A 57671-nucleotide genomic window follows, 5' to 3' on the forward strand; every position below is an offset into this window, starting at 1 on the left:
GCCCCCGGGGATGATGGGGGTCCCCCCTGCTCGAGCGAAGTCGAGAGCTTGGGGGAGGGTAGGGGCGGCGGGGGCGAGAACCCCTACGCAAGCCCCCGCCGGGCCACCGCCGGAGGCCGCCACCCCGCGATCGACGCCACCATGTCCAGGACCTGCCGCGTCTCCGCCACCTCGTGCACCCGGTACACCTGCGCCCCCAACCACGCCGAAACGGCCGTCGTCGCCAACGTCCCCACCACCCGTTCCCTCACCGGCTTGTCGAGCGTCTCGCCGACGAAGTCCTTGTTGGAGAGGGAGACGAGCACCGGCCACCCCGTGTCCACCATCTCGCCCAGCCGCCGCGTCGCCTCCAGACTGTGCCGCGTGTTCTTCCCGAAGTCGTGCCCAGGATCGATCAGCACGGACTCCCGCGGCACCCCCAAAGACACCGCCCGCTCGGCCAGCCCGACGGTCACCCGCAGAATGTCGGCCATGACATCGTCGTACGCGATCCGATGTGGACGCGTACGCGGCTGCGACCCCCCGGCATGGGTGCACACGAGCCCCACCCCGTACCGCGCGGCGACCTCCGCGAGCCGCGGATCGACCCCGCCCCACGCGTCGTTGAGCAGATCCGCCCCGACCTCGCAGACCGCCTCCCCGACCTCGTGCCGCCAGGTGTCGACGCTGATGATCACGTCGGGGAAGCGGCGACGCACCTCGGCGACGAAACCGACCGTACGACGCGCCTCCTCCTCGGCCGTGACCTCCTCGCCGGGACCGGCCTTGACCCCGCCGATGTCGATGATGGCGGCACCCTCGGACACCGCCTGCTCCACGCGGGCGAGCGCGGGCTCGTCGCGGAAGGTGGCTCCCTGGTCGTAGAAGGAGTCCGGGGTCCGGTTCACGATCGCCATGATCACCGGCTCGTGCGGGTCGAATTCCCGCCTGCCCAGCCTGAGCATCCCCTATGACCTCTCCCAGTAAGTCCGCCGATAAGCCGCCTGCGACCTTAACTGTCAGACTCGCATGGCACGATCGGACCCTGACACTTTCAGTTTCAGTTTCAGTACTTCCGCGCCGACGCGCCCGCGTCGGCACCAGAGCGTGGGGACCTCAGCGATGTTCATGTTCTTGTTCCTGGTCGTCGCGCTCGCCGTCGTGGTCGCCGCGGTGACACTGTCCGTGGTGGGCGGCGGCGAGAGCGCGCCCCTGCCCGAGGCGACGCCCGAGCGGCTGGACGATCCGCTGCCCGCGGACCGTCCGGTCAACCGTGCGGACGTGGAGGCACTGCGCTTCCCGCTGGCCGCCCGCGGCTACCGCATGGCGGACGTGGACGACGCCCTCGGCCGCCTCGGCGCCGAGATCGCCGAGCGGGACGCCAGGATCGCCGACCTGGTGGCCGCGCTCGAAGGCGCCCGAGCCACCGCCGCCACCTCGCTGCGGAAGTCGGACGAGGGAGAGCGGGAGTGAGCGACGCGCTCGCCGGGCCCGACGGAGCCCTGCGCTGCCCCTGGGCGTTGTCGACCGAGGACTACATCTCGTACCACGACGAGGAGTGGGGCCGCCCGGTCCACGGCGACGACGCGCTGTACGAGCGTCTCTGCCTGGAGGCCTTCCAATCGGGACTGTCCTGGATCACCATCCTGCGCCGCCGACCGGGTTTCCGGGCCGCGTTCGCCGACTTCGAGATCGCCAAGGTCGCGACCTTCACGGACGCCGACCAGGAGCGCCTGCTGGGCGACGCGGGCATCATCCGCAACCGCGCGAAGATCGACGCGACCATCGCCAACGCGCGCGTGCTGGCCGACTGGGCGCCGGGGGAGCTGGACGAGCTGATCTGGTCCTTCGCCCCCGCCCCGGCCACCCGCCCGGCCCCGAAGAAGCTGTCCGACGTGCCGGCGGTCACCGACGAGTCGACCGCACTCTCCAAGACCCTCAAAAAGCGCGGCATCCGCTTCGTCGGCCCGACCACGGCATACGCCTTGATGCAGGCGTGCGGTCTCGTCAACGACCACCTGGCGGATTGCGCCGCGCGCGGTCTTTAGGGGCGCGGGGCTGTGACCTTGCGCGGCTCCGCCGCGTGGGCGCGACCAGCCCCCGCCCGCCCGTCCCTGCGAACCGTCACCGCCCCAAATACTTCGGCTTCTCCTTCTCGACGAACGCCCGCACGGCGATCGTGTGATCCTCAGAGGCACCCGCCCGCGCCTGCAACTCGTCCTCCTTCTCCAAGGTCTCGTCCAGGGAGTGGGACATCCCGTAGGCGAGGGACTCCTTCAGCGCGGCGTACGCGACGGTCGGCCCCGCGGCCAGCCCGCGAGCCAGCTTCACCGCCTCCGCGGCCAGCTCCGCCGAGGGAACCACCCGGTTCGCGATCCCCAGCTCGTACGCCTCCTGCGCGCCGATGCTGCGCGGAAAGAGCAGCAGGTCGGCGGCCCGGCTGGGGCCGACAACGCGCGGCAGCGTCCAGGAGATCCCGGAGTCCGCGGTCAGCGCGACTCCGGCGAACGACGTGTTGAAGGCGGCGGTGTCGGCGACGATCCGATAGTCCGCGGCGAGCGCGAAGCCGAACCCGGCCCCGGCCGCGACGCCGTTCACCGCGGCCACCACCGGCTTCGCGGCGCCGGTCAGGGCGCGCACGATCGGGTTGTAGTGCTCGCGGACGGTGCTCATCGTGTGCCCCGACCCCGACTCCTTGTCGGCGGCCAGCAGCCCGATGTGCTCCTTCAGGTCCTGGCCGACGCAGAACGCCCGGTCACCGGCGGCGGTGAGCAGGATCGCCCGTACGCCGTCGTCCGCCGCGGCCTGCTGCACCGCGTCCCGGAAGGCGACCTTGGTCTCGATGTTCATCGCGTTCATCGCCTCGGGACGATTCAGCGTGATCGTCGCGAGTCCGTCGCTCACCTCGTAGAGCACGGTGTCGGCCATGGTGGGTCCCCTCCGGTGTCGCGGCTCCGTCGTACCCGTCGGTACGTCCTGCGTCCGAGGACAGCATGCAGGACAGCATGGCGGAGATCACGGTCCGGGGTGCGGACAGGACATGTGACCTCAGTCAAAGAATTCCGAGCCGTGGAAGTCCATGCGGCGGCGCAGTATCGCAGTCACAACGCCGAATTGAGTGGTTTTGCTCAAGCGCGTTGCGCAAGCGATGCCGACTGATGTTGGTCATCGGGTCCTGAGATGCGGGATAATGGCTAGGAAGCAATGTGTTCGATGCCGGTGACGCCTGTCCTATGAGAGGACGTGCGTGCCCTCCAAGGGGCCGTCGGCGACGATGAGCTGGTTTCAGGAAGGGGAACGAGCATGGCGGCCATGAAGCCGCGGACGGGCGATGGCCCGCTCGAGGTGACCAAGGAGGGGCGGGGCATCGTCATGCGCGTTCCGCTCGAAGGCGGCGGTCGGCTCGTCGTCGAGTTGACCCCTGACGAGGCCGACGCGCTCGGCGACGCCCTCAAGAAGGTCGTCGGCTGACGCGGCAGCGACCCTACCTTTTCAGCTGCCCCGGCATCGTAATCGGTGCCGGGGCAGCGGTGTATCAGAGGTGCTTCGTCGACGTATCCCCTGGCATGGGTGCAGGTCAGGTGTGTACGGGAGAGTTGCGGGTCAGCGTTTGACCGCGCACAGCAAACCGTCGCCCACCGGCAGCAGCGAGGGCACCAGGTCCTGGCTCTCGCGCACCGCGCGCAGCAGTTCGCGCAGTCGGCCGACCTCCGCGGGCTGCGGTCCCGAGTCCACCGTGCGGCCGTCCGCGAAGACGCCCTCGAAGACGATGAGCCCGCCCGGGCGCAGTAGGCGCAACGATTCAGCGAAATAGTCCAGGCACTCGAGGCGGTCGCCGTCGCAGAAGACGAGGTCGTATCCGGAGTCCGCGAGGCGGGGCAGTACGTCCAGTGCGCGACCGGGGATGAAGCGCGCGCGGTTGCTGGCGAAGCCGGCCGCGCGGAAGGCCTGGCGGGCGAACTGCTGGCGGTCCGGCTCCGAGTCCACGGTGGTCAGTACCCCGTCCGGCCGCATGCCGTGCAGCAGATGAATTCCGGAGACACCGGTCCCGGTACCGATCTCCGCGACCGCTTTCGCGTCCACGGTGGCGGCGAGCAACCGCAGCGCGGCGCCCGTGCCGGGCGACACCGGGCGCAGCCCTGCCTCGCGGGCCCGGTCGCGGGCCCAGCGCAGCGCCTCGTCCTCGGCGACAAAGGCGTCGGAGAACGCCCAGCTCGTCTGCCGGTTGCCGGTAATGACCCTCTCCTGTCCCCGTGGTTGCCTGGGCGTGACTGTATCCGTTGGTGCCGGGAACCCGCAGATGGGACCGGGCGTTTAGAGGGGTGGGGAATCAGAGCGGGGGGAAGCGGATGAATCAGGACGTACAGCGGGACACGGAGCAGGACATGGAGCGGGGCGCCGGGCACGTGCTGACGCTGCCATATGAGCGCGTATCAAATTCTCGTAAAACCGCTTATCCGGAGCTAACGGGCGAGGTGGCTATGGTAGGGGCTCCACTGGACACCACCAGAGCCGATAGGGGAGGTGCGGCTGCGCCTGTGGATCGAGGACGGGTGCTGCGGCGCCTGCTCAGATCAGCGGGTGAGCCGAAATCCGTGACCGACATCGCTGACAAGTTCCATGCTGCCCCCGCGCAGACCGCGACGTTTTCCACCGACGCGGAGTCGCAGGCGTGGACTCCGCCCACCTGGGAGGAGATCGTCAGCACGCACAGCGGCCGTGTCTACCGGCTCGCCTACCGCCTGACGGGTAACCAGCACGACGCCGAGGACCTCACACAGGAAGTCTTCGTCCGCGTCTTCCGCTCCCTGTCCACCTACACGCCCGGCACCTTCGAGGGCTGGCTGCACCGCATCACCACGAATCTCTTCCTGGACATGGTGCGCCGCAAGCAGCGCATCCGCTTCGACGCCCTCGGTGACGACGCGGCCGAGCGCCTGCCCAGCCGTGAGCCGTCCCCGCAGCAGGTCTTCAACGACGCGCACTTCGACGCGGACGTCCAGCAGGCGCTGGACACCCTCGCGCCCGAGTTCCGCGCCGCCGTGGTCCTCTGCGACATCGAGGGACTCTCGTACGAGGAGATCGCCGCGACCCTGGGCGTCAAGCTCGGTACGGTCCGCAGCCGGATCCACCGTGGCCGATCGCAGCTGCGCAAGGCCCTCGCGCACCGGTCCCCCGAGGCCCGCGCCGAGCGCCGCGGGTTCTCGATGCCGCGTGTGCCCGCGCTGGGAGGAGGGGGCGCGACCGCGTGAGTGGATCACGGCCCAACTCCCCGGAGCGGCATGTCGCCGACCAGCACCTTGGGGACCGACTCTCCGCCCTCGTGGACGGAGAGCTCGGTCATGAGTCGCGTGAGCGCGTCCTGGCCCACCTCGCCACCTGTGCGAAGTGCAAGGCCGAGGCGGACGCCCAGCGCCGACTGAAGAACGTGTTCGCGGAAGTCGCCCCTCCGCCTCCATCCGAGAGCTTCCTGGCCCGTCTCCAGGGACTTCCCGGGGGAGGTGACTTCGACGGCGGTGGTGGCTCACCGCTCGGCAGGGGAGGATTCGGCGGCGGACTTGCCCCCGGAAGCGGCGTGAGCGGACTCTTCGGAGCGCACGGCGAGCCCTTCGGGTACGTTCCCGCGGGGCCGCACGCCGACGTGCTGCCCCCCTCCGCCGGGCGCGGCTTCCGCATCCATGACGTCAGCCGTCACGAGGCGGAGCGATCGGCCTCGCGCGGGCTGCGTTTCGCCGCCGCCGCCGCCGGCGCGGTGTCGCTGGCCGCGGTCGCCCTCGGTGGAGTGGCGACCGGGGGATCGGGCGACACCACGGACGCGCGCGGCGGCTCCGGTGGAACCAATGTGACACCGGCGCGTACGCCAGGATCAGGCGCCGCGACGGCTCCCGAGTCACAGCGCCGGCGCGCCGTCGGGCCGCTGTTCGCCCAGGAGCAGCGCGCGCTCGGCGAGGCTCCCGTGGCACCCACCGAGGTGTCCGCACCCCTGCTGCCCGGAGTCCCCGCTCCGATGTCCCAGGGGCAGGAAGCCATGCACACGCTGACGGCACCCGTGGTGGCCGGCGCTGCCGCGATGTCCCCGCTCATACGTCCGCTCACCGAGGCCCAGCCGGTCGTGCTGACCTCCTGGTCGACGGCACCGGAGGTCATCACCCCGGGCCTGCTCGCCGCCCCCGCCCCCGCCCCGTCCCCTTCCGCCCCGTCCCCCTCCTCCCGTACGGCCCGCTGACCCGCCCTCTGCGCTGCGGCCCTGGAACCTGGTTGAATCCAGGGTGGGCCGCGTCCGCCGGAGGGATTTCCGGACGCGGAGTCGACAATCTGCGGTGACCGTCGGCTGGTTGTGCCGCGGGCCAGGTGTGGGGAGAGCATGGACGAGGGGAAGCCCACGAAGGCGAAGTGGTGGAGTCGGCCCCGACCGCCGGTCCCTCCTGGGGATGCCGGGGTGGGCGCCTTCGGGGGTGACTTCGAGCTGGAGCCTCCCCTGACGAGCGTCTCGGGTGGGTCCGACACGGGCACCGGTACTGACACCAACGGTCACGGTGACGGTGACTTCGAGCGGGAGCGGCCCGCTCCCGCTCACCACGGCAGTGCGCCGAGCGCCGCCAGGGACGCGGTCCCCTCCGACGCGGTCCCCTCCGACGGCGCTCCGGCCGACCGTCCGCGGCCCCTGTACGCCCCCGACCCCTACAGCACCCCGCCGTACGGCGGGCCGGGCCCCTGGGCGCCCGCCCCGCCGGTCCAGCACCCGGCGGCCACACCGGCGCACGGCACGCCCGCCCCGGCGGCCCCCTCCGCGCCCGGCGTGCCCGTCCCGGCCGGAACCCCGGCGCGCGGCGCCTTCATGCCCCCAGGCCCGCCCACAGCCCCGTACGCGGGCACCTCCCACCTCACCCCCGCCCCCACTCCTGCCCCCTGGCAGAACTACGACCCGTGGGCCGCCGCCCCCGGCCCTCTCCAGCAGAACGGCGCGGCCGTCGAGAGCACGACCCAGCGGCGCATACGGGCGAAGAAGGCGCTGGTCCTCGGGGCCGTGCTGCTCGCTCTCGGCTCCGGGGGCGTCGGCGGCGCCGTGGGGGCGTATCTGGAGCGCGAGGGCGGGACGGCCGACGTCGAGCTGCCGCAGGCCGGCAAGGAGGCGCCCGGGCGGGCCGCGGACAGCGTGGCCGGGATAGCCGCCCGCGCGCTGCCCAGCGTCGTCACCCTGCATGTGCGCGGCGCCGACGAGGAGGGCACCGGCACCGGGTTCGTGCTCGACACCCGGGGGCACATCCTCACCAACAACCACGTGGTCGAGCCGGCCGGCAGCAGCGGCGGGATAACGGTCACGTTCAGCGGCGGCGAGACTGCCAAGGCCACGGTCGTCGGACAGGACAGCGGGTACGACCTCGCCGTGGTCAAGGTCTCCGGGGTCGGCGGGCTCGCCCCCATGCCGCTGGGCAACTCCGACAACGTCCAGGTGGGCGACCCCGTCGTCGCCATCGGCGCCCCGTTCGACCTCGCGAACACCGTCACCTCCGGCATCATCAGCGCCAAGGAGCGGCCCATCACGGCGGGCGGCGAGACGGGCGACGCGAGCGACATCTCGTACGTCGACGCCCTGCAGACCGACGCGCCCATCAACCCCGGCAACTCCGGCGGCCCGCTCCTCGACTCCCAGGCCCGCGTCATCGGCATCAACAGCGCCATCCGCTCCGCCGACAGCGGCACCGGCCTGCAGGGAGGTCAGGCCGGTTCCATCGGGCTCGGCTTCGCCATCCCGGTCAACCAGGCCAAGCGCGTGGCCGAGGAGCTGATCAACACCGGCAGGGCGACCCACCCCGTGATCGGTGTCACGCTCGACATGGACTACACGGGTGACGGCGCCCGGGTCGGGACGGAGGGCGACGGCGACAGCGCGCCGGTCACTGCGGGCGGCCCCGGCGCCAAGGCGGGCATCAAGGCGGGCGACGTCATCACCGAGGTCGACGGCCGACGTGTGCACTCCGGCGAGGAGCTGATCGTGAAGACCCGCGCACACCGACCCGGCGACCGGCTCGAGCTGACCCTTCGACGGGGTGGCGCGGAGAAGAAGGTCACCCTGGTCCTCGGCTCCGCCGACGGCAACTGACATGAACTTCACAGGAGAGGCTTCGAACCCCGTCCTGAGCGGTAAACATCGCGGAAAACCCGCCGTGTACACGAACCAGGAAGCGGCGGGACAGTTCCGGACGGACGGGATCGACGGGTACCGTGGACCCGGCCCGGACCACGGAAGAACCGCCGAGGGCCCGAGGACCGAGGACATCGCAAGGAGCTTCAGGTGTTCAATGACATAGGACCGCTCGAGCTGGTGACGCTCGTTGTCCTTGCTGTGCTCGTCTTCGGCCCGGACAAGCTCCCGAAGGTGATCCAGGACGTCACGCGCACCATCCGCAAGATCCGCGAGTTCTCGGACAGCGCCAAGGCGGACATCCGTGACGAACTCGGCCCGGAGTTCAAGGACTTCGAGTTCGAGGACCTCAACCCCAAGACGTTCATCCGCAAGCAGCTGGACAATGACGAGCTGGGGCTCAAGGAGATCCGCAACGGCTTCAACCTGAAGAAGGAGATGGCCGAGGTCACGGACGCCGTCCACGGCCGTGACTCCGAGTCGTCCGGCTCCGGCTCCACTTCCGGTTCCACGGGTTCGGCCGACGGGTCCGTCGACATGAGCAAGAAGCCCGACATGACCAAGAAGCCCGACCCGGACGAGCGCCCGCCCTTCGACGCGGACGCCACCTGAGCCGTAGCGCGCCTGAAAACGCGCACGTCACCTGTGCTGCCGTACACGGCCTGAAAGCGACGCGTGCGCGCCCCGCGAGCCGGGGCATTCCCTGCTGCTCGGAGCGGTGTGGCTATGCTGCCCAGTTGTTGTGCGGACTGCTGAGGACGCCCGAGGGGGGCGGGCCGCCCGGTCCGACGAGAACGAGGAGGCGTCCGGCCAGATGGAGACGACAAGTCGGGTAGGCGCGCAGGCGTCGGCAGCGGAGGACGGACAACCCGTCCCCTCCGCACGGCGTGCGGTCGACGGTTACCTGCTGGCGCCCTTCCCGTGGTACGGCCTCGACGAGGCCTTCACGGGGCCGCGCTGGCTGATGCAGGTGGGCACCTCGGCGGACGACGCCGTCGAGCACGGTTCGATCGGGCACGGCGAAGAGCCCTCGGTGCGCGGTGAGTCGACGGAGGACAAGGAGCGCTTCGCGGTCGTGGTGACCGTCGCGGCCAGCCCCGACCGCCGCAGCGCGGACGGTACGGGTCTGCTGGAGGCCACCTCGGTGTCCTCCGCGGCCTGGCTCGCGGGGGTGGGGCTGCTGTCCTTCACCTGGCCGGGCCAGATGGACCACACCCTGCGGGACGACTGGCTGGACCAGCAGACCGAGACGGCGTGGGTCCTCGCGGACGACCTCGACGGGCCCGACTGGTCCTCGCTGTCCCTGCCCGTGGACGGCGTCCCCACGCCCTTCCACTACCGCGAGTCCGAGTTCGGCTGGGTTCTCGCGGGCTCCACCCAGGAGGGCGTCCACGTGGGTGCGTACGGCAGGGGCATGAGTGCGTACGGGTTGGGCTTCGCCATGATCAAGGACATCTCGGCGTACGCGTGACGCTCCGCCGGCGGAGTACGGGAACTGCGGACCGTTCGTGAGTGCGGGGCCGTCGTGGCGGGTCGTGCCCACGCGGCGGAGCCGCATACATGGCACGGCCCCGCGCCCCTTGCGGGGCGCCCCCACGTCGTACGGGAACCTCTAGAACTTGTTCCTCGGGGTGATGCCCAGCGACATGCCCGACAGGCCTCGCTGGCGGCCGCCCAGCTTGCCGGCGATGGCGCGCAGGGCCGAGCCCGCGGGGGACTCGGGGTCGGTCAGGACGACCGGCTTGCCCTCGTCGCCGCCTTCGCGCAGACGGACATCGATCGGGATGGAGCCGAGGACGGGGACCGTGGCGCCGGTCGTGCGGGTGAGGCCGTCCGCGACCGACTGGCCGCCGCCGGTGCCGAAGACGTCGACCATCTCGCCGCAGTGCGGGCAGGGCAGGCCCGCCATGTTCTCGACCACGCCGACGATCTTCTGGTGGGTCTGGACGGCGATGGAGCCCGCGCGCTCGGCGACCTCGGCCGCCGCCTGCTGCGGGGTCGTGACCACGAGGATCTCCGCGTTCGGGACGAGCTGCGCGACCGAGATCGCGATGTCGCCCGTGCCCGGCGGGAGGTCGAGGAGCAGCACATCCAGATCGCCCCAGTACACGTCCGCCAGGAACTGCTGGAGAGCGCGGTGGAGCATCGGGCCGCGCCAGACGACGGGCGCGTTGCCCGGGGTGAACATGCCGATGGAGATGACCTTCACGCCGTTCGCCGACGGCGGCATGATCATGTTCTCGACCTGGGTGGGGCGGCCGTCCGCGCCGAGCATCCGGGGTACCGAGTGGCCGTAGATGTCCGCGTCGACCACGCCGACCTTGAGGCCGTCGGCCGCCATCGCCGCCGCCAGGTTCACCGTCACCGAGGACTTGCCGACGCCGCCCTTGCCGGAGGCGACCGCGTACACGCGCGTCAGCGAGCCCGGCTTGGCGAAGGGGACCTCGCGCTCGGCCTGGCCGCCACGCAGCGCGCTCGCCAGCTCGCGGCGCTGCTCGTCGCTCATCACGTCCAGGGTCACGTCGACGCGCGTGACCCCCTCGACCGCCGAGACCGCCTCCGTCACGTTCTTTGTGATGGTCTCGCGCATCGGGCAGCCGGAGACGGTCAGATACACGGTGACCGCGACCGCACCATCCGCACCGATCTCCACCGATTTGACCATCCCCAGCTCGGTGATGGGTCGCTGGATCTCGGGGTCGTTCACCGTCGCCAGTGCTTCGCGCACCGCGTCTTCCGTAGCCATAGAGACGATGGTACGGCGCCCGGCGGGGGACCCGGAAAGCCCCGTCACCGGTCGTCTACGTCACGTCCGTGAGGGCGTTCTGTCGGGACTGTCGGGAATACGACCTGGCCGTCGCGGTGGTGTTCCTCCAGCTCCCTGATCAGGTCCTGGAGTTCGGAGCGGATCCAGTCGCGGGTGGCGACCTCGCCGAGGCCCACGCGCAGGGTGGCGATCTCGCGGGTGAGGTACTCGGTGTCCGCGATCGACCGCTCGTTCTGCTTGCGGTCCTGTTCGAGGTTGACCCGGTCGCGGTCGGCCTGGCGGTTCTGCGCGAGCAGGATCAGCGGGGCGGCGTACGAGGCCTGCAGCGACAGCATCAGGGTCAGGAAGATGAACGGGTAGTCATCGAAGCGCAGGGCGGGGGGCGCGCTGACGTTCCACACGACCCACAGGATGACGGTGACCGTCATCCAGACGAGGAACCGCCCGGTGCCGAGGAAGCGGGCGATCCGCTCCGACAGCCGTCCGAAGGCCTCCGGATCCCACTCGGGCACCAGCCGGCGGCGCGGCGACATCGGCTGGTCGAGCCGGGCGCGGGGCCGGGTGGCGGCGGTCGCCCCGCTGGCGGTCCGCTCGCGGCTCTCGCGGTCAGGCGCCATCGGCTCCCCCTTCCCCGGCTTCCCCTGCTTGTCTTTCTTCTCCCTCTTTCGCCTTGTGTTCTTCGGTCTCGTCCAGATCGAACTCCGTCTCGCGCCAGTCCTCGGGCAGCATGTGGTCCAGTACGTCGTCCACGGTCACCGCGCCGAGCAGTGAGCCGCTCTCGTCGACGACGGGCGCCGCCACCATGTCGTACGTGGCGAAAAAGCCCGCGACGACGGGCAGCGCCGCGTCCGGGGCGAGGGGCTGCAGATCGTCGTCCAGGATCGAGCTGACCAGGGTGTACGGCGGGTCGCGCAGCAGCCGCTGGAAGTGCGCCGTGCCGAGGTACTTGCCGGTCGGCGTCTCGTCCGGTGGGCGGCACACGTACACCTGGGCGGCGAGTGCGGGGGACAGGTCGGCGTTGCGGACCCGGGCGAGCGCTTCGGCGACCGTGGCATCGGGCCGCAGCACGATGGGCTCGGTCGTCATCAGACCGCCGGCGGTCCGCTCCTCGTACGCCATCAGCCGCCGTACGTCCGCCGCCTCGTCGGGCCGCATCAGCGTCAGCAGCCGCTCCACGTCCTCCTCGGGCAGTTCGGCGAGCAGGTCGGCCGCGTCGTCCGGGTCCATCGCTTCCAGGACATCGGCGGCGCGCTCCTCCTTGAGCTTGCCGAGGATCTCGATCTGGTCGTCCTCGGGGAGCTGTTCGAGGACGTCGGCGAGGCGGTCGTCGTCCAGTGCGGCCGCCACCTCCCCGCGCCGTTTCGGGGACAGGTGGTGCAGGACGTTGGCGAGGTCGGCCGGGCGCAGCTGCTCGAAGGTGGCGAGCAGGCTCTCGGCGCCCTGTCCGTGCTCCTCCAGGGAGAATCCGGTGACCGCGGACCACTCGACGGTCAGCGTCTCGCCCTTGGCGCGCCGGAAGGCCCCGCTGCGGCCCTTGCGCACGAAGACCCGGTCGATCTCCCACTCCCGCCGGGCCGGGAGCTGCTGGATGGCCACATCGAGCACGGTCACCTCCTCGTCCGTCTCGACGAGCCGTACGCGCCGGTCGAGCAGTTCGCCGAACACGAGCCGCTCGGTGGGCCGTTGTTCGAAGCGGCGCACGTTCAGGACGCCGGTGGTGATCACCTGACCGGACTCGATGCCGATCACGCGGGTCATGGGCAGGAAGATGAGCCGCCGCGTGGACAGTTCGACGACCAGGCCCAGCAGCCGGGGTGGGCGCCGTCGGACGCGCAGCATGGCGACCAGGTCCCGCACCCGGCCCACTTGGTCGCCGTTCGGGGCGAAGACGGCGACGCCGGCGAGGTGCGAGACGAAGATCCGGGGGGCGCCTGCGACCATACCCGCGCCTCCTTCTGCCCGTATCTCTCCGTGCGCGCCTTTGGTTCCGATCTGTCCGCTCGGGTGGGCTTCAGGCTAGCCCGTCCCGGTCGGATACGCCCTGGTGAGCGGTCCGGACGGACTGGCTCCGCCGGGGGCCGGCGGCACCGGTACGCTGCCGTACGCCGTTGAGGACACCCGTATGAGAGGCAGCCCCACCTGTGTCTGCAATTCCCCAGCGCCGTACCCGCAGGGCCGTACTGGTGAGCGCGGTATGCGCACTGGTCGTCACCGGGACGGGGCTCACGGGGTGCAGTAGTGAGGATCCGGACGCGGGGACGAACGGGGTGGGCAAGCTGTCCGCCACCGAGATCCAGGCGAAGACACGGAAGGCGGCCACGTCCGCGGAGACGGTACGGCTCGCCGGATCCGTGGTGTCGAACGAACGTACGTACAAGCTCGACATGCGTCTGAAGTCGGACGGCGGCACCGGGTCGGTCACCTCGGAGGGGGCGACCTTCAAACTCCTTCGCGTCGGCGAGCACCTCTTCCTCAAGGCCGACGCGGAGTTCTGGAACCACGAGGACGGCGAGGGCGGTGCCACGTCGGCGGACACCGCGGCCGCCGAAAAGCTCGAGGGCATGTACGTCAAGGTCCCGAGCGGCGACCCCGCCTACAAGCGCTTCATCAGCTTCACCGACAAGGACGTCCTGCTCGACGGTCTCCTCACCCTGCACGGCACCCTCGCCACGGACGGCCGCAACGAGCTGTCCGGCGTCCGCACCATCCGCATCACCGGCGAGGAGGGCGCGGGCGGCACCCTGGACGTCTCCCTGGAGGGAAACCCGTACCCCCTGCTCCTGGTCCGCGCGGGCGACGCCGGCACCCTCCGCCTCACCGACTGGGGCAAGGACTTCGCCCTCGAGGAACCTGCGCAGGACGAGACCGTGGACTACGGCCAGCAGCTGCCGACGTCGTAGCCGCTACCGGCGGCGCCCCCGCCTCTTGAAGAGAAGGCGGGGGACGGACGCCGGGATCGGTTGCCGGGTCGTCGCCGGAGTCGGGAGGGGTGCGGCGGCGAGGGAGCCGTCCGGCAGAGGCAGCGTGCCGGCCTGCGGCTCGAGGCGGAGCACCCGGCACTCGCGCGCCCAGCGGGCCGGCATCGCCTCGCTGTCGGGCGCGTTCAGGCGCTTGCCCTTGAGCTCGGCGACGGCCGCCTCCCAGGCGGGGGAGCCGGGCGTGAGTTCCACCACCTTCGCGGTCCACGCGACCAGGCGCCCGCCCTTGTCCTTGCTGCGCACGGTGACGACCGCGGCGCCCCCGTCGACGAGCCCGGGCAGCGGCTGCTCGCCGGGCCCGTCGCCGACCAGGCAGGCCGCGCCGTCGTGCCACACGTGCCACAGGGCACGGGTGGGTGCGTCGGAGCCGACGACTCCGTGCGCCTGCACGCCGCTGCCGCCCCGCACCCAGATCAGCCCGGACTTCTTCGTGGCTTCCTCGACGAGGGCCCGGTCGAGCAGCTGTTCCGTCATGGGGCCAGCCTATCCAGGTGCCCCATGAGGGCCTCAGAGCCAGCCGTTGCGCTTGAGCATCCGGTGGATCGAGAAACAGATGCCGACCGTGACGCCGAGCACCAGCGGGTAGCCGAACTTCCAGCGCAGCTCGGGCATGTAGTCGAAGTTCATGCCGTACACGCCACACACCATCGTCGGTACGGCGATGATCGCGGCCCAGGACGTGATCTTGCGCATGTCCTCGTTCTGTGCGACGGACGCCTGCGCGAGGTTGGCCTGGAGGATCGAGTTGAGCAGCTCGTCGAAACCGAGGACCTGCTCCTGGACCCGGGCGAGGTGGTCGGCGACATCCCGGAAGTACTTCTGGATGTCCGGGTCGATCAGCCGCATCGGCCGCTCGCTCAGCAACTGCATCGGGCGCAGCAGCGGCGAGACCGCCCGCTTGAACTCCAGCACCTCACGCTTGAGTTGGTAGATGCGGCCCGCGTCCGTGCCCCGAGGCGAGCCTTTGCGCCCCGGCGAGAACACCTCGGTCTCCACCTCGTCGATGTCGTCCTGCACGGCGTCCGCGACCGCGATGTACCCGTCGACGACGTGGTCGGCGATGGCGTGCAGCACGGCGGAGGGACCCTTGGCGAGCAGCTCGGGATCGTCCTGCAACCGGTGCCGCAGCCCTCGCAGCGAGCCGTGCCCGCCGTGCCGCACGGTGATGAAGAAGTCCCGCCCGGTGAAGCACATGACCTCGCCGGCCTCGACCACCTCGCTGGTGGCGGTCAGTTCGTCGTGCTCGACGTAGTGGATGGTCTTGAAGACGGTGAAGAGGGAGTCGTCATAGCGCTCCAGCTTGGGCCGCTGGTGGGCCTGGACGGCGTCCTCGACGGCCAGCGGGTGCAGTCCGAACGCGCCCGCGATACCGGCGAATTCGGCCTCGGTGGGCTCGTGCAGACCGATCCACACGAAGCCGCCGTCGCGGTGCACCAGGCTCTTCGCCTGGTGCGGGGTGAGCGGCCCGGGGGTCTGGACGCGGGCCCCGTCGCGGTAGATGGCGCAGTCGACCACGGCGGAGGGGGTACCGGGGGCGCGAGTGGCGTCGTACGAGCCACTTTCCTTGCGCAGCGAGGGGCGGGGGCGGACCGCGGCACGGAGGTCACGGATCATCGACATGGCAGGCTCCTTCTCGCAACGGAGGCGCCGACGACGGTTGAAACTACCCGGAATGGGGACGTCCTTAACTGCGGATGTTTGGCACGTCCACAAAGCGGGGAGCACCGCACCGTCGCGGTGGCAGCTTCGCTACTGATTCAGATCAGACAGATCAGACGGATCAGGCGGAAACGAAGCGCTCTTCCGTGGTGCACCAGGGCAACGCTGACACTATGCACACGTTCGCAGGAAGCGGCAGCTAGGAGAAGTGCGGGACCAGCTACAGAATTCAGCGACCGGAAGAGCGGGTAGTACTGCACGGTCGACTTCGGTCCATTGCAGCCCCACCTCCTCCGGTCGGTCCCCCGTGAGGGACGATCCATCCCCCCGTGGGGGGAGTCTGTCTCCCCCTGTGGAGGAGTCAGTCAGTCTCAGTGCGTCGGAGCTCGAGAGCGACGCTTCTGCGTGCTGCCCCGACCAGCGGCCAAGACTATCAGCGCACTGATGCGTCAAGTCGCTGCTATGCCCGTTACTGACGAGTTCTATGCTCGGATCATGGCTGATGTTCTTCCTCTGGTCGAGGCCCGGTTGCGTTCTGCGCTGGGCGAACCCGACGCGCGGGCCGCGGTTACCTTCCTCGGCACCGACCGCATCGAAGTGTTGCGCTTCACAGAGGGTGACCTGGTCCGCTACGCCACCCTCGGCATGTCCGCCCAGCCGATGGCGGACCCCACGGCGGTCCTCGCCGACCCGGTGAAGGGGCCGCGCGCGGAGCTGGTCCTCTCGGTCCGCGTGGGCGGTGCCGAGACCGACAAGGTGCTCCGCCCGCTCGCGGTGCTCGCCGCTTCCCCGCAGGTCGAAGGGCTGATCGTGGCCCCCGGCGCCTCCCTGGACGTGGGCGAACCGCTGTGGCCGGGGGCGCCGTTCAGCTCCGTCCTGGTCGCGGAGTCCGGCGGCCTGGTCGAGGACCTGGAGCTGGACGCGCCCGCCGATCCCGTACGTTTCCTGCCCCTGCTCCCGATGACGCCCAACGAGGCGGCGTGGAAGCGCGTGCACGGTGCCGGCGCTCTCCAGGAGCGCTGGCTGAACAGCGGGACGGACCTGCGCGATCCACTGCGCAGGTCCGTCCCGCTGGACTGAGGCAGGATCATTTCCGGGCCGAAATCCGTCAGTTGGCGAAAACGGTCACACCGTCCTCGGTGGAGTGCCGTGGCTGAAGCTCCTCGGCCATGGGGGTGCCCCCTGCTCGAACGGAGTTGAGAGCTTGGGGGAGTGTGAGCGCGTTGCGTCGTACGAGGACGACCACGGCGCCGAGTATCGCGGTGACCGCCGCGACCACGAACGGGATGTGAATGTTGCTCCACTCCTCGATCTTCGGCGCGAAGAAGGGCGCCGCCGCGGCCGCGAACCACCGCACGAAGTTGTAGCCCGCGCTCGCCACCGGGCGCGGCGTGTCCGACACCCCGAGCGCCAGCTCCGTGTAGACCGTGTTGTTCACGCCGATGAAAGCGCCGGACAGGATCGTGCAGACGACGGCGGTGGTGTGGTCGCCGTATCCGAGCACGAGCACGTCGGCGGCGAGCAGCACCAGTGAGCCGCCCAGTACCCTCAGCGAACCGAACCGGGCCTGCATGCGCGGCGCCACGAGCACCGAGAAGACGGCCAGCAGCACACCCCAGCAGAAGAAGACCGCGCCCGACTTGTACGGGGTCATGTTCAGCACGAACGGCGTGAAGGCCAGCACGGTGAAGAACGTGTAGTTGTAGAAGAACGACGAGACGGCCGCCGAGGCGAGACCACCGTGCCCGAGCGCCTTGATCGGGTCGAGCAGCGAGGTCTTCCGCGCGGGCTTCGGCTGCTCCTTCAGGAACGTCGTGATGCACAGGAAGCCGACCGCCATCAGGAACGCGGTGCCGAAGAACGGGTAACGCCAGCTGGCGTTGCCGAGCAGGGCGCCGAGCAGCGGCCCGCACGCCATGCCGAGGCCGAGCGCGGACTCGTACAGCAGGATGGCGGCGGCGCTTCCGCCGGCCGCGGCGCCGACGATCACGGCGAGGGCCGTGGACACGAACAGGGCGTTGCCCAGGCCCCAGCCCGCCCGGAATCCGACGAGTTCGCCGACCGAACCGGATGTGCCCGCGAGCCCGGCGAAGACCACGACGAGCGCGAGGCCGAGGAGCAGGGTCTTGCGGCCGCCGATGCGGCTGGAGACGAAACCGGTCACCAGCATCGCGACGGCGGTGATCAGGAAGTACGAGGTGAAGAGCAGCGAGACCTGGCTGGCGGTGGCGTCCAGGCCCTGGGCGATGGAGGGCAGGATCGGGTCGACGAGCCCGATGCCCATGAAGGCGACGACGGAAGCCCCGGCGGTCGCCCAGACGGCCTTCGGCTGACGCAGGATGCTGCCCGCACCGGCGTCGAATGTGTCCCCTTCGGTGGGGCCTCCCATGCTGTTGACCATGTTCACTCCTCGACTGTGTACCCAGGGGCACCGAGAGATCGTTGTCTTATACACACAATACGTTAGGTCGGCTAATTAATGCAAGGTACATCTAGTTTCGGCGGGTGACCGGCACGCTCCGGACGGGTGATCGTCCTTGACGCGGCGAAAGACTGGGAGGAGCGTGGGGCCCTATGAGGGGCGAACCCAGTTGCCCGAAGTGTGGTGGCCGGGTCAGGGCTCCCGGTCTCTTTGCCGACTATTGGCAGTGCGATGTCCACGGGACCGTGCATCCGCTGCAGCCCGTGATCCCGCCCAGCGTCGAGGCCCTCGGTGTCGTGGTGCACCGTGCCCAGGTGCCGGTGTGGATGCCGTGGCCGCTGCCGGTCGGCTGGCTGTTCACCGGAGCGGCCTTCGCCGGCGACGACCGCAGCGGCGGGCGTGCTACCGCCGTGGCCTGCTCGGGTCCGGGGCCGCTCGGCGGCGTAGGGGAGCTGATCCTCGTCGCCGAGGAGCTCGGTGTCGGCCTCGGCGCGCGGTATGCGGGCATGGACGGACCCGACCCGGGGCCGTACATGAGCGTCGAGAAACCGCCCCAGGCGAAGGTTTGCGCGGCCGGCCGCCCGACCCCGCTGTGGCATGTGGCGGGCGCCCCCGACGACCGCGCGGTCTTCGCGGGCGAGGCCCTCGGACTGTGGCTGTGGGCCGTGGTGTGGCCCGAGCAGTCGGGGCTGCTGATGTACGACGAACTGGTGCTGACGGATCTACGGGACGCGGGGGCCGAGGTGGATCTGTTGCCTTGTGGGGCGCTGTCGCCGCGGATCTTGGAACCGTAGCGCTCCGCCGAGTCGCGTCCGTATGCCGCGGCCCGGCGTTGCGCGTGGGCGCTCACAGGAGCCTCGTAGGGGGCGCTCGCGGGATACGGGTGTGACAGGGGGTGCTGGATTCCCGTTATCCTTGAGCGTCACCTCCCGTACCGTCACTGCCTGGAGTCCGCGTAGTGCGCATCGATCTGCACACCCACTCCGCCGCCTCCGACGGTACGGACACTCCTGCCGAGCTTGTGCGCAACGCTGCCGCCGCCGGTCTGGACGTCGTCGCGCTGACCGATCACGACACCACCCGCGGATACGCGGAGGCCGTCGCGGCGCTCCCCGAGGGGCTCACCCTCGTCACCGGCGCCGAGCTCTCCTGCCGCCTCGACGGCATCAGCATGCACATGCTGGCGTACCTCTTCGACCCCGCGGAGCCCGAGCTGCTCGCCGAGTGCGAACTGGTGCGGGACGACCGGGTGCCGCGCGCCAGGAGCATGGTGGCCAAGCTTCAGGAACTGGGCGTGCCGGTCACCTGGGAGCAGGTCGCGCGCATCGCGGGCGAGGGATCCGTGGGGCGGCCGCACGTCGCCTCCGCCCTGGTCGAGCTGGGTGTCGTGGACAGCGTCTCCGACGCCTTCACCCCGGACTGGCTGGCCGACGGCGGCCGGGCGTACGTCCCCAAGCACGAGACCGACCCCTTCGAGGCGATCCGGCTGGTCAAGGCCGCGGGCGGCGTGACCGTCTTCGCGCACCCGGCCGCCGTCAAGCGGGGTCGGACCGTGCCGGAGTCCGCGATGGCCGAGCTCGCCGCGGCGGGCCTCGACGGCATCGAGGTGGACCACATGGACCACGACCCGGCGACCCGGGCGCGGCTGCGCGGGCTCGCGGCCGACCTGGGGCTGCTCGCCACGGGGTCCAGCGACTACCACGGCAGCCGCAAGACGTGCGTGCTCGGGGAGTTCACGACCGATCCCGAGGTGTACGGGGAGATCACCCGGCGGGCCACCGGGGCGTTTCCGGTGCCGGGGACCGGCGGAGCCTGACCCTTACGGTTCCCCTCCCGACCTGACCTGTCGTCCAGGTGAGGTCTGTTCACGGGCGCTCGGCGTTTGTCGGTTCGCCCACCTTCCCCGCGTTCCCCGCTCCGCTCTCTCGCAAGGCTTCACCCATGTTCGACGTCGCCGTCTTCGGCTCCCTCTTCCTCACCCTCTTCGTGATCATGGATCCCCCGGGGATCACCCCGATCTTCCTCGCGCTCACCTCGGGACGCCCCGCCAAGGTGCAGAAGCGGATGGCCTTCCAGGCCGTCTGCGTGGCCGGCGGAGTGATCGTCGTCTTCGGCCTGCTCGGGCACCAGATCCTCGACTACCTGCACGTGTCCGTGCCCGCGCTGATGATCGCGGGCGGGCTGCTGCTCCTGCTGATCGCCCTGGACCTGCTGACCGGCAAGACGGACGAGCCGAAGCAGACCAAGGACGTCAACGTCGCCCTCGTACCGCTCGGCATGCCGCTGCTCGCCGGCCCCGGTGCGATCGTCTCCGTGATCCTCGCGGTGCAGAAGGCCGACACCGTCGCCACGCAGGTGTCCGTGTGGACCGCGATCCTCGCCATCCATGTCGTGCTGTGGCTGGTCATGCGCTACTCGCTGCTGATCATCCGCGTCATCAAGGACGGTGGTGTCGTGCTGGTGACTCGGCTCGCGGGCATGATGCTCTCGGCGATCGCGGTGCAGCAGATCATCAACGGGGTTACTCAGGTCATCAAGGCGAGCTGAGCTGGTCATCAAGGCGAGCTGATCGCCCCGTGCATACGCAAAGCCCCGTACGGCATCCGTGCCGTACGGGGCTTTGAAGTCTGCCAGGCGTCCGCGCGTTATGAGGCGGACGAGTCGGCCGGGCGGATCCAGAGTCGCTGCCCGATGGCGGCGGCCTGCTGAACGATCCGGTTGACGGAGGCGGCGTCCACAACGGTGCTGTCCACGGCCGTGCCGTCGACGTCGTCGAGTCGCATGATTTCGAAGCGCAAGGGCTTCTCCCTTCGTCTGGTCATCCTCCTGAGGAGAACTACTCGTGAGTGGAGCGCGAGGCGACTGTGTCCCCGCTTCCATACGTATTCAACGGGGTGCGTGTTACAAACATTCCCTACGCTAAGGAAATTTTTCGAGAAGCTAATTATCATCCGGTAAGAAGCGGGAAGGAGACTGAATGGGACCAGTTGTGTTCGCAGCGTGACCACCGGGACAATGGAGGTGATGAACGACGACCTCGCGGCGCTCGGCGCCCGCATCGACCGCACGAACGAGCTGCTCCAGCGCATGCTCGCCGAGGTGGCGAAGACGCCCTCGACCCATGCGATCTTCGTCGACGCCGGATACCTGTACGCGGCCGCGGGGCGGCTCGCCACCGGGACCGAGGACCGCCGCGCCTTCGACCTCGACGCCGAAGGCCTCATCGAAGCGCTGATCGACAAGGCCCGCACGATCTTCGCCGACAGCAGGCTGCTGCGGGTGTACTGGTACGACGGCGCGCGCCGTCGCATCCACACGGCGGAACAGCAGTCGATCGCCGAGTTGCCGGACGTGAAGGTGCGGTTGGGCAACCTGAACGCCAACAACCAACAAAAGGGCGTCGATTCGCTGATCCGCAGCGACCTGGAGTCCCTCGCCCGGCACCGCGCCATCAGCGACGCCGCGTTGCTCGGCGGCGACGAGGACCTGGTGTCGGCGGTCGAGGCGGCGCAGGGGTACGGCGCGCGGGTCCACCTCTGGGGCATCGAGGCGCCCGAGGGCCGCAACCAGGCCGAGCCGCTGCTGTGGGAGGTCGACAGCCAGCGCACATTCGACCTCGACTTCTTCAAGCCGTACGTGTCCCGGCGGTCCGTCACCACCTACGACGCGACGGCGGCGAGCCGGCCCACGCGCGAGGACGTACGGTTCGTGGGCGCCCAGATCGCCGCGAAGTGGCTGGCCGCCCGGGGCCGTGAGTCGCTGGTGGACCTGTTGCCCGGCCATCCGTATCTGCCCGGTTCGGTCGACCAGGACCTGCTGGTCGAGGCCGAGGGTATGTTGCAGTACTCCCTGCGGGGGCAGGCGGATCTGCGCCGCGCGCTCAGGGACGGCTTCTGGGGGCACCTGCAGGCGCAGTACTAGGTACTGGTCAGGCACTAGGTACTGGTCGGCCGGGCGCCGTCCGTGCGGTCCCAGAACGTTGCCAGGGCCTGCGCCGTCTGCTCCGGCCGGTCCGTGTTCGGGGAGTGCTCGGCTCCTCGTACGACCGTGCGCATGGCCTTGAGACGTACAGCCATGTCGTCCAGGAGAGGTAGCGGCCAGGTGTCGTCGCGCGCGCCGGAGAGGACGTGCTTCGGCAGGCGTACGGCGGCCAGTTCGGCGACGCGGTCGGGCTCGGTGCACAGCTGACGGCCCGTCGCGATCAGCTGGGCGGGTTTGGTGCCCAGCCAGCGGCGCCGCAGGTCTTCGCGCTCGTCGAGCCCCGAGTCCAAGCCACCCGTTTCGGTGTCCTCCGGCGGTTCCATCGCCTGGATCGCCTCCCACACCTGGGCCATGCCCATCACGGTGAGCGCGTCACGGAGCAGTTTGACGCGCTGTTGCTGAGGGACGGAGATCTGGGCGGGGCCCGAGGACATGAGGGTGAGTGAGACGAAGGGGGTCGGGTCGAGGAGGACGGCGGCGCGGGCGATCTGGCCGCCCAGAGAGTGCCCGACCAGGTGCACGGGCGTGCCGACGGCCTGCGCCTGTGCGAGTACGTCGCGCGCCAACTCGTCCTGTGCGTAAGCCGTTTCGTCGTGCTCGGGCCCGTCGCTCTCGAACTGGCCACGCCCGTCCACGGCGACGGTCCGGTACCCGCTCGCCGCCAAGGGCTGGTGCAGTGCGATGAAGTCTTCCTTGCTCCCGGTGAAACCCGGCAGCAGCAGTGCGGTGCCCTTCGGCTGCGCTTGCGGCGCCGACGGTGCGTCGAGTACGGCGAACTCGCCGCGGGTGGTGGGGAGACGGTAGGCACGGACGCCGGCCGGCGGGGCGAAGGAGGGGGGCCTGCTCATGCCCCGAGGCTATCGGGCCGCGTAGGGGCTCGCGCTACGGGTGTGGGTTTGGGGGGTGGGGTCCTGGACGGCGGACGGGCTGAAATCTTTAGCCCGTCCGGCGTTTGAGGACGAGCCCTTCGGGCGATGGCCGGGGTTTGGGGGCGGCAGCCCCCAAGGATGATGCGGGTCCCCTCTGCTCGAGCGAAGCCGAGAGCTTGGGGGAGGGTAGGGGCGGCGGGGGCGAGAAACCGCCTTGCCGCCGGGTGCGGCAGGAACGCCGATGGCCCGGCCCCACACGAGGTGGGACCGGGCCATCGGACTGAGGATCAGCTCTCCGTGGGCTCCGCGGCAGCCACGGCCTTGCGCGTCCGGCGTCGCGGCTTGGCGTCGGCTTCCTCGGCGGCTGTCTGGGCCGGGATTTCGGCGTCGACGGTCGCAGTGGTGGCCTTGCGGGTGCGGCGGCGGGGCTTGGCCTCGGTGGCTTCGGCGGTGTCCACGGCTGCTTCGGCGGCAGCGGTGGTGGCCTTGGCGCGGGTGCGGCGGGGCTTGGTCTCCGTCGCTTCCGGTGTCGCCTCGGGCGTGGCCACCGCGGCCTTGCGGGTGCGGCGCGGCTTGGTCTCGGCGACCTCGGTGACGGCTTCGGCCGTGTCGACCACGGCCTCGGCGGCCTTGCGCGTCCGGCGTCGCGGCTTGGCGTCGGCTTCCTCGGCGGCTGTCTGGGCCGGGATTTCGGCGTCGACGGTCGCAGTGGTGGCCTTGCGGGTGCGGCGGCGGGGCTTGGCCTCGGTGGCTTCGGCGGTGTCCACGGCTGCTTCGGCGGCAGCGGTGGTGGTGGCCTTGGCGCGGGTGCGGCGGGGCTTGGTCTCCGTCGCTTCCGGTGTCGCTTCCGATGTCGCCTCGGGCGTGGCCACCGCGGCCTTGCGGGTGCGGCGCGGCTTGGTCTCGGCGACCTCGGTGACGGCTTCGGCCGTGTCGACCACGGCCTCGGCAGCCTTGCGCGTCCGGCGTCGCGGCTGCGGCGGAGCTGGTGCCTCCGTGACGTCCTCGACGACAGCCTCGGCGACGGTGGCCACGGTCTCGACCGTGGCCTCCGCCGTCTTGCGGGTACGGCGGCGGCGCGGCTTCGCAGCCGCCTCCACCGTCTCTGCCGCCTCTGCCGGATCCGTGCCCTCGGCCGTGGCGACGGCACTCTCGGCGGCCTCGGTCGCCGACGGCTCGACCACTGCGGCCGCCACGGGCTCCGAAGACGCCCCGACGCGCGTACGGCGACGACGGCGCGGAGTACGGGGCTCGGTGGCCTCTCCGGACGCGGGCTCCGTCGTTGCCTCCGGAGTCGACGTCGCGGGAGTCGACGTCGCGGACGTCTCCTCCAGCGATGCGCCGTTGCGCGTACGACGACGGCGACGCGGCGTGCGCGCCGGACGCTCACGCTCAGGCTCGGCGGACGGTGCCGAGGAACGGCCACCCCGACCGCGCGGACCACCACGGCCGCCGGTCTCGCCGAGATCCTCGACCGCCTCGGCCGCGAGCCCGGCGCGGGTGCGCTCGGAACGCGGCAGGACACCCTTGGTGCCGGCCGGGATGCTCAGCTCCTCGAAGAGGTGCGGAGAGGTGGAGTACGTCTCCGGCGGGTCGTTGAAGTTGAGCTCCAACGCCTTGTTGATCAGCTGCCAGCGCGGGATGTCGTCCCAGTCGACGAGCGTGATCGCGATGCCCTTGGCGCCCGCGCGGCCCGTACGGCCGATGCGGTGCAGGTACGTCTTCTCGTCCTCGGGGGACTGGTAGTTGATGACGTGCGTGACGCCTTCGACGTCGATGCCGCGGGCGGCCACGTCGGTGCAGACGAGGACGTCGACCTTGCCGTTGCGGAAGGCGCGCAGCGCCTGCTCGCGGGCACCCTGGCCGAGGTCGCCGTGGACCGCGCCGGAGGCGAAGCCGCGCTGCTGGAGCTGGTCGGCGAGGTCGGCCGCCGTGCGCTTCGTACGGCAGAAGACCATGGCCAGTCCCCGGCCGTCGGCCTGCAGTATGCGCGCGACCAGCTCGGGCTTGTCCATGTTGTGGGCGCGGTAGATGTGCTGCGAGGTGTTCGCGACCGTCGCGCCCTCGTCGTCCGGCGCGGTGGCGCGGATGTGCGTGGGCTGCGACATGTAGCGGCGTGCGAGACCGATGACGGCGCCCGGCATGGTCGCCGAGAACAGCATCGTCTGGCGGCGGGCCGGCAGCATGTTCATGATCTTCTCGACGTCGGGCAGGAAGCCCAGGTCGAGCATCTCGTCGGCCTCGTCGAGGACGAGCGCCTTGATGTGCTTGAGGTTGAGCTTCTTCTGGCCCGCGAGGTCCAGCAGCCGCCCGGGGGTGCCGACGATGACGTCGACGCCCTTCTTGAGGGCCTCGACCTGGGGCTCGTACGCTCGGCCGCCGTAGATGGCGAGAACGCGTACGTTGCGGACCTTGCCCGCGGTCAGCAGGTCGTTCGTCACCTGGGTGCACAGCTCGCGCGTCGGGACGACGACGAGGGCCTGCGGGGCGTCGGTGAGCTGCTCGGGCTGTGCCCGGCCCGCCTCGACGTCCGCGGGGACGGTGACGCGCTCGAGGAGCGGGAGGCCGAAGCCCAGCGTCTTGCCGGTGCCGGTCTTGGCCTGGCCGATGACGTCGCTGCCCGAAAGGGCGACGGGGAGCGTCATCTCCTGGATGGGGAAGGGATTGATGATGCCGACGGCTTCAAGGGCCTCGGCCGTCTCGGGAAGGATCCCGAGCTCTCGGAAAGTCGTAGTCAGGGTGCTGCCTCTTCTGTGTACGCGGTGCGAGGCGAGCGCGGGGGTCGTGTCTGGGGACCGTGCCGGGGACGTCGGCCGCTCTTGACGGGCGGGCCGGGTGGCATGGGACCACTGCCGACGCTCGAGCTCTCGTACCGCTGAGGGTCCCTCCGGACGTCGTACGCAATGTGCCGTACGGACGAGGAGGGCTGTCGGGTCGGAGCCGATCGGGCCACCGACCGGGCATCCTCATTCGTGCGGCCCGTCGAATACTCGCCGGGCGCATTACCACCATACCCCGGAATCGCGCATATGCGATGGCCGATTTGGTCACGTCGTGGTCGTCACACTGATTGACCAGGGACTTCCGTGTTGCGGCGAGCGAGCTATTGTGCGCTTCATGACGACGCCTGACAACGCCGCAGACACACCCGCCGAGGCCACTCCCGCGCCCACCGGAGTAGCCGCCCAGGACTGGGACACGGCCTCCGCCGACCCCCAGTACCGCGCCGCGGTCGTGGACCTGCTCGGAGCGCTCGCGTACGGCGAGCTGGCGGCGTTCGAGCGGCTCGCGGAGGACGCCAAGCTGGCGCCGACCCTCAGTGACAAGGCGGAGCTGGCGAAGATGGCGTCGGCCGAGTTCCACCACTTCGAGCGGCTGCGGGACCGGCTCGCGGCGATCGGTGCGGAGCCGACGCAGGCGATGGAGCCCTTTGTCGCGGCGCTCGACGGCTTCCACAAGCAGACGGCCCCCTCGGACTGGCTGGAAGGGCTCGTCAAGGCGTACGTCGGCGACTCCATCGCCAGTGACTTCTACCGGGAGGTCGCCGCGCGGCTCGACGCCGACACGCGCGGGCTCGTCCTCGCCGTTCTCGACGACACCGGGCACGCCGGCTTCGCCATCGAGAAGGTGCGCGCCGCGATCGACGCCGACCCCCGCGTGGGCGGCCGGCTCGCGCTGTGGGCGCGGCGGCTGATGGGTGAGGCGCTGTCCCAGTCGCAGCGGGTGGTCGCGGACCGTGACGCCCTGTCGACGATGCTCGTGGGCGGCGTCGCGGACGGCTTCGACCTCGCGGAGGTCGGCCGGATGTTCTCGCGGATCACCGAGGCGCACACGAAGCGAATGGCCGCGCTGGGCCTGGCCGCCTGACCGGGACGCCGGGACGTCTACGGCGGCTGATTTCGACGCCTACGAAGACTGGCCGCGCCGCTTGCGGATGGGGTGCTTGCGGAGTGGGCGCTTTCGGAGGGGTGCTTTCGGAAGGGGTGCTTTCGGAAGGGGTTACGCCGTCGCTGAGCGGCGGCGAAATCTCTCCGCGGGGCGCAGCAGCAGCGACAGCAGCGCTACGGAGACGATCGCCGCGCCGGTGAGGATCACCAGGAAGTAGCCGGAGCCCAGCGCCGTGTGCGTCAGGAAGGCCCCGAACAGGGCTCCGGCGACGCCGGTCGACAGGACGAGGCTGCGGGTCGGCAGGCGGTGCGGCAGGCGGTATGCCGCCACCCATGCCAGGCCGAGTCCGAGCATCGCGGCGCCGAGCGCTTCCAAGAACATGGTGGGGGTCCCTCCCGCACGGCCGGTGCAAATCGGTCGTAGCCGGTCTTACCCCTGACGTGCGGAATGCAATCCTCCTGTGTGGGGGATCTGTGCTCCACCTGTGTCCGGTGCCGGTGCCGATATCCGGCCAAGCCGCGGAAGCGGTTTCGAAAGCGGATACGCGAAGGGGGCCGGTGGCACTGCCACCGGCCCCCTTCGCGTATCCGCTCGCCTGAACTACAGCGCGCTGAATCCCACCTTGCGCTGGGTGGGCTCGCCGAGCTCCACATACGCGAGGCGGTCGGCCGGAACCAGGACCTTGCGGCCGTGGTCGTCCACGAGGCTCAGCAGCTGCGACTTGCCGGACAGCGCCTCGGACACCGCGCGCTCGACCTCTTCCGGGGTCTGACCGCTCTCCAGAACGATCTCGCGGGGCGCGTGCTGCACGCCGATCTTGACCTCCACGGCTTTGTCCCTCCGACGGTCAGTGATGTGCGCGTTCGTACGCGCCGTACGCTGCACACATTAGCCCGGTGAGGGGACGTACACGCTCCGCTCAAGAACGCCAGGAGCGAACAGCGCGCGGGAACAAACGCGCGGTACGGACGCCGTCCGTGGTGATCAGTGGTGATCGGTGCCGTGCAGCGGGAAGCCCGCGATGCCCCGCCAGGCCAGCGAGGTCAGCAACTGGACCGCCTGGTCGCGTGGGACGCTGCGGTCACTGTGCAACCAGGAGCGGGCCACCACTTGGGCCAGACCACCCAGGCCGGACGCGAGGAGCATCGACTCGGCGCGCGAGAGACCGGTGTCCTCCGCGATGACGTCGCAGATCGCCTCCGCGCACTGGTGCGTGACCTTGTCCACGCGCTCGCGGACCGCGGGCTCGTTCGTCAGGTCGGACTCGAAGACCAGCCGGAAGGCGCCGCCGTCGTCCTCGACGTACGCGAAGTAGGCGTCCATCGTCGCGCGGACGCGCAAGCTGTTGTCCGTGGTGGACGCGAGCGCAGTCCGTACGGACTGCAGCAGCGACTCGCAGTGCTGGTCCAGCAGGGCGAGATACAGGTCGAGCTTGCCCGGGAAGTGCTGGTAGAGAACCGGCTTGCTGACGCCCGCGCGTTCGGCGATGTCGTCCATGGCGGCCGAGTGGTACCCCTGCGCAACGAATACTTCCTGGGCGGCGCCGAGGAGCTGGTTGCGTCGGGCCCGGCGCGGCAGGCGCGTGCCCCGCGGGCGCGCTGCCTCTGTCTGCTCGATGGCTGTCACGCCGCCTCCAAGATTGTCCACTTGCGGTGTGCGCCGCGTCGCCATCGTACTTTTCAGTAACCGTCGTGTGCGCGGTGCGAGCGCAGAATTTCACGTACCGGACAGCGGCGATAGCGGCGCAGACGATGCCGAACAGGGACGAGGCGGGCGCGACAGTGCCCAGGTCACCCTGGCGGCGTCACCGGCGATTGTCCGCATCGGCGGTTGTCTGCGTGATCGGTAAGCGTCGATCGTCGTTACCGGTAGTCGTCCTCGTTGAGTTCTACGACCCTCGCCTGCTCGGCGAGGTCCGCCTCGTTGGCCTTGTCCGGGTCCCCGACGCTCAGCAGGTCTTCGTCCTGCGGCGTCAGATCGGCGTGCTGCTCGGCCGCGTCCGCCTCGGGGGCCTCCGGGTCGAGGTCGGGGGCCTCGTCATCTTCGGCGAAGGTCTCGGGGTCCGTGGGGTCGACTGTCATGATTCCTCTTCCCGAGCGGTGCGAGTGCGCTCCTGTGTGCCTACGAGTGCCCTCGTTCGAAGCCTAGGAGACACCCGATCGAGACGCTATGCGATCCGCTCGCGATCTGTGATGGCGAACACATGAGCCACTGCGTGATCGTCTCGTAACATTGCTGCATGTCTTCGACCGAGCTTCCCCCCGTGCTGGCCGCCACCGTCACGCCGAGGGTCGGAACCGTTCGAGTCGCGGCGGGGGAGCGGCTGCGATCGGTCGGTCTGCCCGGGATCACGCTGACCGTACGGTCGAGACCACCCGCCCGGGCGGGGCTGCCGCCTGCCTTGTACGTGCACGGTCTCGGCGGTTCCTCGCAGAACTGGTCGGCGCTGATGTCGCTGCTCGACGGGCTCGTGGCCAGCGAGGCCCTCGATCTGCCGGGCTTCGGGGACTCCCCGCCGCCGGACGACGGCAACTATTCCGTCAGCGGGCACGCGCGCGCGGTCATCCGTTATCTCGACGCGGCCGAGCGCGGTCCCGTACACCTCTTCGGGAACTCGCTGGGCGGGGCGGTCACGACGCGCGTCGCGGCCGTACGGCCCGATCTCGTCCGCACCCTCACGCTGGTGTCCCCCGCGCTCCCGGAGATCCGGGCGCAGCGCGGCGCATGGCCCACGGCGCTGCTCGCCGTGCCCGGAGTGGCGGGAATTTTCACGAAGTTCACCAAGGACTGGAGCGCCGAGCAGCGCGTCCGCGGGGTCATGGCGCTCTGTTACGGGGATCCCGGCATGGTGACGCCCGAGGGCTTCCGGAACGCGGTCGAGGAGATGGAGCGACGGCTCGCCCTCCCGTACTTCTGGGACGCCATGGCGCGTTCGACGCGCGGGCTCGTGGACGCGTACACGCTGGGCGGTCAGCACGGGCTGTGGCGACAGGCCGAGCGGGTGCTCGCGCCGACCCTCCTTGTCTACGGCGGCCGCGACCAGCTCGTCGGTTACCGCATGGCCCAGCGGGCGGCGCGCGCCTTCCGCGATTCGCGGCTGCTGTCCCTGCCGGACGCGGGGCACGTCGCGATGATGGAGTACCCGGAGGCGGTGGTCGCGGCGTTCCGCGAACTCCTCGCGGATACAGGTGAGTTGACCTCCTCGATGAACTCGACCGCCACTGGCGCTGGGAGCTGAGGCGCGGCGTGGGACGTCACAGTCGCCGGGGACGGGCAGGGAAGAGCGATACGGGGGGTACAGGGGGCGCGGGGAGCTCGGGGACCACGGGGGAGATGCCGGTGGTTCCGGCGCCCAGTGCGGCGCCGGGTTCGGGGCCGGGTGTGGGTACGGGTTCGGGGCCCGGTTCGTCGCAGGGTGCCGCTCGGGGTGCCCTGGGGCCGCAGCCGCCCCGGCCTCCGATGGGCGGGAGTGCGCCCCGGGGAGTGCCGAGGGTGGCGGACGGGACTCCGGCGCACGGTGTTCCGCGTTTCGCGGACGGGACTCCGGCGCACGGTGTTCCGCGCTTTCCGGACGGGACCCCGGCCCATGGCATTCCGCGGATGGTGGACGGGACGCCTGCCCGTGGTGTGCCGCGGCTGCCCGACGGCACGCCGGCGCACGGTGTCCCCCAAGCGCGTGGCGGGCACCCCGAGCAGCGTGAATCCGGCGGTGGCTGGGGCGAGTTGAGAGGCGCCGCGCGTCCGACGGGCGCCGCGTACGGCTTGCCTCAAGCCGGGGCGCAAGGGGCTCCCCGGAGCGCGCCCCTCGGGTATCCCGGACCGGCTGGACCTCCCGGGCCTCCCGGAGCTCCTGGCCCCCGCATTCCCCGGCAGCGGCAGGAGGCCGGGCCGGGGCAGGGGCCCCGACAGGCCTACGTCGACTCCTTCGACGAGAGCGATGACGTCGATCTCTTCGCGCCCCGGCGCAGCGCAGCGCACCACGCCGATCCCTACGCCACCGTCACGGACTGGGACCCTGAGCCCGTCGAGGAACAGGAACCGCTTCCGCAGGTCGAGGAGCCGGAGAAGGGCAAGTCCGGCAAGGGGCGGGCGTTCACCGGGATCGCCGCGGCCGCCGTCACCACCGTGCTCGCCGTCGTCGTGGCCGGACAGGTCGCCGCCGGGCGGGACGACACCACCGCCAACACGCAGTCCGCCGCCGGTGGTGACCGGGACGCCCGGGACTCCGCCTCGCGCGGCGACAATCGGCCGACGCCGTCCGACACGGCGAGTGCGACACCGAGCGCGGCGACGCTGACGTACGACCAGAAGATGGGCGAGAGGTACAAGCTCGGCGCCACGCTCAAGGGCTCGGGGAAGTTCGACGCGGTCACCGGGCTCGACAAGGCGCCCGGAAAGGGGCAGAAATACACCTATCGGGTGGACGTGGAGCAGGGGCTCGGGCTCGATGCCGAACTCTTTGCGCAGGCCGTGCAGAAGACGCTGAACGACAACCGGAGTTGGGCCCACAGTGGCGCCCGCACGTTCGAGCGGATCCACTCCGGCAAACCCGACTTCGTGATCACGCTGGCCAGCCCCGGCACCACCGCCGACTGGTGTGCCAAGTCGGGTCTGGACACCACCGTGGACAACGTGTCGTGCGACTCGGCCTCCACCGAGCGCGTCATGATCAATGCGTATCGCTGGGCGCAGGGCTCCAAGACCTACGGTGACAAAATCCATGCCTACCGGCAGATGCTGATCAACCATGAGGTCGGCCACCGGCTCGGATACGGCCATGTGACGTGTGACAAGGACGGCGAACTCGCCCCCGTCATGCAGCAGCAGAGCAAGTTCCTCGACCATGACGGGATCCACTGCCTGGCCAACCCTTGGCCGTACCCCGGGAGTTGACAGCGGCCACTTAGGTCACGTTGACATGTGCTGAAAGTTCGTTCATATTTTTCGGCATGTCGCCTCACCACGCCTCCGCACGCGCCGCCATTGAGCTCGCGCTCATCGGCGTGACCGCGTTCTGCGTGGCCGACATTTACTGTCGCTGACGTCCGCCCTTGGCGAGTGCGTCGCTGTTTTCGGGGTTTCCGGTTTTCTGGGTTTCCGCGTTTCCGCGCGCTTCGGTGCTTTGTGGCCGGTGCGCGCGGGTCTTTCTACGGTCTCTCGGGTGACTCCGGTCCTCCTGTCCTCCGGTCTCTCCGGTTCGCCGGTTCGCCGGTTCCTCCGGTCTCTCCGGTCGGATGTCGACGCCTGACGCCTTGGGTGAACTCTGCTCTCCCCCGTCTCACCCTGTGTCAATCCGTCTCGCCATTCGAGCCTTTCGAGAGGTCGTCTTCCGATGCGTCAACCGTCCGCCATAGCGCGCCGCGTGGCTGCGGCAACCGTCACCCTGGTCGTGGCAGCGGGTGCGGCCGCCTGCGGGCCGAAGGACAACGATGCCAAGGGCGCCAGTGGCGACTCCGAGCCGCAGAAGGGGGGCAGGCTGACGGTCCTGAACTCCAACCCGCAGAGCGACTTCGACCCGGCGCGCCTCTACACCTCCGGCGGTGGCAACGTCCCCTCCCTGGTCTTCCGTACGCTCACCACGCGCAACCGTGAGAGCGGGGCCGCCGGCGCCGAGGTGGTCCCGGACCTCGCCACGGACACCGGCCGCCCGAGCGAGAACGCGACCGTGTGGACGTACACCCTGAAGAAGGGCCTCAAGTACGAGGACGGGACGCCGATCACCTCCGCCGACATCAAGTACGGCATCGAGCGTTCCTTTGCCGCCGAACTCTCCGGCGGAGCTCCCTACTTGAGGGACTGGTTGATCGGTGGCGCCGACTACCAGGGCCCGTACAAGGACAAGAAGGGCCTCGACTCGATCGAGACGCCGGACGGCCTGACCATCGTCTTCCACCTCAACAAGCCCGAGGGGGAGTTCCCCTACCTGGCCACGCAGACGCAGTTCGCGCCCGTCCCGGAGGCCAAGGACACCGGCACGAAGTACGAGGAGCACCCGATCTCCTCGGGTCCGTACAAGGTCGTCAAGAACGAGAACGACGGCGAGCGGCTCACCCTGGAACGCAACACGTACTGGTCCGCGTCGGTCGACGCCGAGCGCAAGGCCTACCCGGACACGATCGACGTACGGTCGGGTCTGGACTCGTCCGTGATCAACCAGCGGCTGTCCTCGTCTCAAGGGGCGGACGCCACCGCCGTCACCACGGACACCAACCTCGGCCCGGCCGAGCTCGCCAAGGTGACGGGTGACAAGGAGCTGGCCGCGCGCGTCGGCACCGGGCACTTCGGCTACACCAACTACCTCGCCTTCAATCCGAAGGTGAAGCCGTTCGACGACCCGAAGGTGCGCCAGGCGATCTCGTACGCCATCGACCGTTCGTCGGTGATCAACGCGGCGGGCGGGTCCTCGCTGGCCGAGGCCGCGACCACCTACCTGCCGAACCAGAAGTCCTTCGGCTACACGCCGTACGACCACTTCCCGGCGGGCGAGTCCGGCAACCCGGAGAAGGCGAAGGCGCTGCTGAAGGAGGCCGGTTACGAAGACGGGCTCACCCTCCCGCTCACCCACTCCAACAGCAAGGACTTCGAGACCGGCCCGGAGATCGCCACCGCGATCCAGGACGCGCTGAAGAAGGCCGGAATCACCGTCAAGCTGCAGGGGCTCGAGGAGAACGACTACAGCGACAAGATCCACAGTGTGAAGACCGAGCCCGGCTTCTTCCTCGCCCACTGGGGTGCCGACTGGCCCTCCGGCGGTCCCTTCCTCGCTCCGATCTTCGACGGCCGTCAGATCGTCAAGGACGGCGCCAACTTCAACACCGGCTTCCTCAATGACAAGTCGGTCAATGATGAGATTGACGCGATCAACAAGTTGACCGATCTTGACGAGGCCGCCAAGCGCTGGGGTGCACTGGACAAGAAGATCGGCGAGCAGGCCCTGACCGTGCCGCTGTTCCACCCCGTCTACAAGCGCCTGTACGGCAGCGCCGTCAGGAACATCGTGATCAGCGACTGGACCGGCGTGCTGGACATCTCCCAGGTCGCGGTGAAGTAGCCCCATGAGCGAGGCCCTTGCGGCCTCGGAGGCCACCGGGACGGGAACGTCCGTTCCGGTGGCCTCCGGGGGCCGACAGTTCTGGCGGCGACTGCGTACGCAGCGCGCCGCCCTCGTCGCGGCGGCCGTCGTCGCGCTGCTCGTCCTGGTCGCGCTCGCCGCACCGCTGCTCACGGCGGTCGAGGGCCAGGACCCGACCACCTACCACCCTTCGCTGATCGACTCCGCGCGCGGAGGCGTGCCCGTCGGCTCGCTCGGCGGCATCAGCGGCGACCACTGGCTCGGCGTCGAACCGCAGACCGGGCGGGACCTCTTCGCGCGGCTCGTGTACGGCGCCCGGGTCTCCCTCGGCGTCGCGTTCGCGGCGACGCTGGTACAGGTCCTCATCGGCGTGGTGGTCGGCGTCGCGGCCGGTCTCGGTAATCAATGGGTTGATCAACTGTTGAGTCGTGTCACGGACATCATCATTGCGATGCCGCTGATGATCATGTCTCTCGCGCTGCTCGCCATCGTGCCCACCAGCTTCCCGCGGCCCGTGCTGGTCGCGCTCATCATCGGGCTGGTGGCCTGGGGCTCGACCGCGAAGATCGTGCGCGCGCATACGCTGACGCTCAAGGAGCTCGACTACGTGGCCGCCGCCCGGCTCAGCGGCTGGAGTTCCTGGCGGGTCGCCCGCCGCGAACTGCTGCCCGCGCTCGCCGCGCCCGTCATCACGTACGGGGCCCTCCTCGTCCCCCTGAACATCACCGTCGAGGCGGCGCTCAGCTTCCTCGGCGTCGGTGTGAAGCCGCCGACCCCCTCGTGGGGGCAGATGCTGACCGCGGCCGACGTCTGGTACCAGGCCGCACCGCAGTATCTGCTGCTGCCGGCCGGGGCGCTGTTCATCACCGTGCTCGCCCTGACCGTGCTGGGCGACGGCGTGCGCACGGCGCTCGACCCGCGCGCGGCCTCACGGCTGCGCATCGGCACCGGACGCAAGCGGGAGGCCAAGGCGTGAGCAGCCTGACTGGACCGATTGGCCCGTCCCTATTGAGGGGCCTGTCCGCGCTGAGGGGCCTGTCCGGGTTGAGTGGTTTCGCGGGATTCGTCGTGCGGCGGCTGGTCGGCGCCGTCGTCACCCTGCTCGCGATCTCCGTGATCATCTATCTCGTCTTCTACGTCGCCCCTGGCAACGTCGCCCAGATCACCTGCGGCCCGCGCTGCTCGCCCGCCCAAGTGCAGCAGGTCTCCGAGCAGTTGAAGCTCGGTGATCCGCTGTACCTGCGCTACTGGCACTTCGTACAGGGCATCTTCGTCGGCCAGGACTACTCGACGGGTACGTCCGTGGAGCACTGCGGGGCGCCCTGCCTCGGGCTGTCGTACCAGAGCGACCAGCAGGTCACCCAGCTGATCCGGGCGAAGCTGCCGGTCACCTTCTCGCTGGTGCTCGGCGCGATGGTGCTGTGGCTGATCATCGGCGTCGGCACCGGCGTGCTGTCCGCGTGGCGGCGTGGCCGGATCACCGAGCGGGTGCTCACCGGCATCACTCTCGCCGGCACGGCCACGCCCGTCTTCGTCATCGGCCTGGTGCTGATGATCGTCGTCTGCGGGCAGCTGCAATGGCTGCCCTTCCCGCAGTACGTGCCCTTCACCGAGGACCCCGAGCAGTGGGCGTGGAACCTGCTGCTGCCGTGGTTGTCGCTGGCCCTGATCGAGTCCGCCAAATACGCCCGCCTGACCAGGGCCTCGATGCTGGAGACGCTCGCCGAGGACCATGTGCGCACCTTCCGTGCGTACGGCGTGAAGGAGCGGTCGGTCATCGGGCGGCACGCCCTGCGCGGGGCCCTCGCGCCGGTCATCGCGCTGACCGCCAACGACTTCGGGTCGGCGATCGGCGGTGCCGTGCTCTCCGAGACGCTGTTCGGCCTGCCGGGCCTCGGGCGCGAACTCGTGCACGCGGTCAATGTCGTCGACCTGCCGGTGGTCGTCGGAATGGTGCTGGTCACCGGTTTCTTCGTGGTCCTGGCCAATGCCGTCGCGGACGTGCTGTACGCGGTGGCCGACCGACGGGTGGTGTTGTCGTGAGTGTCGCGAGTCTTGTAAGTCCGGTGGAAGGCTTGGCTGCGAGCCTCGTCGAAGTGACCGACCTCTCGGTCGAGTTCGGGGACCTGCGCGCCGTCGACGGGCTCTCCTTCCGGCTGGAGAAGGGCGCCTCGCTGGGCCTGGTCGGTGAGTCCGGCTCCGGCAAGTCCACGGTGGCGTCCGCCCTGCTGGCGCTGTACCGGGGCACCGGAGCGCGCGTCGGCGGCGCGGTGCGGGTGGCCGGAGTGGACGTACAGGAGGCCTCCGACGACGAACTGCGGCGACTGCGCGGCGGGAAGGCCGCGATGGTCTTCCAGGACCCGCTGTCGTCGCTCGACCCGTACTACGCGGTCGGCGACCAGATCGCCGAGGTGTACAGGGTGCATGTGAAGGCGTCCCGGCGCGCCGCACGCGCGCGTGCCGTCGAGGTGCTCGACCGCGTCGGCATCCCGGACGCCACCCGCCGCGCCCGCTCACGTCCGCACGAGTTCAGCGGCGGTATGCGCCAGCGCGCCCTGATCGCCATGGCGCTGGCCTGCCATCCCGATCTGCTGATCGCCGACGAGCCGACCACGGCCCTCGACGTGACCGTCCAGGCCCAGATCCTCGACCTGCTGCACACGCTGCGGGAGGAGACGGGGATGGGGCTGCTGCTGGTCACGCATGACGTGGGCGTGGCCGCCGAGAGCGTCGACGAGGTGCTGGTCATGCGGCACAGGCGGGCGGTCGAGCACGGGCCGGTCGCCACCGTCCTCGGCGCGCCTCGGGAGACGTACACGCAGGAGCTGTTGGGCGCGGTGCCTCGGGTGGACGCGCGGCGTGTGTCGGGTGGTGGTGTCTTGGGCGGTGGTGTCTTGGGCGGTGATGTCTTGGGTGGTGGCGCGTCGGACGGGGCTGGGTCGGGCGGGGGCGTTTCGTCGGACGAGAGCGGTCCGACGGCCGAGGTCGTTTCGTCGGACGAGAGCGGTCCGACGGCCGAGGTCGTTTCGTCGGACGGGGTCATCCTCGAGGCGGTGGGTCTGCGGTGCGAATTCGGGCGCGGGAAGCGGCGGTTCGCGGCCGTGGACGAGGTGTCGCTCACGGTTCGGCGCGGGGAGACGCTGGGGGTCGTGGGGGAGAGCGGCAGCGGGAAGACCACGCTGGGGCGGATGCTGGTCGGGCTGCTGGAGCCGACGGCCGGGTCGGTCCGGTACGAGGGTCGTACGCAGACCGGCGTCAGTCCTTCCGTCCAGATGGTCTTCCAGGACCCCGTCTCCTCTCTCAACCCGCGGCGCGGCGTCGGCGAGTCCATCGCTGATCCGCTGCGGGCACGCGGGGAGCGGGACGAGGGGCGCATTCGAGGGCGGGTACGGGAACTGCTGGAGCGCGTGGGGCTCGAAGCGGCGCACTACGACCGCTACCCGCACGAGTTCAGCGGCGGACAGCGCCAGCGCGTCGGGATCGCGCGGGCGCTCGCCGCCGACCCGCGCCTCATCGTCTGCGACGAACCGGTCTCCGCTCTCGACGTCACCACACAGGCCCAGGTGGTCGCCCTGCTCGCCGAGTTGCAGCGGGAACTCGGGCTCGCCCTGGTGTTCGTGGCGCACGATCTCGCGGTCGTGCGCCAGGTCAGCGACCGGGTCGCGGTGATGCGGCGCGGTCGCATCGTCGAGCACGGGCCCGCCGACGAGGTGTACGAGTCGCCGCGGGATCCGTACACGAAGCAGCTGCTGGCCGCCGTACCGGCGCTCGATCCGGTGGTAGCGGCGGAACGGCGTACCGCCCGGAGGCGGCTGGCCGCCGCCTGACGAAACGCCGTTGCATGATCTCCTAGCGCGACAGAACGCGTCCTGCGCGGGAAAGTTACGACCGTTCACCCCTTTTGGTGGCGTGATGGACAACCGTCCGTCGCGCCACCGTCATGTCCGCATACGTTCGTCCCGCTGCGAGCCGCCGGGTCAACGGTGGCTCCCCATATGGGAGATCGGGGGTGCACTCGTGCGCATCGGACTGCTTACGGAGGGTGGCTATCCGTATGTGAGCGGTGACGCCAGGCTCTGGTGCGACCGGCTCGTGCGCGGGCTTGGGCAGCATGAGTTCGACATCTACGCGCTCAGCCGCAGCGAGCGGCAGGAGGACGAAGGCTGGATCCAGCTGCCGCCGCAGGTCAGCCGGGTGCGGACGGCTCCACTCTGGACAGCCGAGGGCGACGGCGTGGTGTACGGGCGCCGGGCGCGGCGGCGGTTCGCCGAATGCTTCGGGGAGTTGGCGGCGGCGGTCTGCGCGGGGCCGGGGGGCTCCGACGGCTTGGGTGTCGCGGGTGGTTCCGGGGCTTCTGGTGGTTCCGGAGTTCCCGGCGGCTCAGGGGCCTTCGACCGCTCGGGGGCTTCCTGCGGTGTTGAGGCGGACCGTTTCGGCAGTGCACTGTACGGGCTCGCCGAACTCGCCCGCGACGAGGGCGGGCTGGTCGGGGCGCTGCGCTCCGAGGGCGCCGTGCGCACCGTGGAGCGCGCCTGCCGCGCGCCCGGCGCACTCCGTGCCGCGCGTGCCGCGCGCGTACCCGATCTGCTCGCCGTCGCCGCCCACATCGAGCGTGCGCTGCGCCCCCTCTCGCTGGACTGGTACGAGGACGACGGGCTCGGCTCGGCCGACCTCTGTCACGCTGCGGCCGGCGGCTCCGCGGCCCTGCCCGGCCTCCTTGCCCGGCACTTCGCCGGGGTGCCGCTGCTTGTCACGGAGTACGGCGTGCAGTTGCGGGCGCACTATCTGGCTTCCGCGTCCGTCGGAGAGTCCCCGGCGGTGCGGGCGCTGGTCGCCGCGTTTCACGGCCATCTGGCCGGCGAGGTCTACCGGCGGGCCGCGATCATCACGCCCGGTAACACCCACGCCCGCCGCTGGCAGGAGCGTTGTGGCGCCGACCGCGCCAAACTGCGCACCGTCTACCCCGGCATGGAGGCGTCCCGCTTCGCGGAAGTGGGCGAGAGCGCGGAGAGTTCCGGGTATGCGGACCCGGACACGCTGGTCTGGGTCGGCCGCATCGAACCTGCCAAGGACCTGATCTCGCTGCTGCACTCCTTCGCCGAGATCCGCAAGGAGGAGCCGAAGACCCGGCTGCGGATCGTCGGGGCACCCGCCGACGGACCGGAAGGCGCGCTGTATCTCACCCACTGCAAGGCGCTGGCCGCGCAGCTCTTCCCCGACGAGGCGGAGGGCGTGCACGCGGTCGGCGACAACCCGGTGTCGTTCGAGGAGATCGGCTGCCCGGAGGTCCCGAGCCTCGCGGAGGCGTACGCGTCCGGGGCGGTGGTAGTCCTGTCCAGCGTTGTCGAAGGCTTCCCGATCAGCCTGGTCGAGGCCATGTTCTGCGGGCGCGCCACCGTGTCCACGGACGTGGGCGCGGTCGTCGAAGTCATCGGCGGTACGGGCCTGGTGGTGCCGCCGCGTAATCCGCGGGCGCTCGCCGAGGCGTGCGTGGCGCTGCTGCGCGACCCCGAGCGGCGCGCACGCCTGGGCGCGGCGGCGCGTGCGCGTGCCCTCGAGCTGTTCACGGTCGAGCAGAACATCGCGGCATTTCACGGCATTTACCTGGATATCGTCTCGCATTCACCGGTCAGGCGGGTCGTCGTGGACGACGAGGGGGAGCCGCTGCCTTTCGGCGTACCGGCGGAGGCCCACGTACCCGGCCGCTGGACCGAGGCCCGCCTCATGGCAGCGAGGCAGCCGCTCCGGGCGGCGGGTGCGCCGGTGTGCGCGACGGTTCCGTTGACTGCGGGGGAGGGCGCGCGATGAGCGAACCGGGCGGAGCCGCAGGAGGACTGAGCGGGCTGGGCGAACTGGGCGAACTGGACCGGCCCGAGACGCCGGGGAGCCCGGGGGCCTGGGACCCGCGGTCTGCGGAGTGGGCTGTGGGGGGCGGGGGGACGGACGTACGCACGGAAGGGGCTGCCGAAGGGCCCGGGCGCCCGATCGGGAGTGGGAGCTCAGCGGGCGGGTCTGGGGAGTCGGCCAGGAGTGGGAATCCGGCTGGGTCTGGGGAGTCGGCCGGGAGTGGGAGTCCTGCCGGGAGTGGGAGTCCGATCCCTGGGACCGGAAGCCCGCCCAGGACTGTGCCCGCGTCTCGCGGAAGTGCGGGCGTGGGCGCCGGCGCAGCGTACGACCACGCGACCGGCGCACGCCACCTCCCGAGCGCCACGCGTAAGCCCACCACCCGCCGAGGGGCCGTGGACCCCGTGAAGGCCCTGATGCACCGGCACCGCGAGCTCTGCGAGCGCGCCGTCGACCCGTTGGAGATCGCGGCGGGCCTGGAGGCGCACGGGGTGACCGATCGGACCGCCGCCCGATTCCGGCACCGGGACGTGTTCTCGCTCGCCGAGGAGATGTACGCGCGCGTGGCGCGCGACGGCGAACCGGCGCCGCGGCCCGCACCCCCGGAACGCCCCGGCGCGCGCGCCGACTGGGCCGCGCTCGCCCTGCTGCCCGGCGCCCTGTGCGCGGCAGCCGTGGCCGGGCTACGGCTCACCGAAGGGCAACCGCGCCTCGCGGTCGCCGCGGTGGGCACCCTCGCCGTCGTGCTCGGCCTGCGCTTCGCCCTCCGCCGCGGCCCCCTGAGCACCATCCACCGCACGACGAGCGGCACGCGCGCGTGGACCTGCTGGCTGATCGCGTACGCCCTGCTCGGCGACGGGCTGCTGAGCGCCGGTATCGCCGGCGGCCCCGACGGCCCCTTGCCCCTGGCCACCGCGCCCACGCTTGCCCTCGCCCTGGCCTGCGCCCCCGCGGCCTGGTGCGCCCACCTCTTCGCCGTACGCGCCCACCGCAAGCTGACCGCCAGCCGCGGCCTGGAGGACTTCGCCGCCTCCGTGCAGCCGCTGCTCCTGGGGGTGTTCGGCCTGTTCCTGTGCGCGCTCGGCACGCTGCTCGCACTGAGCGGGGCAGCGCTGGGCGAGCCCTCCGGGTACGCCGGAGCAGGCGCCCTCGGCGCGCTGCTCCTGCTCGCACGCCTGCTGACGGTGCGTGGCTTCACGTACGCGCCCGCCATCGTCCTCGGCGCCGCGGGCGCGGCCGAGGCGACCGCGCTGGCCGTGGTCTTCGCGGGCCGCCTCCCCGGTTGTTCGTTCCTGGCCACGCCGGTCGACACCGTCGTCGACGCCTGGGGGCCGGGCGCCGTCCCTGCTCTGGTGTGCGGCGCGGCGGCCGTCGTCCTCCTGATCCACGGGACCCGCAAACTGACCCGGGCCTCGGCCCACGCGACACCAGACGGGGCGCCATGAGTACCGCCCCGGACGCCGGCCCGCGTCCCCCGCAAGGCCCCGCACCGAACGCCGACCCGCTCCCCGCCCCACGCCGTTCCCACCAGAACGCTGAGCCGCCCCTTGGCCCCCGGTGCCCCGACCCGGACCGCGTGAGCAGGGACAGGGACCCGCGACCCGGCCCACGGCACTCCCGCGGGAACTACGCGCCACTCCCCGGCCCACAGCGCTTCGGCCCGAACGCCGAGCCGTTCCCCGGCCCCCGGCATTGCGGCCCGAACGCCGCGAGCCCCATCCAAGACCCGGCCCACGGCGTTCCCCCACCGCTGTGCGCCGTGACCGGCGCCCGAGGGTCCAGCCCTCGCACCGGGCGCACTTCTCCCGCGGGGCCGACACCGCGGGCCCTTCCCGACCCACGGCATCACCCCGAAGGAGAACGCCAGATGATCACCTCCCGAACCGGAGAGTCCGCCCCGGGAGCCGCCCTATGAGGGTCCTGCTGATCGGAGCCAACGGATACCTCGGCCGTTTCGTCGCCGACCGACTGCTTGCCGACCCGGCCGTGCAGCTCACCGCGCTCGGTCGGGGCGACGACGCCGACGTACGCTTCGACCTCGCCTCAGGCAGCCCCGGCGCGCTCACCCGCTTCCTGGACGCGGTGCACCCCGGGGTCGTCATCAACTGCGCGGGCGCCACCCGCGGTGGCGCCCGCGAACTGACCCGGCACAACACCGTCGCCGTCGCCACCGTCTGCGAGGCCCTGCGCCGCAGCGGCTGCGGCGCACGCATGGTGCAGATCGGCTGCGGCGCCGAGTACGGGCCCAGCCAGCCCGGTTCGTCCACGGCCGAGGACGCGGTGCCACGCCCGGGCGGCCCGTACGGCGTCAGCAAACTCGCCGCCACCGAGCTGGTCCTCGGCTCCGGCCTGGACGCCGTCGTCCTGCGCGTCTTCTCACCCACGGGGCCCGGCACACCGGCCGGATCCCCGCTCGGCCGCCTCGCCGAGGCCATGCGGCGCGCCATGCAGTCCGGCGACGGCGAGCTCAAGCTCGGCGGTCTCGGCGTCCAGCGCGACTTCATCGACGTACGCGATGTCGCCCGCGCCGTCCACGCCGCCTCGCTCTCCGCCGCGCAGGGCGTCATCAACATCGGCTCGGGCCGTGCCGTACGTCTCCGTGACGCCGCCGCCGTCCTCGCCCGTGTGGCGGGCTACGGAGGCGCCCTGCACGAACTCGACGGACCTCCCGGGCCTCTGAGGCCATCCATCGGCCACCCCCGCAGCGAACCGGACCACGCGGCCCCGGTCGCGTACCCCTACCCGGACGGCTGCGGCAGCTGGCAGCAGGCCGATGTGCGCACCGCACGCGACCGGCTCGGCTGGCGGCCCCGGATCAACCTCGAGGAATCCCTCGCCGACATCTGGATGGAGGCGGCATGCCGTATCTGACCAGCACCGCAACGGGCACCGCGAGTACCGGCTTAGGCCTCGGCTTCGGTATCCCCGGCTACGCACACCCGCTCGTTGCTCCAGTGGAATGGGGCGAACTCACCCGCCCCGGCACCCCCTTGCACTGGGTCGTCCTGAACGTGGCGGGCGGCCCCGGCACACGCCCCGACCCGCACTGCCTGGAGGCCGCGGGCCGCCTGCGCAACGCGGGCGTGCGCGTCCTCGGGCACCTGGACGCGGCACACGGCGCGCGCGCCTTCGGGGAGCTGCTCTCCGACGCGCACCGGTATCTCGAGTGGTACAGGGTCGGCGGGTTCCTCCTCGACCGCTGTCCCAGCGAGCGCGCCGCGCTCCCCGAGGTCCGCCGCACGGCCACCACACTCCGCGCGCTCCACGATGACGCACACATCGTCTTCGGTCACCGCACCCACCCGTACCCCGGCTATGCCGAGAACGCCGACCAGCTGGTGACCTTCTCCGGCTCTTGGAGCGACTACCGCTGGTCGCAGGTCGCCGAGTGGACCGCCGACTATCCGCCCGAGCGCTTCTGCCACTTCGTGCACGGCGTGCCCCGCGGCCATCTCGACGAGGCGCTGCGCATCGCCCGCTGGCAGGGAGCCTCGACGATCTACTTCACCGACCGCACGGACCACGGCGGCCGGGCCGACCCCTGGGAGACGATGCCCGGCTACTGGGACGAAATCGTCTCGCGGATCGGAACGGGTGTCTCGGAATGAAGAAGGGCGTGGCAGTGTTACGGGGAGAACAACTGTAGTGATTGACCGACCAACGGAGTCCCCGTGTCGCTGCCACCCCTGGTCGAGCCGGCTGCCGAGCTCACCGTAGACGAGGTCCGCAGGTACTCCCGCCACCTGATCATCCCCGACGTGGGCATGGACGGGCAGAAGCGGCTGAAGAACGCCAAGGTGCTCTGTGTGGGCGCCGGCGGCCTCGGATCGCCGGCGCTGATGTACCTGGCCGCCGCTGGCGTGGGCACGCTCGGCATCGTGGAGTTCGACGAGGTCGACGAGTCGAACCTGCAGCGCCAGATCATCCACAGCCAGGCGGACATCGGCCGCTCCAAGGCCGAGTCGGCCCGCGACTCCGTGCTGGGCATCAACCCGTACGTGAACGTGATCCTTCACGAAGAGCGGCTCGAGGCCGAGAACGTGATGGACATCTTCAGCCAGTACGACCTGATCGTCGACGGCACGGACAACTTCGCGACCCGCTACCTGGTCAACGACGCGGCCGTGCTGCTGAACAAGCCGTACGTCTGGGGCTCGATCTACCGCTTCGACGGCCAGGCCTCCGTCTTCTGGTCCGAGCACGGCCCCTGCTACCGCTGCCTCTACCCGGAGCCCCCGCCGCCGGGCATGGTCCCGTCCTGCGCCGAGGGCGGCGTCCTGGGCGTGCTGTGCGCGTCCATCGGCTCCATCCAGGTCAACGAGGCGATCAAGCTCCTCGCGGGCATCGGCGAGCCGCTCGTCGGCCGCCTGATGATCTACGACGCCCTGGAGATGCAGTACCGCCAGGTCAAGGTCCGCAAGGACCCGAACTGCGCGGTGTGCGGCGAGAACCCGACCGTCACCGAGCTCATCGACTACGAGGCCTTCTGCGGCGTCGTCTCCGAGGAGGCCCAGGAGGCGGCGGCCGGCTCGACGATCACTCCCAAGCAGCTCAAGGAGTGGATCGACGACGGCGAGAACATCGAGATCATCGACGTCCGTGAGATCAACGAGTACGAGATCGTCTCGATCCCCGGCGCCAAGCTGATCCCGAAGAACGAGTTCCTCATGGGCACCGCCCTGGAGTCGCTCCCGCAGGACAAGAAGATCGTCCTGCACTGCAAGACGGGTGTCCGCAGTGCGGAAGTCCTCGCGGTCCTGAAGTCCGCGGGCTTCTCGGACGCGGTGCACGTCGGCGGCGGCGTGATCGGCTGGGTCAACCAGATCGAGCCGGACAAGCCGGTGTACTGAGCTGTGGCTCGCTCCGACTGAGCAGCAGCTCGCTCCGCTCTGTGGATGGCGGGGGTTTCGCGAACCGTGGTTGCGCGAGACCCCCGCCATCGTCATGAACAGACCTTGCCGTCCTTGGGCACCGTCCCGTCCAGCAGATAGCTGTCCACCGTGGAGTCGACGCAGTCGCTCCCACTCCCGTACGCCCCATGGCCCTCGCCCTTCCAGGTGAGCTCCACTCCGACGTCCTTGCCCAGTTCGTCGGCCATCTTGCGGGCGCCCTCGTACGGCGTCGCCGGGTCCCCGGTGTTGCCGACGACCAGGACAGGTTCGGCTCCGGGCGCGCTGACCTCCGGGGTGTCGTACTGACCGGCCACCGGCCAGTCGTGGCACCAGCCCGCCGTGTCCCAGCCCAGGAAGTCGCCGAAGACGGGCGAGATCTTCTCGAACTCGGGCAGCAACTTTTTCGTCTCCTCGGGCGTCGGCCGCTGCTTGTCGTCCAAGCACGATATGACCCGTTGTGAGTGTGTCGTCGTGCCGTAGTGCCCCGAGAAGTCACGGTCGTTGTAGCCGTCGGCGAGATCCAGCAGCTCCGAACCGTCGCCGTCCTCGGCCGCCTTGAGGGCGCTGGTCAGGCTCGGCCAGCTCTGCTTGCTGTAGAGCGGCAGGACGATGCCGGTGAGTGCGAGCGTCTCGGTGAGCTCGCGTCCGCCGGTCGTCGGCAGCGGCTTCGCGTCGATCCGGTTCAGCAGGTCCACGATCTTCTGTGAGCCCTGCTTCGGGTCCTGCCCGGTCGACTCGAGGTAGTCGTCGAGGGCGCGCTGGAAGCCCAGGGTCTGGTTCTTGGCGTGGCCCACGGTGTCGGCGCTCGGGTCGACGACGGCGTCCAGCACCAGACGTCCGACGTTCTTCGGGAACAAGTGGGCGTACACGCCGCCGAGCTCGGTGCCGTACGAGATGCCGAAGTAGTGCGTCTTCCGGTCGCCGAGGACTTGGCGCATCAGGTCCATGTCGCGGGCCGTGTCGGTCGTCGAGACGTGCGACATCAGCTTTCCGGCGGCCTTTTCGCAGCCCTCGCCGAAGGCTGCCGCGTCCTTGAAGTACGCCGCCTCCTCCGCCGCGTCGTCCGGTGTGGCGTCCACCGACTCGGCGTCCTGGATCGTCTTGTCGCTGCGGCAGCGCACGCCCTCGCTGGCGGCGACGCCGCGCGGGTCCCAGCTCACCAGGTCGTAGCGCTCATGGAGGGGGCCGACGACGCTTTCGTACGCGGGCATGGTGGATACGCCGGAGCTGCCGGGGCCGCCGAAGTTGAACAGGAGCGAACCGATGCGCTTGCTCTGGTCGCCGGTCGCCTTGGAGCGGATCAGCGCGAGGCCGATCGTCTCACCGTCCGGCTGGGCGTAGTCCAGCGGCACCTTGAGCGTGGCGCACTGCCAGCCGCTGCCCGGGGCGGGGGAGTCCGAAGTGCCCTTGCAGCGGCCCCAGTCGAGTTGCTGCGAGGTGAGCGAGGCGGGCAGCCCCGAGGCCGCGTCGGAAGAAGGCGCGGCGGCCGACGGCGTATCGCTGTTCTTTCCGTCGTCCTTGCCGTCCCCCGAGGAGCCGCCGCTGCAGCCGGCCACCAGCAACGCGGCGGCGGCCGCGGCCGTCCACCGTGCGAAACGTGTCATGAGCTTTCCCCCCTCGCCCGTGATCCGCCGGAAGCAGCGGATCACCTGCAGGCCATAGTAGGCGTCCGCGGCGGAGGCCGTCGCGGCCTGTGGATAACCCTTTGACCTGCACTTTTTAGGAGCAGACGGTCCCGGCCGACGGTACGGTCCCGTCCAGTAGATAGCCGTCGACCGCGTTGCGCACGCACTTGTTCCCGCTGTCGTAGGCGCCGTGTCCCTGTCCTTTGTACGTCAGCTCGACGCCGACGCCCTTGCCCAGCGCGTCCACCATCTTCCTCGCGCCCTCGTACGGCGTTGCCGGATCGCCGGTGTTGCCGACCACGAGGATCGGGGCCGCTCCGGCGGCGCTGACGTCCGGATGGTTCGCGGCGCCCGGTACGGCCCAGTCGGTGCAGCTGACCATGCCCCAGGCCAGAAGGTCGCCGAACAGCGTTGAGGCGGCCCGGAATTCCGGAAGCTTCGCCTCCACGTCGGCGGTGGTGTAACGCGGTTTGTCGTCCGCGCAGTTGATGGAGGCGTTCGCGGCGGCGATGTTGCTGTACTGGCCGTTCTCGTTACGCCCGTTCAACAAGTCCGACAGGCGCATCAGCCCGTTGCCGTCACCGTCGTACGCCTGTTCCAGCCCTTCCGTCAGGTACTCCCAGAAGTCCTTGGAGTACAGCGCCTGCGCGATGCCGTTGGTCGCGGCGGTCTGGGTGAGCTCGCGGGGGAAGGAACCGGGAATCGGCTTGCTGTCGAGGTCCTTCAGAAGTTTGGCGATGCGGTCCTTGACGTCCTGCGGCGTGTCGCCGACCGGGCAGGGGTCGGTCTTCGAGGTGCAGTCGTCGGCGAAGTTGTCGAGCGCGAGCTGGAACCCCTTGGCCTGTCCGAGCGAGCCCTGCTCCGGGGTCTGCGTCGGGTCGACGACCGCGTCGAAGACGGCGCGTCCCACCTTCTTGGGGAACAAGTGGGCGTAGACGCCGCCCAGTTCGGTGCCGTACGAGATGCCGAAGTAGTGCAGCTTGTTGTCGCCGAGGACCTGGCGCATCAGGTCCATGTCGCGGGCCGCGTCGGTGGTGCGCACATGCGGGATGGTCCTGCCGGAGTTCTTCTCGCAGGACGCGTTGAACGTCTTGGTGTTGTCCAGGAGAGCCGTCCGCTCGGCGGCGTCGTCGGGGGTGGCGTCCTGCTGGAAGTACGCGTCGAGTTGGGCGTCGTCCAGGCACTCCACGCCCGCGCTGCGGCCGACCCCGCGCGGGTCGAAGCTCACCAGGTCGTAGCGGGTACGCAGCTTCGTGTAGTCCTCGCCGAAGGCGGGCAGCGTGGCGACGCCCGACCCGCCAGGTCCGCCGAAGTTGAAGACGAGGGAGCCGATGCGCTTGCTCTGTTCGCCGCTCGACCTGGCCCGGATCATCGCGATCCCGATCGTGTCGCCCTGGGGCTCGGCCCAGTCGAGGGGGGCTTTCAACGTGGCGCACTGCCACGGCGTACCGCCCGGCAGGGGTGAGGGGGCATTGCCGCCGCCCTCGGACTCGGACGGTGCCGGGCAGTCCTTCCAGCTCAGCTTCTGGTCCGTCAGGTCCTCGGGCTCGGAGTCGTCGCTGCAGCCCGTCAGCACGGAGGACAACAGAATGGCAGTGACGGTCAGGGCAGCGGCGCGCAGCTGAGGCGGGTTCGGCATGATCCCCATCCTGCGGTCGTGCGGGGCGGGGCGCTCGGGGCGCGAGCCGTGCGGGTGAGGGCGCGCCGTGGGCTCGTGAGGGATGTCCCGAACGGACGTCCGACGGGCTCGTGCGGATATCCCGGACGGAGTCCAGCGGGCGCGTGCGTGGTCCAGCGGCTCGTGCGGGACGTCCCGGACGGAGGTCTAGAGCGCGCCCTTGCGTGTCAGGTGGTTGAAGAACAGCCAGCCCGGCAGCACGGGCAGCCACAGCGTCAGCAGCCGGTACAGCAGCACCGCCGGCGCGGCGACCTCCTTGGGGAGCCCGACGGCGATCAGACCGACCGTGAGGGTCGCCTCGACCGCGCCGACGCCGCCGGGGGTCGGAGCCGCTGAGCCGAGCGCGTTACCGGCGAGGAAGACGACGGCGACGCTCGCGAGGCTGAGCGTGGTGGTCTCCTCGTTGCCGAAGGCACGGATCGACGCGTCCAGGCACATCACGAAGCAGGCGGTCAGCAGCAGCATGCCGCCGATGCCGGTGATCAGCTTCTGCGGCCGCTGGAGAACGTCGAGCATGCGCGGTACGACGCCCGCGAACAGCGACCTCACGCGCGTGGACACGAATTTGCGCAGGAACGGCACCGACGTCACCACGAGAACCAGCACGGCGACCGTCAGCAGCCCCGCGATGACCGTGCGGGACGGCGACAGGGACGGCGTCTTCTCGATGCCGGTCAGATAGCCGAAGGACAACAGCATCAGGATGTGGCAGCCGAGCCCGAACAGCTGCGATGCGCCGACACTCGCCACCGCGAGCCCCGGCCGCACCCCGGCGCGCTGCAGGAAGCGCGTGTTGAGGGCGACACCGCCGACCGCGGCGGGGGCCACGATCTTCACGAACGAACCGGCGACCTGCGCCCCCACGGCCCGCATGAACGGCACCCGCTCGGGCACGAAGCCGAGCAGGCTCATCGCCGCCGCGAAGTAGCTCAGCGCCGAGAACAACACGGCCGCGGCGACCCAGCCCCACTCGGCATCGTCGAAGACAGTCGCGAACTCGATGTGGGTGAGCTGCGACAGCAGGAAGTACGCGCCGATCGCACCGGCGATGAAACTGATCAGCGTGCGCGGCCGGACACGCTCCAGGCGGGCCGGTTCGACCGGTGCCTGCGGGCGGATCAGCAGCACCTGGTGGCGGATCTGGGTGAGCAGATCCTCCTCGCGCGCCTCGTCCAGTGCCTCGTCGATCGCCCGCTTCTCGGCCCGCTGCTCCGCGCGAACGGCCTTCTTGCCGGGCTTCTCCGCCACGGCCTCCGCGTGTTGGGCCTGCTCCGCGCGGGCCAGTCTGTCCTGCCGAGAGGCCTCCAGGACCGCTTCGCGCTCGCGCTGCGCGCGCTCCCGGGCCAGTTTTCGCAGTGTCGCGCGCGTGGAGCGCGTCAGCGCGATCGGCTGCAGCAGCGGCAGGCAGTCGGCGATCGTGTCCGGGCCGAGGACACCGACCGCGGAGGCCACCGCGCGCTCGGCGCCGACGCGCAGTCCGAGCGTGGTCAGCAACTGGGCGATGTCCATGCGCAGCAGCAGATCGCCGGCCGCGATCTCGCCGCCCCGCAGATCGGTGAGGATCACCGTGCCGGAACGATCCACCAAAATCGCGTCACCGGCGAGCCGGCGATGCGCGATACGCCGCGACTGCAGCGCCTGCACCTGATGCCAGGTGTCGCGCAGGAGGTCATCGGTGATGAACTCGCCGGGCAGCGAGTCCAGGGTGCGCCCGCCACTGTGCTCGTAGACGAGCATCACGGCGTCCGGGCCCAGTTCGGAGGTCGCGATCAGCTTCGGCGCGTTGGCCCCGGCCGCGATGGCCGCGTACGCGAGGAGCGCCTCCTGCTCCAGGGCCTGGCGCAACGACTGGAGGCTGCGGCGGGTGGCAAGGCCGCGCAGCGTCAGATTGCGCCACACGCGGTAGAAGAACCCCTGGGCCTGCTGCTCGCGGTCGACCACCGTCACGTCCAGCGGTCGGCCGTCCTCCAGGGTGACGAAGTAGCGTCGGCCGCGGTCGCCGTTGTCCGCCGCCTCCGTCGTCTCCTCGCGGGCCGCGCTGACGGGGTGGAAACCGACATGCCGCAGGCCCGCCATCAACGTCCGCCCGGTGGGCCGCACGTTCGGCGAGCCGACCGCGTACAGCGTTCCATAGGCGACGCTCCAGCCGATCAGCACCGTCAGGATGATCGAGAACGGCGTCGTATAGCCGGTGACCAGCATCGAGAAGGCGTCGAGGAGCAGCACCACCCACAAAACCGCGCGCCAGCGCGGTCTGCGGGACATGCCGACGGCCGTCATGTACGCGATGACCGGTGCCAGATAGCCGTGTACCGGGTCGGTGAGGGCGTGGATGTCACCCGGCGAGGGTTGCGTGAGCGCCTCTTGGATGGAGTCCGGGGCGGCCTTCGCGACCCACAGGTCGGTGGCGAGTGTCACTCCGTGCGCGAGGACCGCGGCGAGGACGCCGTCGGCGATGCGCAGCCCGTCACGCTTGATCAACCGTTCGATCGCGAAGGCGACCGGCACCAGGAGGATCGCGATGCTCGACGCCAGACCCGCGATCTTGATCAGCAGATCGGGTGCCTGGCCGGTGCCCTTGTTGATGTCCTGTTCGAGTCCCGAGGTGGTGCCGTGGGCGAAGGCGGCGACGGCGAGCAGCACGACGATCGCGAGGAAGCCGACCATGAGCCGCATCAGATCGGACGGACGGTGCACGCGCGCGGGCAGGAGCGGTTCGTCGCCCTCGACCTCGTCGTTGTAGACCTCGCCGTTGTGGATCTCGTCGCCGCAGTCGTCGTCCGGCTTGACCTGCTGCTTGTCTTTTTCGTGCACCTTGGGGGAGCGCTTCTCGTCCCCCTTCGGGGTGGGCTCGTTCGCCGCCCGGTCCGCGTTCTTCGGGGCGGCGTCGCCGGTGTCCGGGCGCGACGAGGCCGCGGAGGTGCTCTCCGCGTCTTCGGGGTGCGCGCCCTGCTGCCTCATTGTCTCTTCTTGGTCTCGTATCACCAGTTCACCGCCCGCACGATGGTGGCATGCCCCACCGACACACGGGGGCATCAGGGTGCAAATGCGGGGGCGCACAGTCTGCCCCAAGCGTGCCTCCGGGGCGAGGCATACGCACAGTCGCCAACGCGTCACACTGTCGGTGGCGTGGGGCAGGATGGGGCGGATGAGCGAGGAGAGCCTTCCGGCGGACGCCCTGCCGGAGTACGCGGAACGGACCCTTGAGGTCGCCGAGCTGATCCCGCCCGCACGCGTCATGACGTACGGGGACGTCGCCGAGTGGCTGGAGGAGGGCGGGCCGCGCCAGGTGGGCCGGGTGATGGCCCTCTACGGAGGAGCGGTCCCGTGGTGGCGGGTCGTCCGCGCGGACGGAGTGCTGCTCCCGGGCCACGAACTCGAGGCGCTGGACCACTACCGCGACGAGGGCACACCCCTGAAGGAGGCGAGCAGAGCCTCCGAGGGACATCTGCCGCGCATCGACATGAGACGGGCGCGATGGGGCGGCGACGAACGCGCGGAAGGTCACACCTGACAGCTTCCGGCATCGGACGGGCGGAGGGAGAACCTGTGGCCCGTACGGGGGAAACACGGCACGTCCGTGACATGCCGTACGTTCGAGGACCAGGGGACGCGCGTGGTGTGCGGGAAGAAGGGGAAGCCCTCCTTCCGCAGTGCTCACCGGCGTAGCGTCGACGACGCGCATGCCCCTCACCCCGCGGCCACCGCCCGCCACCCGCGGCGCTCCGCCCACCAGCACGACCTCCAGGACCGGCGAACCACGTGAGCTCCTCTTCTTCCACCAGGCGCCTGTCGCACCCCCAGGTGCGGCAGGGGACCCGTGGCGCGTACCGACTGGTGCGTACCGCGCCGGTCCGGATGGATCCCCCTCGTCTGGACGCAGAACAGCGCGCGGTGGTTGACCATGGCAAGGGTCCGCTGCTCGTTCTTGCCGGTCCCGGCACCGGCAAGACGACCACGCTCGTCGAGTCCGTGGCGGCCCGGATCGCGCGAGGCGGCGACCCCGAGCGGATCCTGGTGCTGACGTTCAGCCGCAAGGCGGCCGTCGAGCTGCGCGACCGCATGGCGCTGCGCATAGGAGCCGCCCGCACCCCCCGGGCGACCACCTTCCATTCGTTCTGTTACGCCCTGGTCCGCGCCCACCAGGACAGCGAGCTGTTCGTGGAGCCACTGCGGCTGCTGTCCGGACCCGAACAGGACGTGGCGGTGCGCGAGCTGCTCGCGGGCCAGCCCGACCTGGAGCGGCTCGGCCTCGCCCATGTGCGCTGGCCGGACGAGCTGCGCGCCTGCCTGACCACGCGCGGCTTCGCCGACGAGGTCCGCGCGGTACTGGCGCGCAGCCGCGAACTGGGCCTCGGCCCCGACGCCCTGGCCGCCTTCGCCCGGCGCAGCGGCCGTCCCGACTGGGGCGCGGCCGCCGCCTTCCTCGCCGAGTACCTCGACGTTCTCGACCTGCAGGGAGTCCTCGACTACGCGGAACTCGTCCACCGCGCGGTGCTGCTCGCCGGGCGTCCCGACGCCGCCGAGCGCCTCGCCGCGCAGTACGACGCCGTCTACGTGGACGAGTACCAGGACACCGACCCCGCCCAGGTGCGCCTGCTGCGAGCCCTCGCCGGCGTCGGCCGCACCCTCGTCGCCTTCGGCGACCCCGACCAGTCGATCTACACCTTCAGGGGCGCCGATGTGAACGGCATCCTGGCCTTCCCCGACGCCTTCCCGCGCGCGGACGGACGCCCGGCGCCGGTCGAGGTGCTGCGGACGTCCCGCCGCTCGGGCGCCGCCCTGCTGACCGCCACGCGCCTGCTCACCCAGCGCATGCCGCTGACCCGCCTGCCGGCCGAGAAGGTACGAGCCCACCGCGAGCTGTCGCCGGTACGGGACGGCGGACGCGTCGAGGTCTACACGTACCCGACCGCGGGCACGGAGCTGGACAACATCGCGGACATCCTGCGCCGCGCCCACCTGGAGGACGGCGTTCCCTGGGGCGAGATGGCCGTCCTGGTGCGGGCCGGCTCCCGCACGATCCCGACGATCCGGCGCGCGCTCACCGCGGCCGGCGTGCCGCTCGACATCGACGGCGACGATCTGCCGCTGCGGCACGAACCGGCGGTGACGCCGTTGCTGACGGCACTGAAGGCGGTGGCGCGGGCGGAGTCGGGTGCCGACTCCGACTCCGGCGCCGCTGACGGCGTACCTGTTGACGACGTATCTGTTGACGCCCCTGAAGACGCGGACGCGCGACAGGCGCCCTGGCTCGACACCGAAACCGCGCTCACCCTGCTCGCCTCGCCCCTGGCGAGCATGGACGCCGCCGACCTGCGACGCCTGGGGCGCGCGCTGCGCGAGGAGGAGCGCGCCGCAGGCAACCATGTACCGGCGCCGTCCGACGAGCTGCTCGCCCGCGCGCTGGCCGAGCCGGAGCGGCTCGTCGCGCACGACCCCGCGTACGCGCGAGGAGCCCAGCGCCTGGGCGGGCTGCTGCGCAAGGCACGGGAGCGCCTCGCGGGCGGCGGGACGGCCGAGGAGGCGCTGTGGGACCTGTGGGAGGGCACACCGTGGCCGCAGCGCCTGGAGCGGGCCGCCCGGCGCGGCGGCGCCGCCGGGCGCAACGCCGACCGCGACCTTGACGCCGTGTGCGCGCTGTTCGCGACCGCAGCCCGGGCCGAGGAGCGCACCGGCGGCCGCGGCGCCCTCAACTTCCTGGAGGAGATCGAGGCCCAGGACATCGCCGCCGACACGCTCACCCGCAGGGCCCTGCGCCCCGACGCCGTACACCTCATGACCGCGCACCGCTCCAAGGGACTGGAGTGGCGTCTCGTCGTCGTCGCGGGCGTCCAGGAGGGCCTGTGGCCTGACCTGCGCCGCCGCGGCTCCCTGCTGGAGGCCGACCGCATCGGGCGCGACGGTCTCGCCGAACCCCTCACCCCCGGAGCACTCCTCTCCGAGGAGCGCCGCTTGTTCTACGTGGCCGCCACGCGCGCGCGTGAACGCCTCGTCGTCACCGCGGTGAAGGCCCCCGCCGACGACGGTGACCAGCCTTCCCGCTTCCTCACCGAACTCGGAGCGGAACCCAAGGACGTCACCGGCCGCCCCCGCCGCCCACTGTCCGTTGCCGCCCTCGTCGCCGAGCTGCGCGCCACGACGGTCGACCCGCGTGTCTCGGACCCTCTCCGGCAGGCCGCGGCCCGACGCCTGGCCAGGCTCGCCGCGCTCGGCGACGAGGACGGCCGTCCCCTCGTGCCGTCCGCGCACCCGTACCGCTGGTGGGGCATGTACGAGCGGACCGCGAGCAAGGTCCCGCTGCGCGACCGTGACCAGCCCGTCGTGCTCTCCGGGAGCGCCCTCGATCAGCTCGCCAACACCTGCACCCTGCAGTGGTTCCTGGGCCGCGAGGTGAAGGCCGACGCGCCCGCGACCGCCGCCCAGGGCTTCGGCAACGTGGTGCACGTCCTCGCCGACGAGGTCGCCTCCGGACGCACCCCCGCCGACCTCGCCGTCCTCATGGAGCGACTGGACTCCGTGTGGAACGCGCTCGCCTTCGACGCGCCGTGGAAATCGGCCCAGGAGAAGGAGCACGCGCGCGTGGCCCTCGAACGCTTCCTGAAGTGGCACGTCGATTCGAATGGAACCCGCACGGGCCGTACGCCGGTGGCCAGCGAGCACGACTTCGACGTGACCCTCGAAGCGGGCTCCTACGAAGTGCGCATCCGCGGCTCCATGGACCGCGTCGAGGCGGACACCGAGGGCCGCGCCTACGTGGTCGACTTCAAGACCGGCAAACACGCGCCCAGCGCCACCGAGGTGGCGCACCACCCGCAGCTCGCCGTCTACCAGCTCGCCGTCCGCGAGGGCGCCGTCGACGACGCCTTCGACGGCGAACGCCCCGAACCGGGCGGCGCCGAACTCGTCCAGCTGCGCCAGGGCGCCGCCAAGAAGAACGGCGGCGAGACCCTCCCCAAGGTGCAGACCCAGGAGCCCCTGCAGGGTGAGTGGGTCGGCGACCTCCTGGCCACCGCCGCGGGCAAGGTCCTCGACGAACGGTTCTCGCCGACCACCGGGCAGCACTGCACGCACTGCGCGTTCCGGGCGTCGTGCAGCGCGCGGCCCGAGGGACGCCACGTGGTCGAGTGACGGCCCCTGCTCGCCGACGGGGCACGTCCTTGATCGGCGTCAGTGGCGTCGGTGGCGTCACCGAGTGACGTACGGCACCACACGTGCTGACCAGCGGTTCTCTCGCCCCGACGGTTGATGTGGCCCCCGCTGTCGGTGGGCGCCGCTAGCCTCTCTGACGTGCCCGCCCGTATCACCGATCCCGAGCAGCTCAAGGAGCTCCTCGGCATCCCTTTCACCCCGGAGCAGACGGCTTGCATCACCGCGCCGCCCGCCCCGCAGGTGATCGTGGCCGGAGCCGGTTCGGGCAAGACCACGGTGATGGCGGCACGCGTGGTGTGGCTCGTCGGCACCGGACAGGTCGCCCCCGAGCAGGTCCTCGGTCTGACGTTCACCAACAAGGCGGCGGGCGAACTGGCCGAGCGCGTCCGCAAGGCGCTGATCAAGGCCGGTGTCACCGACCCGGACGTGATCGACCCGGACCATCCGCCGGGCGAGCCCGTCATCTCCACGTACCACGCCTTCGCGGGCCGCCTGCTGACCGACCACGGACTGCGCATCGGACTCGAACCGACGTCCCGCCTGCTCGCCGACGCCACCCGCTACCAGCTCGCCGCACGCGTGCTGCGCGAGGCGCCGGGCCCTTACCCGGCGCTGAGCCGCTCCTTCCCCGACCTGGTCGGCGACCTCCTCACGCTCGACTCCGAGCTCGCCGAACACCTCGTACGGCCGGAGGACCTGCGGGCCTACGACGCCGAGCTGCTGCGGTCCCTGGAGGGCGCCAAGCTCACCAACGCCGACCTTCGCAAGGTTCCCGAGGCAGCCGCCGCCCGGCGTGAACTCACCGAGCTGGTGGGCCGCTACCGCGCGGCCAAACGCGAGCGCGACCTCCTCGACTTCGGTGACCAGATCGCCCTCTCGGCCACCCTGGCCCGCACCCGGCCCGAGGTCGGAGAGATCCTGCGCGACGAGTTCCGCGTGGTCATGCTGGACGAGTACCAGGACACGTCGGTGGCACAGCGCATCCTGCTCGCCGGTCTCTTCGGCGGCGGCACCGGCCACCCCGTGACCGCGGTCGGCGACCCTTGCCAGGCGATCTACGGCTGGCGCGGCGCTTCCGTCGCCAACCTCGACGACTTCCCCGAACACTTCGCGCACCCCGACGGCAGACTCGCGACCCGCCAGGCGCTCAGCGAGAACCGCCGCAGCGGCGGCCGCCTCCTCGACCTCGCCAACGGCCTGGCGGAGCCCCTGCGCGCGATGCACGCGGGCGTGGAGGCCCTCCGCCCGGCCCCCGGAGCCGAACGCGACGGTGTGGTCCACTGCGCGCTGCTGCGCACCCACGCCGAGGAGATCGACTGGCTCGCCGACGCTCTCGCCCATCTCGTACGCACCGGAAAGGCCCCGGGCGAGATCGCGGTTCTGTGCCGCACGGCGAGCGACTTCGCCGAGATCCAGGGCGCGCTCGTCGCCCGCGACATCCCCGTCGAGGTGGTGGGCCTCTCCGGACTGCTGCACCTCCCCGAGGTCGCCGACCTCGTCGCCGTCTGCGAGGTCCTTCAGGACCCGGGCGCCAATGCCTCCCTCGTCCGCCTGCTCACCGGGCCGCGCTGGCGCATCGGCCCCCGCGACCTGGCCCTCCTGGGGCGGCGAGCCCGTCTTCTCGTGTCCCACGCGCGCGTGGGGGCCGACGACGACCCGGACCGCCGGCTCGCCGCGGCCGTCGAGGGAGTCGACCCGTCAGAGGTGATATCGCTCGCCGACGCGCTCGACACGTTCCTGGACCTGCCCATCGAGGCCGAAGGGGACGACGACGGACTGCCCTTCTCGCCGGACGCGCGGGTGCGCTTCGCACGGCTCGCCGCCGAACTGCGTGACCTGCGCCGTTCGCTCGCCGACCCGCTGATGGACGTCCTGCACCGGGTGCTCGCCGTCACCGGACTGGAGGTCGAGCTCTCCGCCTCCCCGCACGCGCTCGCCGCCCGTCGGCGCGAGACCCTGTCGAACTTCCTCGACGTCGCCGCGTCCTTCGCCGCGGGCGACGGCGAGGCGACCCTGCTGGCCTTCCTCGGCTTCCTGCGCACCGCCGCGCAGTACGAGAAGGGCCTCGACAACGCCCTGCCCGGCGGCGAGAACACCGTCAAAGTGCTCACCGCGCACAAGTCCAAGGGCCTGGAGTGGGACGTCGTCGCGGTCCCTGGACTCGTCACCGGCACCTTCCCCAGCGCCCAGGGCCGCGAGAAATGGACCGCCCAGGGAAAGGTTCTGCCGCACGAGCTGCGCGGCGACGCCGACACACTGCCCGACATCGGCACCTGGGACGCCAAGGGCATCAAGGCCTTCCACGAGGCCATGAAGGACCACCAGCACACCGAGGAACTCCGCCTCGGCTATGTCGCCTTCACCCGCCCCCGCTCGCTCCTGCTCGGCTCCGGCCACTGGTGGGGACCCTCCCAGAAGCGGCCGCGCGGCCCCTCCGACTTCCTGCACGCCCTGTACGAGCACTGCGCGGCCGGACACGGAGAGATCGAGGTCTGGGCCGACGAGCCGGCCGAGGACGAGGAGAACCCCGCCCTGCACGAGGCGGCTGCCGACCACGCGTGGCCGCTCCCGCTCGACGACGCGGCATTCGCCCGCCGCCGCGCCGCGGCCGAGACCGTACTCGCCCACCTGGAACGACTCGCGTCCCACGAGGAGGCCCACCCAGGCGCCGGGGGAAGCCGTCCCTGGGCGGCCGGGGGAAGCCACCCCAGCGCCGAGG

At 70.8% G+C, this 57671-nt stretch carries 49 protein-coding genes (1 of these 49 running past the window's edge); 30 read left to right on the forward strand and 19 right to left on the reverse strand.

The features are described from left to right. Nucleotides 1–83 precede the first annotated feature (83 nt). Nucleotides 84–944 carry a dihydropteroate synthase gene (gene folP, locus ACX28W_RS20830; RefSeq protein ID WP_459000509.1) on the reverse strand — a complete coding sequence of 287 codons (861 nt, stop codon included), beginning with the start codon at nt 942–944 and terminating at the stop codon, nt 84–86. Nucleotides 945–1101: 157 nt separating this feature from the next. Here folP and ACX28W_RS20835 point away from each other — a divergent pair, with 157 nt between their 5' ends. Then, nucleotides 1102–1452 (forward strand): DivIVA domain-containing protein, encoded by a 351-nt coding sequence (locus tag ACX28W_RS20835; RefSeq protein ID WP_459000510.1) that lies wholly within the window; start codon nt 1102–1104, stop codon nt 1450–1452. Then, nucleotides 1449–2027 carry a DNA-3-methyladenine glycosylase I gene (locus ACX28W_RS20840; protein ID WP_459000512.1) on the forward strand — a complete coding sequence of 193 codons (579 nt, stop codon included), beginning with the start codon at nt 1449–1451 and terminating at the stop codon, nt 2025–2027. Before ACX28W_RS20835 ends, ACX28W_RS20840 begins: the two co-directional genes overlap by 4 nt. A 76-nt stretch (nt 2028–2103) precedes the next feature. Here the strand turns inward: ACX28W_RS20840 and chcB are convergent, their stop codons facing one another. Then, on the reverse strand, nt 2104–2907 hold the full coding sequence (chcB, locus tag ACX28W_RS20845; protein WP_459000513.1) for a 2-cyclohexenylcarbonyl CoA isomerase: 804 nt from the start codon (nt 2905–2907) through the stop codon (nt 2104–2106). 375 nt (nt 2908–3282) lie between these two features. On the opposite strand from chcB, the gene ACX28W_RS20850 reads away from it, so the two are divergent. Continuing rightward, nucleotides 3283–3450, forward strand: a complete 168-nt coding sequence (locus tag ACX28W_RS20850) for a DUF3117 domain-containing protein (protein ID WP_003966491.1) — start codon at nt 3283–3285, stop codon at nt 3448–3450. 132 nt (nt 3451–3582) lie between these two features. On the opposite strand, the gene ACX28W_RS20855 is transcribed toward ACX28W_RS20850, so the two are convergent. Continuing rightward, nucleotides 3583–4281 (reverse strand): O-methyltransferase, encoded by a 699-nt coding sequence (locus ACX28W_RS20855; RefSeq protein WP_459000636.1) that lies wholly within the window; start codon nt 4279–4281, stop codon nt 3583–3585. Between the two features lie 251 nt (nt 4282–4532). On the opposite strand from ACX28W_RS20855, the gene sigE reads away from it, so the two are divergent. The 5 genes from sigE to ACX28W_RS20880 all read left to right on the forward strand — a co-directional run bounded on the left by sigE (nt 4533) and on the right by ACX28W_RS20880 (nt 9596). Further along, nucleotides 4533–5231 (forward strand): RNA polymerase sigma factor SigE, encoded by a 699-nt coding sequence (gene sigE, locus ACX28W_RS20860; protein WP_362070420.1) that lies wholly within the window; start codon nt 4533–4535, stop codon nt 5229–5231. Then, nucleotides 5228–6205: an anti-sigma factor family protein gene (locus ACX28W_RS20865; RefSeq protein ID WP_459000514.1), complete on the forward strand. Its 978-nt coding sequence runs from the start codon at nt 5228–5230 to the stop codon at nt 6203–6205. The genes sigE and ACX28W_RS20865 overlap by 4 nt, the downstream gene beginning before the upstream one ends. 138 nt (nt 6206–6343) lie before the next feature. Next, nucleotides 6344–8083 carry a S1C family serine protease gene (locus ACX28W_RS20870; protein WP_459000515.1) on the forward strand — a complete coding sequence of 580 codons (1740 nt, stop codon included), beginning with the start codon at nt 6344–6346 and terminating at the stop codon, nt 8081–8083. A 192-nt stretch (nt 8084–8275) separates the two neighbouring features. Next, entirely contained in the window at nt 8276–8737 is a 462-nt protein-coding gene (locus ACX28W_RS20875) for a sec-independent translocase (RefSeq protein ID WP_459000516.1), read from the forward strand. Nucleotides 8738–8939: 202 nt separating this feature from the next. Then, complete coding sequence (locus tag ACX28W_RS20880; RefSeq protein WP_459000517.1) at nt 8940–9596, forward strand: hypothetical protein; 657 nt, start codon at nt 8940–8942, stop codon at nt 9594–9596. 141 nt (nt 9597–9737) lie between these two features. Here ACX28W_RS20880 and ACX28W_RS20885 read toward each other — a convergent pair whose 3' ends face one another. Genes ACX28W_RS20885 through ACX28W_RS20895 form a run of 3 tightly spaced genes read right to left on the reverse strand, consistent with a single transcriptional unit; the run spans nt 9738 to nt 12833 of the window. Then, the gene (locus tag ACX28W_RS20885; protein ID WP_459000518.1) at nt 9738–10871 is read right to left on the reverse strand and encodes an Mrp/NBP35 family ATP-binding protein; all 1134 of its coding nucleotides are present in this window, start codon (nt 10869–10871) and stop codon (nt 9738–9740) included. A 44-nt stretch (nt 10872–10915) separates the two neighbouring features. Beyond that, nucleotides 10916–11509: a DUF1003 domain-containing protein gene (locus tag ACX28W_RS20890; protein WP_459000519.1), complete on the reverse strand. Its 594-nt coding sequence runs from the start codon at nt 11507–11509 to the stop codon at nt 10916–10918. Beyond that, entirely contained in the window at nt 11499–12833 is a 1335-nt protein-coding gene (locus tag ACX28W_RS20895) for a magnesium transporter MgtE N-terminal domain-containing protein (protein WP_459000520.1), read from the reverse strand. Before ACX28W_RS20895 ends, ACX28W_RS20890 begins: the two co-directional genes overlap by 11 nt. 200 nt (nt 12834–13033) lie before the next feature. On the opposite strand from ACX28W_RS20895, the gene ACX28W_RS20900 reads away from it, so the two are divergent. Continuing rightward, nucleotides 13034–13792: a hypothetical protein gene (locus ACX28W_RS20900; protein ID WP_459000521.1), complete on the forward strand. Its 759-nt coding sequence runs from the start codon at nt 13034–13036 to the stop codon at nt 13790–13792. Nucleotides 13793–13795: 3 nt separating this feature from the next. On the opposite strand, the gene ACX28W_RS20905 is transcribed toward ACX28W_RS20900, so the two are convergent. Further along, nucleotides 13796–14344, reverse strand: a complete 549-nt coding sequence (locus ACX28W_RS20905) for a hypothetical protein (RefSeq protein ID WP_459000522.1) — start codon at nt 14342–14344, stop codon at nt 13796–13798. Between the two features lie 33 nt (nt 14345–14377). Next, a complete protein-coding gene (locus ACX28W_RS20910; protein ID WP_459000523.1) occupies nt 14378–15490 on the reverse strand; it encodes a magnesium and cobalt transport protein CorA in 1113 nt (370 codons plus the stop codon). A gap of 534 nt (nt 15491–16024) precedes the next feature. Here ACX28W_RS20910 and ACX28W_RS20915 point away from each other — a divergent pair. Next, a complete protein-coding gene (locus ACX28W_RS20915; protein WP_362070144.1) occupies nt 16025–16609 on the forward strand; it encodes a suppressor of fused domain protein in 585 nt (194 codons plus the stop codon). Nucleotides 16610–16637: 28 nt separating this feature from the next. Here the strand turns inward: ACX28W_RS20915 and ACX28W_RS20920 are convergent, their stop codons facing one another. After that, nucleotides 16638–17930, reverse strand: coding sequence for an MFS transporter (locus ACX28W_RS20920; protein ID WP_459000524.1), 1293 nt, complete (start codon nt 17928–17930; stop codon nt 16638–16640). Nucleotides 17931–18103: 173 nt separating this feature from the next. Between ACX28W_RS20920 and ACX28W_RS20925 the strand changes: the two genes are divergently transcribed. The 3 genes from ACX28W_RS20925 (at nt 18104) to ACX28W_RS20935 (ending at nt 20498) form a co-directional block, all read left to right on the forward strand. After that, on the forward strand, nt 18104–18745 hold the full coding sequence (locus ACX28W_RS20925; RefSeq protein WP_459000525.1) for a DUF6758 family protein: 642 nt from the start codon (nt 18104–18106) through the stop codon (nt 18743–18745). A 164-nt stretch (nt 18746–18909) separates the two neighbouring features. Continuing rightward, complete coding sequence (locus tag ACX28W_RS20930) at nt 18910–19767, forward strand: PHP domain-containing protein (RefSeq protein ID WP_459000526.1); 858 nt, start codon at nt 18910–18912, stop codon at nt 19765–19767. A gap of 125 nt (nt 19768–19892) precedes the next feature. Then, a complete protein-coding gene (locus ACX28W_RS20935; protein ID WP_459000527.1) occupies nt 19893–20498 on the forward strand; it encodes a MarC family protein in 606 nt (201 codons plus the stop codon). A gap of 98 nt (nt 20499–20596) precedes the next feature. Here ACX28W_RS20935 and ACX28W_RS20940 read toward each other — a convergent pair whose 3' ends face one another. Then, nucleotides 20597–20749, reverse strand: coding sequence for a hypothetical protein (locus ACX28W_RS20940; RefSeq protein WP_356270542.1), 153 nt, complete (start codon nt 20747–20749; stop codon nt 20597–20599). 226 nt (nt 20750–20975) lie between these two features. On the opposite strand from ACX28W_RS20940, the gene ACX28W_RS20945 reads away from it, so the two are divergent. Beyond that, nucleotides 20976–21872, forward strand: a complete 897-nt coding sequence (locus tag ACX28W_RS20945) for an NYN domain-containing protein (RefSeq protein WP_459000637.1) — start codon at nt 20976–20978, stop codon at nt 21870–21872. 14 nt (nt 21873–21886) lie between these two features. Here ACX28W_RS20945 and ACX28W_RS20950 read toward each other — a convergent pair whose 3' ends face one another. After that, nucleotides 21887–22780 (reverse strand): alpha/beta fold hydrolase, encoded by an 894-nt coding sequence (locus ACX28W_RS20950; protein WP_459000528.1) that lies wholly within the window; start codon nt 22778–22780, stop codon nt 21887–21889. A gap of 308 nt (nt 22781–23088) precedes the next feature. Beyond that, a complete protein-coding gene (locus ACX28W_RS20955; RefSeq protein WP_459000529.1) occupies nt 23089–25446 on the reverse strand; it encodes a DEAD/DEAH box helicase in 2358 nt (785 codons plus the stop codon). A 472-nt stretch (nt 25447–25918) separates the two neighbouring features. Between ACX28W_RS20955 and ACX28W_RS20960 the strand changes: the two genes are divergently transcribed. Then, nucleotides 25919–26668 carry a ferritin-like fold-containing protein gene (locus ACX28W_RS20960; protein ID WP_362077754.1) on the forward strand — a complete coding sequence of 250 codons (750 nt, stop codon included), beginning with the start codon at nt 25919–25921 and terminating at the stop codon, nt 26666–26668. Nucleotides 26669–26800: 132 nt separating this feature from the next. On the opposite strand, the gene ACX28W_RS20965 is transcribed toward ACX28W_RS20960, so the two are convergent. The 4 genes from ACX28W_RS20965 to ACX28W_RS20980 all read right to left on the reverse strand — a co-directional run bounded on the left by ACX28W_RS20965 (nt 26801) and on the right by ACX28W_RS20980 (nt 28770). Next, entirely contained in the window at nt 26801–27070 is a 270-nt protein-coding gene (locus tag ACX28W_RS20965; RefSeq protein ID WP_459000530.1) for a hypothetical protein, read from the reverse strand. Between the two features lie 219 nt (nt 27071–27289). Beyond that, nucleotides 27290–27517 carry a DUF3107 domain-containing protein gene (locus tag ACX28W_RS20970; RefSeq protein WP_095852722.1) on the reverse strand — a complete coding sequence of 76 codons (228 nt, stop codon included), beginning with the start codon at nt 27515–27517 and terminating at the stop codon, nt 27290–27292. Between the two features lie 156 nt (nt 27518–27673). Continuing rightward, a complete protein-coding gene (locus ACX28W_RS20975) occupies nt 27674–28315 on the reverse strand; it encodes a TetR/AcrR family transcriptional regulator (protein WP_459000531.1) in 642 nt (213 codons plus the stop codon). Between the two features lie 236 nt (nt 28316–28551). Next, nucleotides 28552–28770, reverse strand: a complete 219-nt coding sequence (locus tag ACX28W_RS20980; protein ID WP_459000532.1) for a hypothetical protein — start codon at nt 28768–28770, stop codon at nt 28552–28554. 158 nt (nt 28771–28928) lie between these two features. On the opposite strand from ACX28W_RS20980, the gene ACX28W_RS20985 reads away from it, so the two are divergent. The 12 genes from ACX28W_RS20985 (at nt 28929) to moeZ (ending at nt 44455) form a co-directional block, all read left to right on the forward strand. Then, on the forward strand, nt 28929–29927 hold the full coding sequence (locus tag ACX28W_RS20985; protein WP_459000533.1) for an alpha/beta fold hydrolase: 999 nt from the start codon (nt 28929–28931) through the stop codon (nt 29925–29927). Between the two features lie 8 nt (nt 29928–29935). Next, nucleotides 29936–31582 (forward strand): DUF3152 domain-containing protein, encoded by a 1647-nt coding sequence (locus ACX28W_RS20990; RefSeq protein ID WP_459000534.1) that lies wholly within the window; start codon nt 29936–29938, stop codon nt 31580–31582. A gap of 56 nt (nt 31583–31638) precedes the next feature. Beyond that, nucleotides 31639–31731, forward strand: a complete 93-nt coding sequence (locus tag ACX28W_RS20995; RefSeq protein WP_459000535.1) for an Ms4533A family Cys-rich leader peptide — start codon at nt 31639–31641, stop codon at nt 31729–31731. A 290-nt stretch (nt 31732–32021) separates the two neighbouring features. After that, on the forward strand, nt 32022–33740 hold the full coding sequence (locus ACX28W_RS21000; RefSeq protein WP_459000536.1) for an ABC transporter substrate-binding protein: 1719 nt from the start codon (nt 32022–32024) through the stop codon (nt 33738–33740). A gap of 4 nt (nt 33741–33744) precedes the next feature. Beyond that, a complete protein-coding gene (locus ACX28W_RS21005) occupies nt 33745–34737 on the forward strand; it encodes an ABC transporter permease (protein ID WP_459000538.1) in 993 nt (330 codons plus the stop codon). A 68-nt stretch (nt 34738–34805) separates the two neighbouring features. Beyond that, nucleotides 34806–35804 (forward strand): ABC transporter permease, encoded by a 999-nt coding sequence (locus tag ACX28W_RS21010; protein WP_459000539.1) that lies wholly within the window; start codon nt 34806–34808, stop codon nt 35802–35804. Further along, complete coding sequence (locus ACX28W_RS21015) at nt 35801–37588, forward strand: dipeptide ABC transporter ATP-binding protein (protein WP_459000541.1); 1788 nt, start codon at nt 35801–35803, stop codon at nt 37586–37588. The genes ACX28W_RS21010 and ACX28W_RS21015 overlap by 4 nt, the downstream gene beginning before the upstream one ends. 190 nt (nt 37589–37778) lie before the next feature. Then, a complete protein-coding gene (locus ACX28W_RS21020) occupies nt 37779–39569 on the forward strand; it encodes a DUF3492 domain-containing protein (RefSeq protein ID WP_459000542.1) in 1791 nt (596 codons plus the stop codon). A 35-nt stretch (nt 39570–39604) separates the two neighbouring features. Beyond that, complete coding sequence (locus tag ACX28W_RS21025; protein WP_459000638.1) at nt 39605–41050, forward strand: hypothetical protein; 1446 nt, start codon at nt 39605–39607, stop codon at nt 41048–41050. Between the two features lie 466 nt (nt 41051–41516). Then, nucleotides 41517–42476: an NAD-dependent epimerase/dehydratase family protein gene (locus ACX28W_RS21030; protein WP_459000543.1), complete on the forward strand. Its 960-nt coding sequence runs from the start codon at nt 41517–41519 to the stop codon at nt 42474–42476. Next, complete coding sequence (locus ACX28W_RS21035) at nt 42464–43213, forward strand: spherulation-specific family 4 protein (RefSeq protein WP_459000544.1); 750 nt, start codon at nt 42464–42466, stop codon at nt 43211–43213. The genes ACX28W_RS21030 and ACX28W_RS21035 overlap by 13 nt, the downstream gene beginning before the upstream one ends. 63 nt (nt 43214–43276) lie before the next feature. Beyond that, the gene (moeZ, locus tag ACX28W_RS21040; RefSeq protein WP_362077793.1) at nt 43277–44455 is read left to right on the forward strand and encodes an adenylyltransferase/sulfurtransferase MoeZ; all 1179 of its coding nucleotides are present in this window, start codon (nt 43277–43279) and stop codon (nt 44453–44455) included. A gap of 92 nt (nt 44456–44547) precedes the next feature. On the opposite strand, the gene ACX28W_RS21045 is transcribed toward moeZ, so the two are convergent. The 3 genes from ACX28W_RS21045 to ACX28W_RS21055 all read right to left on the reverse strand — a co-directional run bounded on the left by ACX28W_RS21045 (nt 44548) and on the right by ACX28W_RS21055 (nt 50761). Further along, the gene (locus ACX28W_RS21045; RefSeq protein ID WP_459000545.1) at nt 44548–46101 is read right to left on the reverse strand and encodes an alpha/beta hydrolase; all 1554 of its coding nucleotides are present in this window, start codon (nt 46099–46101) and stop codon (nt 44548–44550) included. Nucleotides 46102–46216: 115 nt separating this feature from the next. After that, complete coding sequence (locus ACX28W_RS21050; protein WP_459000546.1) at nt 46217–47761, reverse strand: alpha/beta hydrolase; 1545 nt, start codon at nt 47759–47761, stop codon at nt 46217–46219. 186 nt (nt 47762–47947) lie between these two features. Next, the gene (locus tag ACX28W_RS21055; protein WP_459000547.1) at nt 47948–50761 is read right to left on the reverse strand and encodes a lysylphosphatidylglycerol synthase domain-containing protein; all 2814 of its coding nucleotides are present in this window, start codon (nt 50759–50761) and stop codon (nt 47948–47950) included. A gap of 187 nt (nt 50762–50948) precedes the next feature. Here ACX28W_RS21055 and ACX28W_RS21060 point away from each other — a divergent pair, with 187 nt between their 5' ends. From ACX28W_RS21060 to ACX28W_RS21070, 3 genes are all read left to right on the forward strand, one after another. Next, nucleotides 50949–51314 carry an MGMT family protein gene (locus ACX28W_RS21060; RefSeq protein WP_459000548.1) on the forward strand — a complete coding sequence of 122 codons (366 nt, stop codon included), beginning with the start codon at nt 50949–50951 and terminating at the stop codon, nt 51312–51314. A 248-nt stretch (nt 51315–51562) separates the two neighbouring features. Then, nucleotides 51563–54931: an ATP-dependent helicase gene (locus ACX28W_RS21065; protein ID WP_459000549.1), complete on the forward strand. Its 3369-nt coding sequence runs from the start codon at nt 51563–51565 to the stop codon at nt 54929–54931. 159 nt (nt 54932–55090) lie between these two features. Next, on the forward strand, nt 55091–57671 hold the 5' portion of the coding sequence (locus ACX28W_RS21070) for an ATP-dependent helicase (protein ID WP_459000551.1). The gene runs 1040 nt beyond the window's last position; the window shows 2581 of its 3621 coding nt (coding positions 1–2581); the start codon lies at nt 55091–55093; its stop codon lies off the right edge, out of view.

The sequence above is a fragment of the Streptomyces sp. SD15 genome (assembly GCF_054462255.1).

Excerpts from the sequence above, each read along its gene's own strand:
- folP (WP_459000509.1), bottom strand. The coding sequence starts at position 944 with ATGCTCAGGCTGGGCAGGCGGGAATTCGACCCGCACGAGCCGGTGATC.
- ACX28W_RS20835 (WP_459000510.1), top strand. The coding sequence starts at position 1,102 with ATGTTCATGTTCTTGTTCCTGGTCGTCGCGCTCGCCGTCGTGGTCGCC.
- chcB (WP_459000513.1), bottom strand. The coding sequence starts at position 2,907 with ATGGCCGACACCGTGCTCTACGAGGTGAGCGACGGACTCGCGACGATC.
- ACX28W_RS20850 (WP_003966491.1), top strand. The coding sequence starts at position 3,283 with ATGGCGGCCATGAAGCCGCGGACGGGCGATGGCCCGCTCGAGGTGACC.
- ACX28W_RS20870 (WP_459000515.1), top strand. The coding sequence starts at position 6,344 with ATGGACGAGGGGAAGCCCACGAAGGCGAAGTGGTGGAGTCGGCCCCGA.
- ACX28W_RS20880 (WP_459000517.1), top strand. The coding sequence starts at position 8,940 with ATGGAGACGACAAGTCGGGTAGGCGCGCAGGCGTCGGCAGCGGAGGAC.
- ACX28W_RS20885 (WP_459000518.1), bottom strand. The coding sequence starts at position 10,871 with ATGGCTACGGAAGACGCGGTGCGCGAAGCACTGGCGACGGTGAACGAC.
- ACX28W_RS20890 (WP_459000519.1), bottom strand. The coding sequence starts at position 11,509 with ATGGCGCCTGACCGCGAGAGCCGCGAGCGGACCGCCAGCGGGGCGACC.
- ACX28W_RS20895 (WP_459000520.1), bottom strand. The coding sequence starts at position 12,833 with ATGGTCGCAGGCGCCCCCCGGATCTTCGTCTCGCACCTCGCCGGCGTC.
- ACX28W_RS20905 (WP_459000522.1), bottom strand. The coding sequence starts at position 14,344 with ATGACGGAACAGCTGCTCGACCGGGCCCTCGTCGAGGAAGCCACGAAG.
- ACX28W_RS20910 (WP_459000523.1), bottom strand. The coding sequence starts at position 15,490 with ATGTCGATGATCCGTGACCTCCGTGCCGCGGTCCGCCCCCGCCCCTCG.
- ACX28W_RS20915 (WP_362070144.1), top strand. The coding sequence starts at position 16,025 with ATGGCTGATGTTCTTCCTCTGGTCGAGGCCCGGTTGCGTTCTGCGCTG.
- ACX28W_RS20920 (WP_459000524.1), bottom strand. The coding sequence starts at position 17,930 with ATGGTCAACAGCATGGGAGGCCCCACCGAAGGGGACACATTCGACGCC.
- ACX28W_RS20925 (WP_459000525.1), top strand. The coding sequence starts at position 18,104 with ATGAGGGGCGAACCCAGTTGCCCGAAGTGTGGTGGCCGGGTCAGGGCT.
- ACX28W_RS20935 (WP_459000527.1), top strand. The coding sequence starts at position 19,893 with ATGTTCGACGTCGCCGTCTTCGGCTCCCTCTTCCTCACCCTCTTCGTG.
- ACX28W_RS20945 (WP_459000637.1), top strand. The coding sequence starts at position 20,976 with ATGAACGACGACCTCGCGGCGCTCGGCGCCCGCATCGACCGCACGAAC.
- ACX28W_RS20950 (WP_459000528.1), bottom strand. The coding sequence starts at position 22,780 with ATGAGCAGGCCCCCCTCCTTCGCCCCGCCGGCCGGCGTCCGTGCCTAC.
- ACX28W_RS20955 (WP_459000529.1), bottom strand. The coding sequence starts at position 25,446 with ATGACGCTCCCCGTCGCCCTTTCGGGCAGCGACGTCATCGGCCAGGCC.
- ACX28W_RS20960 (WP_362077754.1), top strand. The coding sequence starts at position 25,919 with ATGACGACGCCTGACAACGCCGCAGACACACCCGCCGAGGCCACTCCC.
- ACX28W_RS20965 (WP_459000530.1), bottom strand. The coding sequence starts at position 27,070 with ATGTTCTTGGAAGCGCTCGGCGCCGCGATGCTCGGACTCGGCCTGGCA.
- ACX28W_RS20980 (WP_459000532.1), bottom strand. The coding sequence starts at position 28,770 with ATGACAGTCGACCCCACGGACCCCGAGACCTTCGCCGAAGATGACGAG.
- ACX28W_RS20985 (WP_459000533.1), top strand. The coding sequence starts at position 28,929 with ATGTCTTCGACCGAGCTTCCCCCCGTGCTGGCCGCCACCGTCACGCCG.
- ACX28W_RS20995 (WP_459000535.1), top strand. The coding sequence starts at position 31,639 with ATGTCGCCTCACCACGCCTCCGCACGCGCCGCCATTGAGCTCGCGCTC.
- ACX28W_RS21000 (WP_459000536.1), top strand. The coding sequence starts at position 32,022 with ATGCGTCAACCGTCCGCCATAGCGCGCCGCGTGGCTGCGGCAACCGTC.
- ACX28W_RS21005 (WP_459000538.1), top strand. The coding sequence starts at position 33,745 with ATGAGCGAGGCCCTTGCGGCCTCGGAGGCCACCGGGACGGGAACGTCC.
- ACX28W_RS21030 (WP_459000543.1), top strand. The coding sequence starts at position 41,517 with ATGAGGGTCCTGCTGATCGGAGCCAACGGATACCTCGGCCGTTTCGTC.
- ACX28W_RS21035 (WP_459000544.1), top strand. The coding sequence starts at position 42,464 with ATGCCGTATCTGACCAGCACCGCAACGGGCACCGCGAGTACCGGCTTA.
- ACX28W_RS21045 (WP_459000545.1), bottom strand. The coding sequence starts at position 46,101 with ATGACACGTTTCGCACGGTGGACGGCCGCGGCCGCCGCCGCGTTGCTG.
- ACX28W_RS21050 (WP_459000546.1), bottom strand. The coding sequence starts at position 47,761 with ATGCCGAACCCGCCTCAGCTGCGCGCCGCTGCCCTGACCGTCACTGCC.
- ACX28W_RS21055 (WP_459000547.1), bottom strand. The coding sequence starts at position 50,761 with ATGAGGCAGCAGGGCGCGCACCCCGAAGACGCGGAGAGCACCTCCGCG.
- ACX28W_RS21060 (WP_459000548.1), top strand. The coding sequence starts at position 50,949 with ATGAGCGAGGAGAGCCTTCCGGCGGACGCCCTGCCGGAGTACGCGGAA.